This is a genomic window from Stutzerimonas chloritidismutans (assembly GCF_038562055.1).
Taxonomy (GTDB): Bacteria; Pseudomonadota; Gammaproteobacteria; order Pseudomonadales; family Pseudomonadaceae; genus Stutzerimonas; species Stutzerimonas chloritidismutans_A.
The window spans coordinates 1-57,671 of the sequence record NZ_JBCFXD010000005.1 but is presented as its reverse complement, the minus strand read 5'-3'; the positions used below and the strand labels follow the sequence as shown (position 1 = coordinate 57,671).

The 57,671-nt window shown below is 62.0% G+C and carries 51 protein-coding genes and 2 riboswitches; of the genes, 32 read left to right on the top strand and 19 right to left on the bottom strand.

The window, feature by feature from the left end:
* Positions 1–294: 294 nt before the first annotated feature.
* Positions 295–771 carry a GreA/GreB family elongation factor gene (locus AAGW23_RS09785; RefSeq protein ID WP_342406287.1) on the bottom strand — a complete coding sequence of 159 codons (477 nt, stop codon included), beginning with the start codon at positions 769–771 and terminating at the stop codon, positions 295–297.
* 212 nt (positions 772–983) lie between these two features.
* On the opposite strand from AAGW23_RS09785, the gene AAGW23_RS09780 reads away from it, so the two are divergent.
* The 20 genes from AAGW23_RS09780 (at position 984) to AAGW23_RS09685 (ending at position 22,574) form a co-directional block, all read left to right on the top strand.
* On the top strand, positions 984–1,412 hold the full coding sequence (locus tag AAGW23_RS09780) for a DUF2141 domain-containing protein (RefSeq protein WP_342406286.1): 429 nt from the start codon (positions 984–986) through the stop codon (positions 1,410–1,412).
* Positions 1,413–1,714: 302 nt separating this feature from the next.
* Positions 1,715–1,987 (top strand): HU family DNA-binding protein, encoded by a 273-nt coding sequence (locus AAGW23_RS09775; protein ID WP_019339665.1) that lies wholly within the window; start codon positions 1,715–1,717, stop codon positions 1,985–1,987.
* 651 nt (positions 1,988–2,638) lie between these two features.
* A riboswitch (guanidine-I (ykkC/yxkD leader) is annotated at positions 2,639–2,737 on the top strand.
* A 122-nt stretch (positions 2,738–2,859) separates the two neighbouring features.
* Positions 2,860–3,675: an ABC transporter permease gene (locus AAGW23_RS09770; RefSeq protein ID WP_159967809.1), complete on the top strand. Its 816-nt coding sequence runs from the start codon at positions 2,860–2,862 to the stop codon at positions 3,673–3,675.
* A complete protein-coding gene (locus AAGW23_RS09765; RefSeq protein WP_342406285.1) occupies positions 3,672–4,508 on the top strand; it encodes an ABC transporter ATP-binding protein in 837 nt (278 codons plus the stop codon). Before AAGW23_RS09770 ends, AAGW23_RS09765 begins: the two co-directional genes overlap by 4 nt.
* A gap of 1 nt (position 4,509) precedes the next feature.
* The gene (locus AAGW23_RS09760; protein ID WP_342406284.1) at positions 4,510–5,238 is read left to right on the top strand and encodes an urea amidolyase associated protein UAAP1; all 729 of its coding nucleotides are present in this window, start codon (positions 4,510–4,512) and stop codon (positions 5,236–5,238) included.
* Positions 5,239–5,250: 12 nt separating this feature from the next.
* Positions 5,251–5,886 (top strand): urea amidolyase associated protein UAAP2, encoded by a 636-nt coding sequence (locus AAGW23_RS09755; protein WP_342406283.1) that lies wholly within the window; start codon positions 5,251–5,253, stop codon positions 5,884–5,886.
* A 232-nt stretch (positions 5,887–6,118) separates the two neighbouring features.
* Positions 6,119–9,733 (top strand): urea carboxylase, encoded by a 3,615-nt coding sequence (gene uca, locus AAGW23_RS09750; protein WP_342406282.1) that lies wholly within the window; start codon positions 6,119–6,121, stop codon positions 9,731–9,733.
* A 129-nt stretch (positions 9,734–9,862) separates the two neighbouring features.
* The gene (gene atzF, locus AAGW23_RS09745; RefSeq protein WP_342406281.1) at positions 9,863–11,665 is read left to right on the top strand and encodes an allophanate hydrolase; all 1,803 of its coding nucleotides are present in this window, start codon (positions 9,863–9,865) and stop codon (positions 11,663–11,665) included.
* Positions 11,666–11,861: 196 nt separating this feature from the next.
* A complete protein-coding gene (locus AAGW23_RS09740) occupies positions 11,862–12,833 on the top strand; it encodes an aldo/keto reductase (protein ID WP_342406280.1) in 972 nt (323 codons plus the stop codon).
* A gap of 358 nt (positions 12,834–13,191) precedes the next feature.
* A riboswitch (guanidine-I (ykkC/yxkD leader) is annotated at positions 13,192–13,294 on the top strand.
* 47 nt (positions 13,295–13,341) lie between these two features.
* The gene (locus tag AAGW23_RS09735) at positions 13,342–14,349 is read left to right on the top strand and encodes an ABC transporter substrate-binding protein (protein ID WP_342406279.1); all 1,008 of its coding nucleotides are present in this window, start codon (positions 13,342–13,344) and stop codon (positions 14,347–14,349) included.
* Positions 14,350–14,391: 42 nt separating this feature from the next.
* Positions 14,392–15,414, top strand: a complete 1,023-nt coding sequence (locus AAGW23_RS09730; RefSeq protein ID WP_342406278.1) for a fatty acid desaturase — start codon at positions 14,392–14,394, stop codon at positions 15,412–15,414.
* 1 nt (position 15,415) lies between these two features.
* Positions 15,416–16,204 (top strand): SDR family oxidoreductase, encoded by a 789-nt coding sequence (locus AAGW23_RS09725; protein ID WP_342406277.1) that lies wholly within the window; start codon positions 15,416–15,418, stop codon positions 16,202–16,204.
* Positions 16,204–16,962, top strand: coding sequence for a 3-oxoacyl-ACP reductase family protein (locus AAGW23_RS09720; protein ID WP_342406276.1), 759 nt, complete (start codon positions 16,204–16,206; stop codon positions 16,960–16,962). Before AAGW23_RS09725 ends, AAGW23_RS09720 begins: the two co-directional genes overlap by 1 nt.
* Complete coding sequence (locus tag AAGW23_RS09715; RefSeq protein ID WP_342406275.1) at positions 16,962–17,843, top strand: DMT family transporter; 882 nt, start codon at positions 16,962–16,964, stop codon at positions 17,841–17,843. Before AAGW23_RS09720 ends, AAGW23_RS09715 begins: the two co-directional genes overlap by 1 nt.
* Entirely contained in the window at positions 17,840–18,616 is a 777-nt protein-coding gene (locus tag AAGW23_RS09710; RefSeq protein ID WP_342406274.1) for a creatininase, read from the top strand. Before AAGW23_RS09715 ends, AAGW23_RS09710 begins: the two co-directional genes overlap by 4 nt.
* Entirely contained in the window at positions 18,613–19,257 is a 645-nt protein-coding gene (locus AAGW23_RS09705) for an isochorismatase family cysteine hydrolase (RefSeq protein WP_342406273.1), read from the top strand. The genes AAGW23_RS09710 and AAGW23_RS09705 overlap by 4 nt, the downstream gene beginning before the upstream one ends.
* Positions 19,254–20,048 carry an N-acyl homoserine lactonase family protein gene (locus tag AAGW23_RS09700; protein ID WP_342406272.1) on the top strand — a complete coding sequence of 265 codons (795 nt, stop codon included), beginning with the start codon at positions 19,254–19,256 and terminating at the stop codon, positions 20,046–20,048. The genes AAGW23_RS09705 and AAGW23_RS09700 overlap by 4 nt, the downstream gene beginning before the upstream one ends.
* Positions 20,045–20,848, top strand: a complete 804-nt coding sequence (locus AAGW23_RS09695) for a hypothetical protein (RefSeq protein ID WP_342406271.1) — start codon at positions 20,045–20,047, stop codon at positions 20,846–20,848. Before AAGW23_RS09700 ends, AAGW23_RS09695 begins: the two co-directional genes overlap by 4 nt.
* Positions 20,845–21,738: an ABC transporter permease gene (locus tag AAGW23_RS09690; protein WP_342406270.1), complete on the top strand. Its 894-nt coding sequence runs from the start codon at positions 20,845–20,847 to the stop codon at positions 21,736–21,738. The genes AAGW23_RS09695 and AAGW23_RS09690 overlap by 4 nt, the downstream gene beginning before the upstream one ends.
* Positions 21,735–22,574 carry an ABC transporter ATP-binding protein gene (locus AAGW23_RS09685; protein ID WP_342406269.1) on the top strand — a complete coding sequence of 280 codons (840 nt, stop codon included), beginning with the start codon at positions 21,735–21,737 and terminating at the stop codon, positions 22,572–22,574. The genes AAGW23_RS09690 and AAGW23_RS09685 overlap by 4 nt, the downstream gene beginning before the upstream one ends.
* Positions 22,575–22,697: 123 nt before the next feature.
* Here AAGW23_RS09685 and AAGW23_RS09680 read toward each other — a convergent pair whose 3' ends face one another.
* From AAGW23_RS09680 to AAGW23_RS09655, 6 genes are all read right to left on the bottom strand, one after another.
* Complete coding sequence (locus AAGW23_RS09680; RefSeq protein WP_342406268.1) at positions 22,698–23,432, bottom strand: proteasome-type protease; 735 nt, start codon at positions 23,430–23,432, stop codon at positions 22,698–22,700.
* Between the two features lie 85 nt (positions 23,433–23,517).
* Entirely contained in the window at positions 23,518–24,312 is a 795-nt protein-coding gene (locus AAGW23_RS09675; RefSeq protein ID WP_342406266.1) for a transglutaminase family protein, read from the bottom strand.
* Complete coding sequence (locus tag AAGW23_RS09670; RefSeq protein ID WP_342406265.1) at positions 24,309–25,259, bottom strand: alpha-E domain-containing protein; 951 nt, start codon at positions 25,257–25,259, stop codon at positions 24,309–24,311. Before AAGW23_RS09670 ends, AAGW23_RS09675 begins: the two co-directional genes overlap by 4 nt.
* Positions 25,259–26,671, bottom strand: coding sequence for a circularly permuted type 2 ATP-grasp protein (locus AAGW23_RS09665; protein ID WP_342406264.1), 1,413 nt, complete (start codon positions 26,669–26,671; stop codon positions 25,259–25,261). The genes AAGW23_RS09670 and AAGW23_RS09665 overlap by 1 nt, the downstream gene beginning before the upstream one ends.
* A 354-nt stretch (positions 26,672–27,025) precedes the next feature.
* Entirely contained in the window at positions 27,026–30,409 is a 3,384-nt protein-coding gene (gene amt / locus AAGW23_RS09660) for an ammonium transporter (RefSeq protein WP_342406262.1), read from the bottom strand.
* A gap of 108 nt (positions 30,410–30,517) precedes the next feature.
* Positions 30,518–31,540, bottom strand: a complete 1,023-nt coding sequence (locus tag AAGW23_RS09655; protein WP_342406261.1) for an alpha/beta fold hydrolase — start codon at positions 31,538–31,540, stop codon at positions 30,518–30,520.
* A 142-nt stretch (positions 31,541–31,682) separates the two neighbouring features.
* Here AAGW23_RS09655 and glnT point away from each other — a divergent pair, with 142 nt between their 5' ends.
* The 4 genes from glnT (at position 31,683) to AAGW23_RS09635 (ending at position 35,591) form a co-directional block, all read left to right on the top strand.
* Positions 31,683–33,047, top strand: coding sequence for a type III glutamate--ammonia ligase (gene glnT / locus AAGW23_RS09650; RefSeq protein WP_342406260.1), 1,365 nt, complete (start codon positions 31,683–31,685; stop codon positions 33,045–33,047).
* 22 nt (positions 33,048–33,069) lie between these two features.
* Positions 33,070–34,143, top strand: a complete 1,074-nt coding sequence (locus AAGW23_RS09645) for a putative urea ABC transporter substrate-binding protein (RefSeq protein WP_342406259.1) — start codon at positions 33,070–33,072, stop codon at positions 34,141–34,143.
* An 81-nt stretch (positions 34,144–34,224) separates the two neighbouring features.
* A complete protein-coding gene (locus AAGW23_RS09640) occupies positions 34,225–34,833 on the top strand; it encodes a TetR family transcriptional regulator (protein WP_342406258.1) in 609 nt (202 codons plus the stop codon).
* 221 nt (positions 34,834–35,054) lie between these two features.
* Positions 35,055–35,591 carry a hypothetical protein gene (locus tag AAGW23_RS09635; protein ID WP_342406257.1) on the top strand — a complete coding sequence of 179 codons (537 nt, stop codon included), beginning with the start codon at positions 35,055–35,057 and terminating at the stop codon, positions 35,589–35,591.
* A gap of 39 nt (positions 35,592–35,630) precedes the next feature.
* On the opposite strand, the gene AAGW23_RS09630 is transcribed toward AAGW23_RS09635, so the two are convergent.
* Together AAGW23_RS09630 and AAGW23_RS09625 are read right to left on the bottom strand one after the other, a co-directional pair.
* Positions 35,631–35,993: a response regulator gene (locus AAGW23_RS09630; protein WP_342406256.1), complete on the bottom strand. Its 363-nt coding sequence runs from the start codon at positions 35,991–35,993 to the stop codon at positions 35,631–35,633.
* Entirely contained in the window at positions 35,990–37,780 is a 1,791-nt protein-coding gene (locus AAGW23_RS09625) for a PAS domain-containing sensor histidine kinase (protein ID WP_342406255.1), read from the bottom strand. Before AAGW23_RS09625 ends, AAGW23_RS09630 begins: the two co-directional genes overlap by 4 nt.
* 228 nt (positions 37,781–38,008) lie before the next feature.
* Between AAGW23_RS09625 and AAGW23_RS09620 the strand changes: the two genes are divergently transcribed.
* From AAGW23_RS09620 to AAGW23_RS09595, 6 genes are all read left to right on the top strand, one after another.
* On the top strand, positions 38,009–39,520 hold the full coding sequence (locus AAGW23_RS09620) for a CoA-acylating methylmalonate-semialdehyde dehydrogenase (protein ID WP_342406254.1): 1,512 nt from the start codon (positions 38,009–38,011) through the stop codon (positions 39,518–39,520).
* A gap of 67 nt (positions 39,521–39,587) precedes the next feature.
* Complete coding sequence (gene mmsB / locus AAGW23_RS09615) at positions 39,588–40,484, top strand: 3-hydroxyisobutyrate dehydrogenase (protein ID WP_342406253.1); 897 nt, start codon at positions 39,588–39,590, stop codon at positions 40,482–40,484.
* Positions 40,481–41,536: an enoyl-CoA hydratase/isomerase family protein gene (locus AAGW23_RS09610; RefSeq protein WP_342406252.1), complete on the top strand. Its 1,056-nt coding sequence runs from the start codon at positions 40,481–40,483 to the stop codon at positions 41,534–41,536. Before mmsB ends, AAGW23_RS09610 begins: the two co-directional genes overlap by 4 nt.
* Before the next feature lie 10 nt (positions 41,537–41,546).
* Positions 41,547–42,698: an acyl-CoA dehydrogenase family protein gene (locus tag AAGW23_RS09605; protein WP_342406251.1), complete on the top strand. Its 1,152-nt coding sequence runs from the start codon at positions 41,547–41,549 to the stop codon at positions 42,696–42,698.
* 201 nt (positions 42,699–42,899) lie between these two features.
* Positions 42,900–44,552 (top strand): long-chain fatty acid--CoA ligase, encoded by a 1,653-nt coding sequence (locus AAGW23_RS09600; RefSeq protein ID WP_425540821.1) that lies wholly within the window; start codon positions 42,900–42,902, stop codon positions 44,550–44,552.
* A gap of 347 nt (positions 44,553–44,899) precedes the next feature.
* Positions 44,900–45,976 (top strand): CaiB/BaiF CoA-transferase family protein, encoded by a 1,077-nt coding sequence (locus AAGW23_RS09595; RefSeq protein ID WP_342406250.1) that lies wholly within the window; start codon positions 44,900–44,902, stop codon positions 45,974–45,976.
* Positions 45,977–46,067: 91 nt separating this feature from the next.
* Here the strand turns inward: AAGW23_RS09595 and AAGW23_RS09590 are convergent, their stop codons facing one another.
* The 5 genes from AAGW23_RS09590 to AAGW23_RS09570 form a co-directional block, all read right to left on the bottom strand.
* The gene (locus tag AAGW23_RS09590; RefSeq protein WP_342406249.1) at positions 46,068–47,201 is read right to left on the bottom strand and encodes an acyl-CoA dehydrogenase; all 1,134 of its coding nucleotides are present in this window, start codon (positions 47,199–47,201) and stop codon (positions 46,068–46,070) included.
* A gap of 10 nt (positions 47,202–47,211) precedes the next feature.
* Positions 47,212–48,399: an acetyl-CoA C-acyltransferase gene (locus AAGW23_RS09585; protein WP_342406248.1), complete on the bottom strand. Its 1,188-nt coding sequence runs from the start codon at positions 48,397–48,399 to the stop codon at positions 47,212–47,214.
* A gap of 15 nt (positions 48,400–48,414) precedes the next feature.
* On the bottom strand, positions 48,415–49,182 hold the full coding sequence (locus AAGW23_RS09580) for an SDR family NAD(P)-dependent oxidoreductase (protein ID WP_342406247.1): 768 nt from the start codon (positions 49,180–49,182) through the stop codon (positions 48,415–48,417).
* Positions 49,183–49,340: 158 nt separating this feature from the next.
* Positions 49,341–50,387, bottom strand: coding sequence for an AraC family transcriptional regulator (locus tag AAGW23_RS09575; protein WP_342406246.1), 1,047 nt, complete (start codon positions 50,385–50,387; stop codon positions 49,341–49,343).
* Entirely contained in the window at positions 50,384–51,274 is an 891-nt protein-coding gene (locus AAGW23_RS09570) for a LysR family transcriptional regulator (RefSeq protein WP_148924429.1), read from the bottom strand. Before AAGW23_RS09570 ends, AAGW23_RS09575 begins: the two co-directional genes overlap by 4 nt.
* Positions 51,275–51,448: 174 nt before the next feature.
* Between AAGW23_RS09570 and AAGW23_RS09565 the strand changes: the two genes are divergently transcribed.
* A complete protein-coding gene (locus tag AAGW23_RS09565; RefSeq protein WP_342406245.1) occupies positions 51,449–52,225 on the top strand; it encodes an enoyl-CoA hydratase in 777 nt (258 codons plus the stop codon).
* 206 nt (positions 52,226–52,431) lie between these two features.
* Here the strand turns inward: AAGW23_RS09565 and AAGW23_RS09560 are convergent, their stop codons facing one another.
* From AAGW23_RS09560 to AAGW23_RS09540, 5 genes are all read right to left on the bottom strand, one after another.
* Positions 52,432–53,457 carry a branched-chain amino acid ABC transporter permease gene (locus tag AAGW23_RS09560; RefSeq protein ID WP_342406244.1) on the bottom strand — a complete coding sequence of 342 codons (1,026 nt, stop codon included), beginning with the start codon at positions 53,455–53,457 and terminating at the stop codon, positions 52,432–52,434.
* Between the two features lie 2 nt (positions 53,458–53,459).
* The gene (locus AAGW23_RS09555; protein ID WP_102835095.1) at positions 53,460–54,347 is read right to left on the bottom strand and encodes a branched-chain amino acid ABC transporter permease; all 888 of its coding nucleotides are present in this window, start codon (positions 54,345–54,347) and stop codon (positions 53,460–53,462) included.
* Between the two features lie 79 nt (positions 54,348–54,426).
* Positions 54,427–55,644, bottom strand: a complete 1,218-nt coding sequence (locus tag AAGW23_RS09550) for an ABC transporter substrate-binding protein (RefSeq protein ID WP_342406243.1) — start codon at positions 55,642–55,644, stop codon at positions 54,427–54,429.
* 222 nt (positions 55,645–55,866) lie between these two features.
* Positions 55,867–56,583 carry an ABC transporter ATP-binding protein gene (locus tag AAGW23_RS09545; RefSeq protein WP_342406242.1) on the bottom strand — a complete coding sequence of 239 codons (717 nt, stop codon included), beginning with the start codon at positions 56,581–56,583 and terminating at the stop codon, positions 55,867–55,869.
* On the bottom strand, positions 56,580–57,353 hold the full coding sequence (locus AAGW23_RS09540; RefSeq protein WP_342406241.1) for an ABC transporter ATP-binding protein: 774 nt from the start codon (positions 57,351–57,353) through the stop codon (positions 56,580–56,582). Before AAGW23_RS09540 ends, AAGW23_RS09545 begins: the two co-directional genes overlap by 4 nt.
* Before the next feature lie 88 nt (positions 57,354–57,441).
* On the opposite strand from AAGW23_RS09540, the gene AAGW23_RS09535 reads away from it, so the two are divergent.
* Positions 57,442–57,671, top strand: a 230-nt coding sequence (locus tag AAGW23_RS09535; RefSeq protein WP_342406240.1) for a hypothetical protein, incomplete at its 3' end; no start/stop codon positions are given.

Here is a 57,671-nt window from a genome sequence, read left to right as displayed (position 1 = left end):
TTGGCCTGCAGGAAGCGGCCCTGTGCGCGCCGCTAGCACATTCGTAGCGGGCGATAAAAAGCGTTGAGCCAACGGCTCACGCAAGCGACGTTAGCCGCGGCAATTTTTACTAAATTTAGATTTATAAATCAGTGGCATACAACAGCTTATTAAGATCATTTATTCGATAAGCCATGACTGCAAGTCAAATCAGCGCATATCCTTACAGCTGACATCAATTATTTATGCTAACTAACTGATTTTAATATAATTAATAAGAATTATATCTACGAAGTCAGGCGCAGGGATCCCGCGTCAGATGACGCTGATCACGCTGTATCTGAGAGTCTGCCCTTCGACCTTGATCTCGGCCTCATCGCCTTCCTCGCAACCCAGCAGTGCCCTGCCGAGCGGCGAACGCGGAGAGATCACCAGCACCTCTTGGCCTTCAACCGTCACACTCAGCCCAGCGCCATCCGGTCCCAGAAACACCCAACGGCAACTGTCAGCGGACTCCAGCGAAACCAACGCGCCCAAAGTGATGGCTTCATTGCGATGCGATCGTACGGGCAGATTTTGGTAGCTTGAGATCGCTGTTTCTATTTCGTGAACGCGCTTCCGTTGCCCATCTGCCAGGTAGGCGGCTTCCAATCCTCGGGTGTCGTACTTGTTCTCCGCTTTGCTTTCGGCGTGCGTCGCCGCCTCGTGTGAGGCCTTCAGTGCATCCTTTGCAACAGCCAGATCGGCCTGCAGCTTGTCGATGACGAGCGTCTGAAGGTGGGTCTTGTTCATGTGGACTCGGTCGGTAGGTCGTTTGGTGTCTAGCATCGCATTGCAGCGATCGGGGAGCCACGGCGTTGTCATGCGGGAGGCGAGACTGACTGGTCAGCCGTTTGGCTGGCCGATCAGCCAGAAGCACGGCACTATCGCCTGGATATTCCGGGCACGCTTGAGATGCCCGTCGTCCAACCACTCGACAGAGATGCCAACCAGGAGCGAATCCGATGACACTGCGCTTAGTGCTAACCTTGGTAGCAATGGCGATTGGCCAAGCGGCTTTTGCCGAAGGCCAGCCTTTGATGGTCAAACTGAACAACATCGAGCACGATCGAGGTAATGTTCGCGTGGCTCTGTTCGACGACCCTAAGACATTCCGCAAAGCGGACCAAGCCTTCGATGCCCGCGAGTTGCCAGCCAAGGCGGGAACCGTCACGGTGGTATTCGAAGATGTACCAGCCGGTCAGTATGCGGTCATGGCCTACCACGACGAAAACGCTAACGGCGAGCTGGACTTAAGGTTTGGCATGTTTCCCACCGAAGGTTATGGCTTGTCCAACAACCCAAAAGTGATGGGCCCGCCAGCATTCGAGGATAGCCGGTTCGATATGCAAGGCGACAAGCCACGCGAGATCGACATCGACGTCCATTACTGAAGTTGAAAACGAGCCAATCAGCGTGTGAATAATCAATCCACTGCCCCTGAATCTCGTATCAGGTGTTCCATGCTGCGTGCGGAGCGCTTCTGGCGTACTCAGACGACAGCCGAGCTACCAATGGTCGGGTGGGCAATGAACCGGAGCCAAAATTTCGATGTCCAGACAAAAGCGTCTGGATTAGGCAACCAAGTGATTTGTCGCCCCGCACGGGATATTTTTGAAAAAGAGGAAATTTGCCGCAGGCGACAGGGCAAGACGCTGCTTATACTGACCACCCATTCCAATCTGGAGCCACACCCGTGAATAAAGCCGAGTTGATTGAAGCGATCGCCGCCTCCGCCGATGTACCGAAGAGCACCGCCACTCGCGTGCTGGATGCCTTCACCGAAAGCGTGACCAACACCCTGCAGAACGGCGACAGCGTGACGCTGGTCGGCTTTGGCACCTTTGCTGTCAAAGAGCGCGCAGCCCGTGACGGCCGCAATCCGCAGACAGGTGCAACAATCAAGATCTCCGCAGCAAAGCTGCCAGGCTTCAAGCCAGGCAAGTCGCTGAAGGACGCAGTGAACTAAGTCACTGCATCCAGGAAACCGGGCCGCTGACGTCCTCGCGGACGCAGCGCTTGCTCGGACCTCCCCCAGCTCTATTCCCGCCTGAATCCAACGCGTCGCTCCGACCCAAGACCGCGCCTGACGAACTCCTCATTCGTAGAAACGCAATAAGTCGGCAGAATCGACCCCCTTCCTGAACGCTGATACCCAAACCACTATGAAGCGACCCTGACCGGCTCAACTAACGTTCCGGCTAACGCGTACGCGCACTTTGCCGCGATCAAACGCTCTCCGTTCGCCTCCCTTACGAAAGCATGATCTCGGGCCGGATATGACCAGGTGCAGCCACAATCTGGCGACGCAGATCACCACCACGCCAGAGCGGGCTCGGCGTGCTTGATGGTGCAGTGAAGCGCGCACTTATTGGGATACGTCCGAACAATGGATATTACTGCTGGCGAAGTTCGACTTTCCCAGGCCTCACCTGAGCCGCTGCGCATTCCATATCAATGCTTCGAAAGGAAGCACGCGACGCGCGCAGCGCACCATTAAGGCGCGCCAGAGTTGCCCGCCTGCTTGGCAATGACCGAAACTAGGCGGATCTGCGCTTGGCACCGCTCTTGCAAAACCTCTTCTGCCAGGAAGCTGCGGCTCAGGGACGAGACAAATTTAGAAATAGCCGACTAGGGTTCCGGCTCGCGTTGCGAGTGGCTGGTCCGAGAGTTGGCGACCTCCAGTGAGGTTACACGGCGGGATAAAAGCCCGGGAGACGGCGTTCGACACGCAGCTCCTTTGCCATGCCCACTCACTGGAGGCCTCTATATGCCACCGTTCGGATTCGACAAAACGACCGGCCCGCGGCAACACCCCCGAACCAAGAGGGGGTACTCCCCATGCGTCTGATCAACCGCGTTCCGGGCCGCACCGGTTGGACGCTGCTCGTGATCCTGCCCTTTGCCATCCTGCTGTTCACCTACCTGACCAGCTCGGCGCAACGGCTCGAAACCAACCCCAACGACAAGCTCCTGCCAAGCTTCACACAGATGTCCAGCGCCGTGGAGCGCCTTGCCTTCACCCCGGACAAACGCAGCGGCGACTACCTGTTCTGGCAGGACACCGCGTCCAGCCTCAAGCGGCTGGGCGTCGGCCTCGGCATTGCCGCGGTGGCCGGGCTGTGCCTCGGTGTTGCAGCGGGGACGCTGCCGCTATTCAGCGCACCTCTGTCGCCGTTGCTGACGGTGCTGTCGATGGTACCGCCGCTGGCAATCCTGCCGATCCTGTTTATCGTCTTCGGCCTCGGCGAGCTGTCCAAAGTCATGCTCATCGTCATTGGCGTCACCCCGGTGCTGGCGCGCGATCTGGAGCAGCGCGCGCGGGAGTTGCCGCCGGAACTGCTGATCAAGGCACAGACGCTCGGTGCCAATACCTGGACGCTGATACTGCGCGTGGTTCTGCCACAGCTGCTGCCGCGCCTGCTGATCGCGCTGCGCCTGGTGCTGGGTTCAGCCTGGTTGTTTCTGATCGCCGCCGAGGCCATCGCGTCCACCGACGGTCTGGGCTACCGCATCTTTCTGGTTCGCCGCTATCTGGCGATGGATGTGATCCTGCCGTACGTGGCCTGGATCACCCTGCTCGCCTGGAGCATGGATTTCGGTCTGCGCAAGCTCACCCAGTTGGCCTTCCCCTGGTACGAAGGAGCCAAGGCATGAGCGATGTCATCCGCACGGTGGGCGAACAACCCGCCAAACCATTCATACGAGTCAATAACGTCTGGCAGGAATATGGCGATCAGGTAGTGCTGGAACGCCTCAACCTCAGCGTCAATGAGGGTGAATTCTGCACCCTGGTCGGCGCCTCCGGCTGCGGCAAGTCCACCTTTCTACGCCTGCTGCTGGGCCAGGAACGGCCCAGCCGGGGCGAAATCTTGCTCGACGACGCCCCCATTGCCAGTGAGCCGGACGCCAGCCGCGGTGTGGTGTTTCAGCGTTATTCGGTATTCCCGCACCTGTCGGTGCTGGACAACGTCGCCCTTGGCCTGGAGTTGCCCAGGGCCCCGCTACTGGGCCGGCTGTTCGGCCGCGGCAAGCGCGAGGCACGCGAGCAGGCCGAAGTGATCCTGCGCAAGGTCGGCCTTGCGCACTCGCTGGACAAGTACCCGGCGCAGCTCTCCGGCGGCATGCAGCAGCGCCTGGCCATCGCCCAGGCACTGGTGATGAAGCCTCGCGTGCTGTTGCTGGACGAGCCGTTCGGCGCGCTTGATCCCGGTATTCGCAAGGACATGCACGAGCTGCTGCTGGAACTCTGGCGTGAAACCCGACTGACCGTGTTCATGGTCACCCACGACCTGTCCGAAGGCTTCACCCTCGGCACGCGCATTCTGGTGTTCGACAAGACCCGCCTTGATCCGCACGCCCCCGGCGCCTATGGCGCACGCGTCACTTACGACATCCCGCTGAACACCGATCGCCACGTTGCGCGCGCCTCTGCTGGCGACCTGCCGACGCACCTGGGCCATCTGCATACCGACAATCAAGGAGCCTGACATGAGTGCTTCACTCGCCATTCGCCCCACGCTGTACGAGGAACTCGTTCCTGGCGGCGGCCACACTTCTTTCATCCTCAAGCGCGGTCAGTTGCTGCGCCTGACCGATATCGAAGGCGGCGCCAACGTCAGCCTGCTGATGTTCAACGCGCATGAAAAAAGCGAGCGCCTCAACCTGCCGGACACCCTCAAGTGCCAGCACACCGCCAAACTCACCGCCAGCCACTGCCTGTATTCGGACATGGGGCGGGTCCTGGCCTGCATCACTGCTGACACCTGTGGCTGGCATGACAGCTTTGGCGGTGTGCTCAACGCCGCTGAAGTAGCCGAAAAATATGGCGAGGGCCGCTACCAGGAGCTGCGTAACGGCTTCTTCCGCAACGGCGCCGACAACCTGCTGGTGGAAATGGGCAAGTGGAACCTGAACCTGCAGGATCTGCTGATGACCCTCAACCTGTTCAGCAAGGTCACCGTCGACGCCAATGGCAGCTTCAGCTTCGAGTCCGGCAACAGCAAAGCCGGCGACTATCTCGAGCTGTACGCGCCGATGGACACGCTGATCGTGCTCACCAGCTTGCAGCACCCGATGGACCCGAATCCCGCGTACGCGCCAAAACCCGTCCAGCTCAGCTGGCACCGCGTCGACAGCGACGGTATCAGCGTCCTTTGCCGCACCTCGCGCCCGGAAAACGCCCGAGGCCTCCACAACACCGAACGACTCTACATCTGAGGGGGTGCCAACATGACCATCCACGAAAGCAACTTGCACCCCAAGGCCGCCACCTTTCGCCATATGATCCCGGCCGGCGAGCCTTATCTGTTCGAAGTGAAGGCCGGCCAGACCCTGCGCCTGCTCGACCTTGAGGGCAATCAGGCGGTCGATACACTGTTCTTCAGTGCCACGAACCCGCGTGAGCGCTATGACCCCCAGCGCACCCTGCGCAAGCAGAACCAGGTCTACCTCACCACCGGCACGGTGCTCTACTCCAACCTTGGCAACCCGCTGCTAACCATAGTCGCCGACACCTGCGGTCGCCACGACACCCTCGGCGGCGCCTGCGCCCAGGAGAGCAACGTGGTGCGCTACGCGCTGGACAAGCGCTACATGCACAGCTGCCGCGACAATTTTCTGCGTGCGAGCCTGCATGACGGTCGCCTGGAGAAGCGCGATGTCGGCGCCAACATCAACTTCTTCATGAACGTTCCGGTCACGCCCGATGGCAGCTTGACCTTCGAGGACGGTATCTCCGCCCCGGGCAAATACGTTGAGCTGAAAGCCCAGCAGGACGTGATCGTGCTGATTTCCAACTGCCCACAGCTAAACAACCCGTGCAACGGCTGGAATCCCACGCCCGCCGAGGTACTGGTATGGGACTGATGCCGCTGCTGCAGCGTTATGTGCTGCCCCTGATGCAGGCGCGCGCCGGCCAGCGGCCTGCAACGCATGTCCCGGATGCGCCCGACTCCGCACCTGCGGAAGCCACTCGCACAGCCCCAGACAGCGGCCCGCCACTTCGCTGAAACCACCCTACAGACGATTCAGTCCCTGGACGACCGGGGGCGACGACGAAAGAAAGCGGGACGGCCCGCCTCCCCCTGAGGGAATGAAGATGTTCGACAAACTCCTGATCGCCAACCGCGGCGCCATCGCCTGCCGCATTCTGCACACGCTGCGTGCCCTGGACGTAAAAGGCGTGGCCGTCTATTCAGAAGCGGATGCCGCCAGCTTGCACATCCAGCAGGCCGATGAAGCCCATAGCCTCGGTGACGGCGCTGCATCGAATACCTATCTGGTGGTCGACAAGATCCTCGGTATCGCGCAGGCCGCCGGTGCGACGGCGATTCATCCAGGCTACGGTTTTCTTTCCGAGAATGCCGCCTTTGCCGAGGCCTGCGAGGCGGCTGGCATCGCCTTTGTCGGGCCGACGCCCGAGCAGCTTCGGGTGTTTGGGCTCAAGCACACCGCCCGAGCGCTGGCCAAGCAGCACGGCGTGCCGATGCTCGAAGGCACCGAACTGCTCGAGAGCCTCGAAGCCGCGCTGGACGCCGGTCAACAGATCGGTTACCCCGTAATGCTCAAAAGCACCGCTGGCGGTGGCGGCATCGGCATGCGCGTGTGCCGCTCGGCCGAGGAACTGTCGGATGCCTTCGACGCCGTCAAACGCCTGGGGCAAAACAACTTCAGCGATTCGGGTGTGTTCATTGAAAAATACATCAAGCGCGCCCGCCATCTGGAAGTGCAGGTATTTGGTGATGGCGAGGGAGAGGTGATCGCGCTCGGCGTTCGCGACTGTTCTGTGCAACGCCGCAATCAGAAAGTGCTGGAAGAAACACCGGCACCGAATCTTCCTGCCGGCATGGCCGAGGCGCTGTGCGAAGCCGCCATCAAGCTGGCCAAAGCGGTGAACTACCGCAGCGCTGGAACCGTCGAGTTTGTCTACGACGCTGACGCCGAGCGCTTCTATTTTCTTGAAGTGAACACCCGCCTGCAGGTCGAACATGGCGTGACTGAAATGGTCTGGGGCGTCGACCTGGTGCGCTGGATGATCGAACTGGCCGCCGGCGATCTGGCCCCATTGTCGGCACTGGCGAAGGACTTGAATCCCAGCGGCCATGCCGTCCAGGCACGCCTCTACGCTGAAGACCCGGGCCGGGATTTTCAACCGAGCCCAGGCCTGCTGACCGCCGTGAATTTCCCCGAGGCCGATCGCACGGCCCTGCGCATCGACACCTGGGTCGAGGCTGGCTGCGAGATTCCGCCCTACTTCGACCCGATGATCGCCAAGCTCATCACCCATGCGCCGACCCGTGAAGCGGCCCACGCTGCGCTCGATCAGACTTTGGCCGACACCCTGCTCTATGGCGTCGAGACCAACCGCGACTATCTGCGTCAGATCCTCGCCTATGTGCCCTTTGCCGAAGGCAATCCCTGGACCCGCTGCCTGGAGGGCCTGACTTACCAGGCCGCCACATTCGAGGTGCTCACTGCTGGCACCCAGACCACCGTGCAGGACTTCCCTGGACGGCTCGGCTACTGGGCTGTCGGCGTGCCGCCGTCCGGTCCGATGGACAGCCGTGCGCTGCGCCTGGGCAATGCGCTGCTTGGCAATCCGGCCGATGCCGCGGGCCTGGAAGTCACCATGAGCGGGCCGATCCTGCGCTTTAATACCGATGCGGTAGTCGCAGTAACCGGCGCTGACATTCCAGTGAAACTCGACGACATCGAGCAACCGATGTGCACCGCGATCCTGGTCAAGGCTGGCAGCACGCTTGCGCTCGGCACCCTCGCCGGGGCCGGTGCGCGCAGTTACCTATGCGTGCGCGGCGGACTGCAGGTCCCTGATTATCTGGGCAGCAAGAGCACCTTCACCCTCGGCCAATTCGGTGGCCATGCCGGACGCGCCTTGCGGGCCGGTGACGTGCTGCATCTCCCCGAGCTGGCTGACGACAGCGTTGGCGCCAGCTTGCCGCTAGAACTGTGCTCGGCCTTGCCCGCAGTGCGCGAGATTCGCGTGATCTACGGCCCGCATGGCGCACCGGAGTATTTCACCGAAGGCTATATCGACAAATTCTTCGCCACCAACTGGGAAGTGCATTTCAACTCCAGCCGGACCGGCGTTCGCCTCATAGGGCCGAAACCCGAATGGGTGCGTGACAGTGGTGGCGAAGCGGGCCTGCACCCGTCGAATATCCACGACAACCCCTACGCTATCGGCGCGGTGGATTTCACCGGCGATATGCCGGTAATCCTCGGTCCGGACGGCCCGAGCCTCGGCGGTTTCGTCTGCCCGGTGACCATCATCGAGGCCGACCTCTGGCAGATGGGCCAGCTCAAGGCTGGCGACAAGCTGCGCTTCGTACCCGTGGATGTGACCACTGCACGGCAACTGGCGAAGGCGTTGAACGACGAATGTGCGCTTCGTGGCAGCCAGAGCGACGGCGGCCCCCTCGCTCCTACACGAGCGCAAGGCCTCACCTCTCCCATCGTCCTTGATCTGGGTGAGGATGATACCCGGCTGGTCGCCCGCCTCTCCGGCGACACCCACCTGTTGCTGGAAATCGGCGCGCCGGAGCTGGATCTTGTCCTGCGTTTCCGTGGCCATGCGCTGATGCAAGCGCTGGAGGCAAAGAGCCTCGACGGCGTAATCGACCTCACCCCCGGGATTCGCTCCCTTCAGGTTCACTACCAGCCAGAAACCCTGCCGCTACAGACGTTGCTCGACATCGTCGAGGGTGAATGGGACGCGGTGTGCGCCGCCCGCGACCTTAAAGTCCCCTCGCGAACCGTCTACCTGCCCTTGTCCTGGGACGACCCAGCCTGCCAGTTGGCCATCGATAAATACATGACCACGGTACGCAAGGATGCGCCCTGGTGCCCGAGCAACCTGGAATTCATCCGCCGCATCAACGATTTGCCAAACCTCGACGACGTGCATCGCACGGTGTTCGAGGCCAGCTATCTGGTGATGGGCCTCGGTGATGTCTACCTCGGCGCCCCAGTCGCGACCCCGCTTGACCCACGGCATCGGCTGGTCACCACCAAGTACAACCCGGCACGCACCTGGACTGCGGAAAACTCCGTGGGCATCGGCGGCGCCTACATGTGCGTCTACGGCATGGAAGGCCCGGGTGGCTACCAGTTCGTCGGCCGCACCCTGCAGATGTGGAACCGCTACCGCGTGGTGGAGGCTTTCGGCGGCAAGCCCTGGCTGCTGCGTTTCTTCGACCAGATCCGCTTCTATCCGGTTTCTGCCGAAGAACTGCTGAAGATCCGCCGCGATTTTCCCCTGGGCCGCTACCCGCTGAAGATCGAAGAGAGTGAGCTGCGCCTGTCCGACTATCAGGACTTTCTGGCGAAGGAAGCCGAAGGCATTGAAGCCTTTCGCAGCCAGCAGCGCGCCGCGTTCGACGCCGAACGCCAACGCTGGATCGCCTCCGGCCAAGCGCACTTCGAAAGCGAGGAAGTCGCCGCTGAACTCGGTGAAGACGCCCCGCTCGGCGCTGGCGAACACGGCATCGAAAGCCACATTGCCGGCAACCTTTGGCAGGTCTCGGTGGCCGAGGGCACCCGAGTAGAAGCCGGCGACGTGCTGGTCATACTCGAGAGCATGAAGATGGAAATTCCGCTCACCGCCCCGGTTTCCGGCGTGGTGAAGGACATTCGTGTACAGCCTGGTTCGCCAGTGCGCGCCGGCCAACGGGTGGTGGTGATTGAGGAGGCGTGACGCCGTCCGGACAACACCGAACCCTAGGGTGGATCGCGCTTCACCGATCCACCAACCGGCCCAACGGGTCGGCAACGAACATCGCGGTGGGAAAGGCGTTGCCGTTTTCCACCCTACGAGGGACATGAGATGACAGCGACTTTCGACCTGCGCCTAGCCACCTTGAGCGCCGCCTATACCGCGGGAAAAACCACCCCGCGCCAGCTGATCCTCGAACTGCGCGACAGGGCCGCGGCGCTTAACGGCGAGTTCAACGCCTTTATCCACCTGCTGAACGCCGAGGAGCTTGAGCCCTACCTGGCCGCACTGGACAGCAGATCCCCGGACGAGCTGCCGCTGTACGGCATCCCGTTTGCCATCAAGGACAATATTGATCTGGCCGGCATCCCCACCACAGCCGCCTGCCCGGCCTTTGCCTACACGCCGGAAACCAGCGCCACCCTCGTCGAGCAGCTGATTGCTCTTGGCGCGATTCCGCTCGGCAAGACCAACCTCGATCAGTTCGCCACCGGCCTCAACGGCACCCGCTCGCCCTACGGAGAATGCCGTAACAGCGTGCACCCGGCTTACCCGTCGGGCGGCTCCAGTGCCGGCTCTTCGCTGGCCGTTGCGCTTGGCATCTGCAGCTTTGCGCTGGGCACCGACACCGCCGGTTCTGGTCGTGTACCGGCGGCGCTGAACAATCTGGTCGGCCTCAAGGCCAGCAAAGGACTGATCTCCACCGCCGGTGTCGTACCGGCGTGCCGTACGCTGGACTGCGTTACCTTTTTCACCGCGACCGCAGCCGAAGCCAGCCAGCTTCTCGCCCTGACTGCCAGCCTCGATCCGGGGGACGAGTACAGCCGCGCCAACCCGGCATGGAACGACGGCTCGGCTTTTGGCAAGGTCAGCTCCTTCCGCTTCGGCGTGCCAAGCGGGCTGGAGTTTCTCGGCTGTCCGGAAAGCCCGGCGCTGTTCGCCACCACCATCGAACATCTACAGGCTCTGGGGGGCGAGCCGGTCGAAATCGACTTCAAGCCGTTCCTTGAGGCAGCGCGCCTGCTGTATGAGGGCCCCTGGGTCTCCGAACGCTACAGCGTCGCGGGGGCGCTGATCGAACAACAGCCGGACGCCGTGCTGCCCGTCATCAAGGCCGTGCTGGAAAAGGCGCCGGGCACCACGGCGGTTCAGCTGTTCCGCGCCCAGTATCGGCTGCAGCAGCTCAAGGCAATCTGCGACCGGATCATGGCTGAGGTCGACTGCGTTCTTACGCCGGCCTATCCGCGACCGGTCACCCTGGACGAGCTGCACGCCGAGCCGGTCAAACGCAACTCGGATCTGGGCTATTACACCAACTTCATGAACATGCTCGACTATGCCGCCGTCGCGGTACCCGCCGGCACAATGCAGAACGGCCTGCCGTGGGGCGTGACCCTGTTCGGTCGCGCATTCACCGACCAGTACCTGCTGAGCCTGGCCGATGCTCTGCAGCGAAGCACCGAAATCCCCCTGATCGGCGGCCAGACCATCACCAAACCCGCGCCGACACATCCGGCGCGCAATGACCAAGCCCGCCTGGTGGTGTGCGGCGCGCACCTGGACGGCCTGCCGCTGAACGGGCAGCTCAAGCAGCGCAATGGTCGGTTGCTGGAAGCCACCCACAGCTCAGCCGACTACAAGCTCTACGCGCTCGCCGGCGGGCCGCCGTTCCGCCCTGGCATGGTCCGTGCTGCCGACGGCGGAGCCGCCATCGAAGTGGAAGTCTGGGAAATTCCCAGCAGCGAACTGGGCTCGTTTCTCACCGGCATTCCCGCGCCCTTGGGGTTGGGCAAGGTGCAACTGGCCGACGGCCGCTGGGAAACCGGCTTCATCTGCGAGCCCTATGGCCTGGAGGGGGCCGTCGACATCACCGAATTCGGTGGCTGGCGGGCTTACATGAGGAGTCAGCGCTAGCAGCCATCAGGGCCGGATGGTCCGGCCCTACGGGCACTGCCACCCGCCACTATTGCCGCTCGGCCTGGCTACGATGTGGCTTGGCGGGATTGATATCGCCACTCCTTTTCGTTCCCGTCGGAACATCCCTTACCGGACGTCCTCCGATGCAAAGCGACGCCGAACATTCGGCTCAACCTGCATCAGAGGAGGCTCCATGCGCATCACCCTTCCACCTCTCGGCTTTGGCGGCGCACCGCTGGGCAATATGTTCCAGCCACTCGACGAAGCCACCGCTGACGCGACGCTCAAGGCCGCCTGGGAAGCGGGCATCCGCTATTACGACACCTCGCCGCACTACGGTGCAGGCCTGGCCGAACAGCGCTTCGGCCGATTGCTCAGCCACAAGCCGCGCAACGAGTTCGTACTGAGTACCAAGGTGGGTCGGCTGCTGAGGCCGGCGAGTGCCCCCGAGAATGCCAAGCCCTTCGTCGACGAGCTGCCGAACAAGCGCGTCGTCGATTATTCGGCCGACGGTGCACGGCGCTCCATAGAGGACAGCCTGGAGCGCATGGGCGTCGACCGAATCGACGTCGCCTTCATTCACGATGTGTCCGAGGACCAGTGGGGCGCGCAGTGGACCGAATATTTCCAGCAAGCCATGAATGGTGCGGCCAAAGCCCTGACGCACATGCGTGAAGAAGGCCTGATCCGGGGCTGGGGGCTGGGCGTCAATCTGGTCGAGCCCTGTCGCATGGCACTGGAACAGGCGGACCCGGACGTCTTTCTCCTCGCCGGGCGCTATTCGTTGCTGGACCATCGCGAGGCGCTCGATACGCTCTTCCCGCAGTGTGTGGAGCGCGGCGTCGGGATCGTGGTCGGAGGGCCCTTCAACTCCGGCGTACTGGCCGGCGGCGACCACTACGATTACGCCGACGCGCCTGACGAGATCCGCCAGAGGACGCAGGCCATCGAGACCGTATGCGGCGAGTTCGGCGTGGATATCCGTGCCGCGGCGTTGCAGTTCTGCCTGGCCCACCCCGCGGTGCTGTCCGCCATCCCCGGCACCAGCAACCCGAGGCGCCCGGCGCAGTACGTGCAGCAGGCCGAAGCCGAAATACCGCCCGCGTTCTGGCGGGCACTGAAGGACAAGCAACTGCTGCCTGAAGATGTACCGGTGCCTACGTAGCACGTGTTCGGCGCGTGGCGCGGCACAAGGCATGCGCTGCACGGGCCGCACGCACTCAAGGTTTCGCTCACTGAGTCAAACGAGGCATCAACTTCCTGTGATGCCTCGCCCCCCACTTGCCCGCCTTCGCGCCCCGCTTGTCTTGACCAAACCTAGGCACCATAGCAGCGCACGCCTCACCATTTGAGCGCAGCACCGTTACGGTTAAAGCGTGACAGTTAGTCTAGATATACCCACTAATTCATTGAATCAGATGGAAAAAGATCAACTGACTAAATATGGCACGCAACCTGCTCAGACCAGATAGAACGGGATGAGTCGCCACCACGCTCATGACGCTCGGCACACAGGAGCAATACAACAGGCGAACTAGGGTTCCGGCTCATGCAGATGAGCGCTGGTCCGAGAGTTCTCCGGTCCCACGGATTGGGACTACACGGCGGGATAAAAGCCCGGGAGGACGCGATGTCATCCCGTGCCGGTTCTTCCACTGTGTAGGAGTTTCATCATGACTGGACCACTGCTGCGTTCGCTGCACCACACCTTGCTCGGCGCCACGCTGGCCGCCGCGACGATATTTGCGCCGCTGGCAGCCCAGGCTGCTGACACGATGAAGATCGGCACGGTGGTATGGGCCGGTTATGGCCCCTTCTACGTCGCCGAGAAGAAAGACCTGTTCAAGCCCCACGGCCTGGATGTCGAACTGCAGTTCTTCAACGACCCGGCTCTGATCCCCACCGCCATGCTAAGCCGCGCCCTGGACGGCGGCATGTTGACCTACGATCAGGTAGTGGCCTCGGTCGCCAAGGGCCTCAAGCACCGCGTGGTGATGCCCATCGACTTCTCTAATGGGGGTGACGCCATCGTCGCCGACGCTTCGATCAATACTGTGGCCGATTTCAAAGGCAAGAAGGTCGGCTACAACCCACTGTCGCCGTCGGACTTTCTGCTTGCCTACGCGCTGCAGCAGAACGGTATGACCGAGAAGGACATCGACCCGGTCAACATGACGCCCGAAGGCATTCCCGGCGCCATGGCCTCGGGCAATCTGCCGGTCGGCGTCACCTACGAACCCAATGTCTCGCAGATCCTCTCGATGGGCGGGGGCGACAAGTTCAAGGTGGTGTATTCCTCCAAGGACGCCCCTGGCCTGATCACCGACGTGCTGGCCTTCGACGAGGCGGTAATCGCCAAGAAGCCGGAAGCCATCAAGGCGATGATCCAGGGCTACCTCGACGGTCTGGCCTATATGCAGGCACACCCCGAGGAGTCAGCAGAGATCATTGGTCAAGTGCTTGGTGTCAGCGCCGAGGAAGCCACTGAACAGATGTCCGGCGCCTACAACATTCCGCTCGCTGAAATGGGTAAGAGCTTCGCCCCCGGTGACGACACCCATTCCTTCCACGGCAGTGGCGCAATCATCGCCAAATTGTTGGTCGACAACGGGCAGATCCCGTCCGTGCCGGACTTCAACAACACCTATGACGCCCAGTTCGTCGAGGCGCTCGCCAAGTAGTGCATGGCGGGCGAGCCGCCGCTCGCCCGCTCGGAGGCCGATATGCAAACGCGCAAACCGCTCTACCGCTACGCCGATGGCCGCGTGCCGAACAGCCTGGCCATGACCTACGCCCTGCTCGGCTACCTCGCCGGGCTTGCGCTGCTGTTCCCGGCCAATGGCTGGCTCAATGCACTCGGTACGTTGCTGCTGGCGCACGCGATGATCATCGCTGCCTATCTGATCCATGAGTTCGCCCACGGCACCATTTTCAGTGTCCCCAAGCACAACCAGTGGGCCGGCAACGTCAGCAGCTGGCTGGCCGGCAGCTGCTACGCCGATTTCCAGGACCTGCGCAAAAAGCACATGCGCCACCACGTCGACCGTGCCGATGTGATCACCTTCGACAGCAAGGCCTTTCTGAAGGCGCGCCCCGTGTGGTTCCAGAAGCTGGTGATCGCGCTGGAGTGGGCGTATGTCCCGGCGGTCGAGCTGATCATGCACCTCTACGTGATCGTGCTGCCTTTCGTGACCCCCAACGAGAAGCACCGCGCCCGGCGCGGCAAGGTCGCCCGTGTCATGCTGATCCGGGCTCTGCTGTTCGCCCTGCTCGGTTGGTTATCGCTTAAAGCCTTGGCGCTGTATGCCTTGGCCTGGTTGCTGATGGTCACCGTGCTGCGCTTTGCCGACGCCTACCAGCACACCTACGACGCCTTCGCCGTGCTGGAAGATGGCCAAGTACCCGAAGACAAGCCACGCGACCGCGCCTACGAACAGCTCAATACCTACAGCAACGTGGTGTCCGCCCGCTGGCCGTCGCTCAACCTGCTGCTGCTCAACTTTTCCTACCACAACGCCCACCACGAGAAACCCGTCGCGCCCTGGTATCGCCTGCCTGCGCTGCACGCCGAGCTGTATGGCAGCGCCTACAACCAGGTCATCCCGATGCGCGACCTGCTCGGCAGCTTCCACCGCTATCGCCTGCGTCGTGTGCTGGATGACGACTACGGCGTTGTGGGAGAAGGTCCGCAAAAGGCAGATGGCTTCTACGGTGCAGTTGGCGTGTCTTTCCTCACGGCGGTGTGAAATGCATAAAGCACTCGATTATCGCGGACGTTGTGTCGTACTTACGGGCGCGGCTGGCGGCATTGGTCGGCAGCTGGCCAAGACCTACGCCGAGGCCGGCGCCACGCTGGAGTTGGTCGATCGCGACCCGGACGCCCTCGCCGAACTGGTCGAAAACCTTCGGCCAGAGGGCCCGCTGCACGCCACCACGCTGGAGCTCGGTGATTGGCGGGCGGTGCAGCTCTTCGCTGATGATCTCGCCTGCCGTAACCGCTCGGTCGAGGTGCTGGTGAACAATGCCGGTGTCGAATACCAGACACCCATAAACGAACCCACGGCCGAAGCTGACGCGTGCTGGGCGCAGCTATTGGACAACAACGTGTCGTCCATGCAGCGCCTGACTCGGGCGCTGCTGCCTCGCCTGCGGGCCGGTGCGAGCGTAATCAACCAGGCCTCCATCTGGGGGCTGAAGGGCGTGCCGGGCTTTTCCGCCTATGCAGCGAGCAAGCATGCAGTGATCGGCCTGACCCGCTCACTGGCCTGGGAACTGGGGCCTCGCCGCATCCGCGTCAATGCTGTCTGCCCCGGCTGGATAGGTACTGATGCCGCGATGCGCTCGCTGCGCATCATGGCGGCGGAAAACGGCCGAAGCGAGACAGAAGAACTGGTCGCCGTGCTGGCGGCACAGGCGATTCCGGAACTGCTGACCCCGGCGGACCTGTCCGGCACCTTTCTGTTCCTTGGCTCGCCGCTGGCCGCGGCGCTGACCGGCCAGGCGCTGTCGGTAAGCCACGGCGAGGTCATGCATTGATGCATCTTCTGCCTTTGGAGGGCAAGGTAGCACTGGTTACCGGCGCGGCGACCGGCATCGGTCGAGCAACCGCACTGGGCCTGGCCGGGGCCGGCGCGCGGGTCTGGATCAACCACTTCGGCCAGCACGCACTGGCGGAACAAGTGTGTGGAGAGATCCAATCACGGCGCGGAAATGCTCGCCATGTCGAGGCTGATGTGGGTTCGGCAGCCGCCGTTGCAGGGATGTTCGAAGAGATCATTGCGGACGGGCCGCTGGACCTGCTGGTCAACAATGCCGGGGTGATCCTGGAAAAGCCTTTTCTCAAAACCAGCGAACAGGACTGGGCACAGGTGCTCGGCGTCGACCTCAATGGCGTTTACCGCTGCTGCCAGCACGCGCTGCGCCATATGCAGCCGCGCGGTTGCGGGGCCATCGTCAATGTGGCTTCGGACCTCGGTTTTCTCGGGCGCAGCGATTACGCCGCCTATTGCACCGCCAAGGCCGGGGTCATCGGCCTGACGCGCTCGCTGGCCCTCGAATTCGCCGTCAGCGGCATCCGCGTGAACGCCGTCGCGCCGGGCCCCATCGCCACACCCATGTGCTCGCCAGCGCACATGAGCCCTGAGTGGCTGGCCAAGGAACTCGAGATTCCCATGGCCCGGTTCGGCACGCCGGACGAGGTCGCGGCGGCCATCGTTTTCCTGCTCTCACCCCAGGCCAGCTATTTCACCGGACAGACGCTCGGGCCCAACGGCGGCTCATGGCTGGGCGCGTGATGAGCCTGCTGCCACAGACGCTATTGGTCACGGGCGCAGTCGCCTGGGGCCTCGGCTGGTTGCCCCTGCACCATTTCGCCAGCGTCGGACTGGTCGGCATGCCGCTGGTGTTGCTGGTCTATGGCCTGCTCAGCCTGTTCGCGGTGCCAGTGCTTTGGTTCGAGCGCCGTGCGTGGCTGCCGCAGCGCAACGGGCTGCTGGCGATCGCCGTTTGCGGCGGCGGTGCGACCGCTGCACTGGTCACGGCGCTGGCCATCGGCGAGGTGGTGCGGGTCATGCTGCTGTTTTATCTCGCGCCGGTCTGGGGCGTACTGGGTGGCTGGCTGTTGCTGGGCGAACGCCTCACACCGCTGCGTATCGGTGCCCTGCTGCTGGCCATGCTCGGCATCGGCTTGACGCTGGACATCAGCAGCGCGCTGACCCACCCACTGAGTGGCAGCGACTGGTTGGCGCTCGCCGCTGGCCTTGGTTTCAGTCTGAACAATCTCGCCACGCGCGCCGCCGATCAGGTGCCTTTGGCGAGCAAGACGCTGGCTCCGTTCCTGGGCAGTGCATTGATTGCCGTTGTGCTCTGCCCTGTGCTTGGTGAATACCCGCCACCGCTGAGTCTCGCCCTGAGCTGGCAGATCGGTTTGATGGCCCTGGGCTGGCTGCTGAGCATGGCTGCCGTGCAGTACGGCGTCAGTCACATCGAAGCCGGGCGCGCGGCGGTGCTGGTGGTCTTCGAACTGGTGGCCGCCGTGTTCTCCGCCGCCTGGCTTGGCAACCAGACCATCGGTACACATGAATGGCTTGGCGCGGCCCTTGTAATGATTGCCGCACTGACCGCCAGCTGGCCGGAACGCCCGGCACTGACCGTAATTCGGAGTTCTTCGCTATGAACAGCGTGCACATGAATCATATGAGCTGGGTCGAGTACGAACACCGCGTGCGCGACGGTGCCGTGCTGTTCCTGCCTTGCGGCGCCACCGAACAGCACGGCCCGCACCTGCCGCTGGGTACCGATGCGCTGCTTGCCAGCGCCATCTGTGCCGATGTGGCGCAACGCGTCGGCGGACTGGTCGCACCAGCGCTGTCTTACGGCTACAAATCTCAGCCCAAATGCGGTGGTGGCCAACACTTCTGCGGCACCACCAGCCTTGATGGCGCCACACTCAGCGCTCTGGTGCGCGACGCCGTACGCGAATTCCATCGGCACGGCGTTAAGCGGCTGGTCCTGGTGGTCGGCCATTACGAGAACCAGTGGTTCGTGGGCGAAGGCATTCAACTGGCGCTGCGTGAACTCGGGCCGGATGCCGGGCTTGAGGTCATGCGTCTGGAGCATTGGGATTTCTGCCGTGAACAGACCTTGGCCGAGGTGTTTCCGGATGGTTTTCCGGGCTTCGCTCTGGAGCATGCCGCGGTCATCGAAACCTCGCTGATGTTGCATTACCACCCCAGCCTGGTGGCGCTGGCGCGCATCCCGGATGAAGCTCCCGCCGACTTCCCACCCTACGACATGTATCCGCCCCGCACCGAGTGGGTTCCCCCGTCAGGCGTGCTCTCATCGGCCAAGGGCTCCACGGCGGAAAAAGGTCAGCGCATGGCCGACGACATCGTTGGCGGCATCGCTGCGGCGGTAACCCGTGAATTCGCCCTGGAGCGCCCGGTATGACGTTGCCTCTGGAGCATGCAGCGCTGCTGGTGATCGACATGCAGCGTGACTTCTGCGCACCGGGTGGCTACGCGGCGCACGCCGGACTGGACATCGAACGCCTGCGAGCGCCCATCGAGCCAATTCGCCAGTTGCTGGTCGCCGCACGTCGATGTGGCCTCCTCGTCGTGCACACCCGCGAAGGCCATCGCGCCGACCTCAGCGACCTGCCCGAGACCAAGCGTCGGCGTACCGAAGCCTGCGGCGCGCCAATTGGTACGCCCGGCCCTATGGGGCGCTTAATGGTGCGCGGTGAATATGGCAATGACCTGATCGACGAGCTGCAGCCCGAACCCGGCGAGCCGGTGATCGACAAGCCCGGCTACAGCGCCTTCGCCCACACCGACCTCGAATTGCTGCTGCGCAATCGCGGCATCCGGCATTTGATCCTGACGGGCGTGACGACCGAAGTCTGCGTGTCTTCAACGCTGCGGCATGCCGTGGACCTCGGCTTCGCCTGCCTGACTGTCGCCGATGCCTGCGGCTCGGCTTACCCCACGCTGCATGCTGCCGCGCTGTCGATGATCGGTGTTGAAGGCGGGCTGTTCGGTGAAGTCATCACCAGCAATGCGCTCATCGCCCTGCTGGAGATGCCGGCATGACCGATGTGCTCAAACTCTGGCCGCTGCTTACCGCGACCCATCGCTATGACAAATCCATCTCGACGCGCAATCGGGGCGTAGGCGTCCAGATCGAGGCGCCAATTCTGGCGTTCCTGATCGAGACCCGGCAGGGCCGCATCCTTTTCGATGTCGGGTGCGATTACGCCAAGCTCAGCGACCCGGACCTCAGAGCTCGGTGGTACGACCCGCTGGAGTTCCCCATGGGGCCGCCGCAGATGACCGAAGAACAGCGCTTGCCGGCCCACCTTGCCCGGCACGGCCTGACGCCGGCGGACATTGACCTGGTGTTTCTCAGCCATCTGCATTTCGACCACGCCGGCGGGCTCTGCGAACTGTGCGGCTGCGATGTGCATGTCCATGAAGCCGAACTCGATGCGGCGCTCGCCGAAGCAGACGATGCCTACTTCGCCGACGACTTTCGCGGCAGCTTCGTCGACCAGCATCGTTGGAAATTGCAGCGCGAGGAGTACCAGCTGGTGCCTGGCGTACAGGCCATCAACACGCCGGGGCATACCGCCGGCCACATGTCATTGATGGTCGAACTGCCGCACGGCAAGCCGATCATCCTCACCGGCGACGCCGCCGACCTGCAGGAAAACCTCACTGATGAGATCGCGCCGGGGCTCTGCTGGCAAGACCGCGAAGACCTGGCGCTGGACAGTATTCGCAAGCTCAAGGGACTGGCAGCCGAAACCGAAGCCGAGTTGTGGCCTAACCACGACATGGCCTTTTGGCGAACCCTCAAACGCTTCCCGGAGTACCACACATGAACAGCGTTCCCGAATCCTATCTGGGCGTGTGGCGCCGCCGTCTGTTGACCACCACCGACGGACGCCGCGACGAAACCAGCGATGTCTACTGGCTGCAGACCGCCCATCTGCACGCCGACATACGCATCCCTCACCCGCCGACCGCCTCTGCGTCCCTGGCTACCTGTTCGCAGGCGCAACAGCTGGACCTGTGCGAGCAAGCCGGCTTTGCCGGGTTGACCCTTGTGGAAGGCGACATCTGTCAATGGCAGCGCCTGATCGATTACCAGCCACCAAGCGCTGCACCGGACATCGGCCGCATGCGGTTTGAAGGTGCGCATCAACTGCTCGAAGACGGCCTGGACGGCCGCTATCACGAGGTCTGGCAGCGCGTTCCTGAATCGGAAGGAACCAATTGGGGCCTCTGGCTGCGCTCGGCCGATGAGCCGGAGCGACAGGCCTGTCTGCTGGTGGCCGGTGACTACTTCATGTTCGCCGCCGACCGACCCGTGGCCCTGGACGCGGATGGCAGTTGCCTGCGCGATCAGGTCGCCCGCGCTGCGCCAGCAAAACGACTCGAACTGCTGGCCTGCGAGATTTCCTTTGGCCGCCAACGCAACGGTGCGACGCCCTGGATGATCAGCCACTCGACGCTGCCCGGACGTGTCGGTGACAGCCTGCTGCCGAGCTATTGGAATTTCAGTCAACCGGCCGGTATTCCCGAACAGGATCTGGCTCGAATCGGACAGTTTCCGCCAGCACTGGGGTGGGTAAGGGTGGCGAATCCGCATTCACCAACCGTTCAAGAGGTAGTCGCATGACGGCGCATTTACCCCTTACCGCGGACACCTCTCTGGATCGTCCCACGGCGGCGGAAAGGCAGCCCGCTAGCACGCTGTCAACGGTGCCGGCCAAAGCACGCCCAGCGCGCTGGTGGCGCATTCGTGGCGAGCTGCCGAAAACCACGGTCTGGGCGCTGGCAGCCGCCGGTCTGATTGCTCCCTTCGTTCTCTGGTGGGCCTACACCGCCCTGGGTTTGGCGGATCCGATGTTCATGCCCGGCCCCGGCGCCGTGCTCGAGCGCCTGGGCCGCTGGTGGACCAGCGAAGGCTTGCTCACCGACATAGGCATCAGCGTCTGGCGGGTGATGGCTGGCTTCGGCGCCTCGGCTCTGCTCGCGCTGCCGCTGGGGCTGTACATCGGCACCTATCGCCCGGTGCAGGCTTTTCTCGAGCCACTGACGGACTTTATCCGCTACATGCCGGCGGTAGCCTTTATTCCGCTGGTGATGCTTTGGGTCGGCATCGACGAGGGTTCGAAAGTGCTGATCATCTTTATCGGCACCTTCTTCCAGATGGTCTTGATGGTGGCCGAAGACGTGCGGCGCGTGCCGATGACGCAGATCGAGGCAGCGCAGACCATGGGCGCCAACCGGGGCGAGATCGTCAAGCTGGTGATCCTGCCGTCGGCGCGCCCGGCCATTCTCGATACCCTGCGCATCACCTGCGGCTGGGCCTGGACCTACCTGGTCGTCGCCGAGCTGGTGGCCGCCAATTCGGGCCTCGGCTACGCCATCCTCAAGGCACAGCGTTACATGCACACCGACAAGATCTTCGCCGGGATTCTGCTGATCGGCATCATCGGCCTGCTCACCGACCAGGGCTTCCGCTGGCTGTCACGCCGGGCCTTCCCATGGAGAAAACAAGCATGAGCGACGCCAAGATCCGCATTCAGCAGGTGGGCAAGACTTTCGTTAGCGAGAAGCGCGAGGTCGAGGCGCTGCAGGCTGTCAACCTGGATATCCAGCCAAACGAATTCATTACCTTTGTCGGCGCATCGGGCTGCGGTAAGTCCACCCTGCTGCGCATTATCGCTGGGCTGGAGACGCTCAGCCGCGGCGACATCCTGCTCGACGGCAAGGCCGTGGACGGCCCGGGGGTCGACCGCGCCATGGTGTTCCAGCATTACAGCCTCTACCCCTGGCTGACGGTGATGAAGAACATCAAGTTCTGTCGTCAGCTCAAGGTCATCTCTGACACCGTACGTGGCGACGGCGATGTGGAAACTGCGGCCGGTCGAGCCGATGCGTTGCTCAGCCTGATGGGCCTGAGCAACTTCGCCGATGCCTTTCCGAGCCAGCTCTCCGGGGGCATGCAGCAACGCGTGGCGATTGCCCGCGCCTTGATGCCCAAACCCGCTACCCTGCTGATGGACGAGCCCTTCGGCGCGTTGGACGCGCAGACGCGCGAGGTGATGCACGACCTGATCCGCCATGTTCACAGGCTTGAAAAGACCACGATTCTGTTCGTCACCCATGATGTCGAGGAAGCCATCTACCTGGGCGGCCGCGTGGTGCTGATGGCGCCAAGGCCGGGGCGCATCGATTCGATCTATGACGTCCCGCTGCCCGCTCAGCGCCATCAGGACATGAAGCTCTCGCCTGAATTCACCAACCTCAAGCGCGAGATCCTCGGGCGCATCCGCGAGACCTCCGGCATGCAGACCGATCTCGACCAGCTGGCGAAACTGACGGCCATTGCGGGTTAAACGGAGCCCTGGTCGGCGGGCGTGCTACTCGCCCGATACGTCCGCAGGATGGTAAGCACAGCCAAGCAGCTTGCTCAGATGCAATAACGCCGCTTTTAGAGAGGCGCTCCATGAGCGCCATCTTCAATCGAGATAAAAGGTCGGCGCCGTCGGCAGCTCTTTAAGCAGGTGCCGCAGATTACTGCACCATTGTTCACGGATCGCCTCAAAATACGGGTCACCTTCGGTAATCCGATGGCCTGCGGGAAGCTCCAGGCTGTCCTTGCGGTAGACCATCAGATCCAACGGCATTCCGACCGATAAATTGCTGCGGATTGTGGAGTCGAAGGAAATGAGTGCACAGCGCATCGCCAGATCCAGCGAAGTGGTATAGCTGAGGGCTCGGTCCAGAATCGGCTTCCCGTACTTGCTTTCGCCGATCTGGAAATAAGGCGTGTCAGTGGTCGCGCAGATGAAGTTGCCTTGGGGATACAAGTTATATAACTCGGGTTCTTCACCCGCGATTTGTCCGCCGATCAGGAATGAGCTGGTCATATCAATTTCCGGGCCTGTGCCCGGCGCGCTGTCGTGTGCAACGACCTCACGCATGGTTTCCCCCACCAGACGAGCGGCAGCGAAAAGGGTCGGCACGTTGTTCAGATGGATGCCCTCGCCCGTCAGTCGATGGCGTAACAAACTGACCACCGCCTGCGATGTTGCCAGGTTGCCGGCCGTTTGCAGCACGATCAACCGTTCGCCGGGGATCCCAAATCGATAGAGTTTGCGAAACGTCGCGATGTGGTCAACGCCAGCATTGGTTCTCGAATCCGAAACGAACACCAGTCCGTCTGCCAGGTTCATGGCTACACAATAGGTCATGCTTTTCTGGCTCGTTAAGTAAAGGTTGGCCGTATAGGGGAGCGCAAATAAATAGCCCAGTCAGCGCCGACGATTGGCCCGGTCACTACTGCGCGGCCATTTGCATAGGCATTACCTGAACGTGTGCATGCATCGACTCGCTTCCACCGCCTCGGCGCATGCCTCGAACAGGACAGGCATCAAGATAATCCAGCCCGACAGCCAATTTGAGATGGCGGTCGGGGCGAATCAGTCGATTGGATACGTCAAAGCTGTACCACTGCCCCTCAAGCCACGCCTCAACCCACGCATGACTGGCGAGATGGCCGCTGTCGTCGGTCAGCAGATAGCCAGATACATAGCGCGCAGGAATGCCCAGCGAGCGACTACACGCGATGAACGCATGACTGTGGTCTTGGCAGACACCCGCGCCGCCGGCAAATGCCTGTGCAGCGGTGCTTTCCACTTGAGTGGCGCCGGGCGTGTAGATCATGTGGTCGGCCAGAGCGTTCATCAATCCACTCAGCGCGTCCCGGTCGCGGCGCGCACCGCACTGGCTATGGGCGAAGTCTTTGAGTGCGCCGTCAGACTGTGTCAGGGAACTCGATCGCAAGAAAGGCAACGGTGATCCTTCTTCGGCTTCGCACTCACAGGTCTCGTCAATTTCTACTTGGCCCTGCGCACGGATGATCAATTCGTCATGCGGTTCATCGAGTGTCAGCACATGCAAGACATTGCCGTAGGGATCACGTTGTGCACGGACGGGTCTGGGCAGCTCAAGCTGCCAGTTGAAGACATGCTGCCGTTGGCTCTGCTGAGGTGTCAGCCGCAGGTACTGGATACTCGCGCGGACCTGGTCCTGGTAGCGATAACTGGTGTCATGGCTGATGGATAGCTTCATGCGGCCTCCAGATAAGAAGAATGAATGGCGCTACCCAGCCGCCCTATTTGATCAATGTAGGCTGTAATCCAGTCATGCAGACCGGTGTCGAGCACCTCATCGATGGCGGTGTAGCGCAAGCCGGCTTCCAGCTCGGAAGCCAGGCGTTGAGCAGGCCGACCGTTATCGCCGGGCAGACTCGCCAGAATCAGTTGCAGTTCGACCAGGCAGGAGCGCAGCGACCGCGGCACGTCAGCCCTGAGCAACAACAACTCGGCGACCTTCGCCGTGCGTGGCGAACCGCGATAGATTTCCGCGAAGGCTTCGAACGAGGACAGCGCTCGCAGCAAGGCGCTCCACTGGTAGTAGGCCCGAGCGGACCTGTCGTCCAGGATCTCGCTTTCCTCACCCAGTAACTCGTGCCGGGCATCCAGCAAACGCAACGTGTTGTCGGCTCGCTCGATGAACGTACCGAGACGAATGAACCGATAGGCGTCGCTGCGCATGATGGTGCCCACGGTGGCGCCTCTGAACAGATGCGAGCGCTCCTTCACCCATTCGCAAAAGCGGCTGATGCCGTATCGCCCGAGCCCCTGCTCCGCAATGCCAGGCATTTCCAGCCAGGCGGCGTTGATGTTCTCCCACATATCCGATGTGATGCGACCGCGCACAGCGTGCGCGTTGCTACGCGCCAGGCGCAGACAATTGAAGAGGCTGGCGGGATTACGCTCGTCGAGCGCAAAGAAATGCAGCATCCGATCAACGTTCAGCTCACCTTCCTGCTCCCGATAAAGATCCAGCGTACCGGTGATCAACAGCGGCATTGCCAGTTCATCGAGGCCGTCGCCGCGCCCATCCTGCGGCATCAGTGAAAGCGAATAGCTGACCTCCAACATGCGCGCCATGTTCTCGGCACGCTCCAGATAACGCGACATCCAGTACAGATCGGCAGCCGTTCGACTGAGCATCAGCAATCCTCCACGATCCAGGTGTCCTTGGTTCCGCCACCCTGAGATGAATTGACAACCAGAGATCCCTCCCGCAGTGCCACGCGCGTCAAGCCGCCAGGCACCAGGCGCGTCTCGCGGCCGCTCAGCACGAACGGACGAAGGTCGATGTGCCGAGGCGCGATGCCGTTGTCCACGAAGGTTGGACAGGTCGACAGACAAAGCGTCGGCTGAGCGATATAGGCGCTGGGATTGGCCTTGAGCCTGTCACGAAACAGCTCGATCTCAGCGGTGCTCGCGGCCGGGCCGACCAGCATGCCGTAACCGCCAGACCCCTGTGTTTCCTTGACGACAAGGTCTTTCAGGTTGGCCAATACATGCGAAAGATCGGCAGGCTTGCGGCATTGCCAGGTCGGCACGTTGGCCAGAATCGGCTCCTCGTCCAGGTAGAAGCGGATCATGTCGGGCACGAACGGATACACCGACTTGTCATCGGCAACGCCAGTCCCGATGGCATTGGCCAGGATCAGATTGCCTGCTCGATAGGCTGATAGCAGCCCCGGCACACCCAGCGATGAATCAGGGTTGAAGGCCAACGGATCCAAGTACGCATCGTCCAGACGCCGATAGATGACGTCGACTTTGCGCGCTCCGGAGGTAGTACGCATGTACAGGCATTCATCACGAACGAACATGTCCGCGCCTTCGACCAGCTCCACGCCCATCTCGCGGGCAAGAAAGGCATGCTCGAAATACGCGCTGTTGTAGCGGCCCGGCGTCATCACCACTACACAGGGGTTATCCAGCGGACTGGCGTTCTTCAGCGTCTCCAACAACAGGTTGGGGTAGTGGTTGATCGGTGCGATGCGCTGGGCTGAAAACAGCTCCGGAAACAGCCGCATCATCATCTTGCGATCTTCCAGCATGTAGCTGACGCCGCTTGGTGTGCGCAGATTGTCTTCCAGTACGTAGTAGGTCCCGTCACCGTCACGCACGAGGTCAACGCCAGCGATGTGCGCATAGAGGTTGCGGTGCAGATCCAGACCCTGCATGGCCGGTTGATAGCCGTCATTGGCCAGTACCTGCTCTGCTGGAACCAGTCCCGCCTTGATGATGCGCTGGTCACGATAAAGATCGGCCAGAAACATGTTGAGCGCCTGCACCCGCTGGATGCATCCCCGCTCCACGGTTCGCCACTCGCTCATGGGGATCGAGCGAGGAATGGTGTCAAACGGCAGAAGACGCTCGGTGCCCTGGTCATCGCCATAAAGGGTGAAGGTGATCCCGGCACGGTGAAACAAGAGGTCAGCCTCACGCCTACGCTGCGCGAGCAACTCGGGAGGCGTATCGGAAAGCCAGGTCGAGAACGCTTTGTAATGCGAGCGGCAGTTGCCCTGCGCATCGTACATCTCATCGTAAAAAACGCGGTCCATGCAGAGCCCTCGAACAGAAACCTGCCCAACAGCAGTGCAAAGTACGCGCCACGCAGTGGAGGCCCGCTGATTACGAGCGCAGCGGGCTATGCATCCGCGCACGGCGCACTGTTGCAGAGCGTCGTGGAGCGTGAGTGAAAGGCTAACGCCCCGCTTTGAGACAGGGCTCACGTTTTTTAGGCGATGGCTTCTGCGAAACGCTTCGCTGGCGTTACGGATACCTGCAAAGAGGCAGGCGCAATCAGGCAGCAATTCGACGACAGCCCGACTTCCGACCGATCACTACGAAAACAATCGGAAGCGAGCAGCGCCACAAACAGCGATGTGTGTCGCCACGGCAACCGACGCTGCCCTTCAGCGCGGCATCATCCGCACGCCGGACAGTTCCGACAGCGGCCCCGGTCGGCCAAGGTGATAGCCCTGCACGTAGTCGACACCAATCTCCTGCAAACACTCGAGAATGGCCGCCGACTCGACGAACTCCGCCACAGTGCTCAGCCCCATTTCGTGCCCAATGTTGTTGATGGACGCCACCATGGCCCGCGCAATCGGGTCCTGGTCAATGTCCCGCACGAAACTGCCATCGATCTTCAGGTAATCCACAGGCAAGGTCTTCAGATAGCCGAAGGAAGACAAACCGGAGCCGAAGTCGTCCAGCGCGAAACTGCAGCCCACCGCCTTGAGCCTGTTCATGAAAGTCATCGCGCGGCTAAGGTTGGCGATTGCTGCGGTTTCGGTGATTTCGAAACACAGGCAATTGGGGGGAATCCGGTGACGCTCGATGGCTGACAGGACAAATTCGAGAAAGCTCTCCTCCCCCAGCGAGGTCGCCGAAAGGTTGATTGAATAATGCCCGAGTGACGCACCGGGGCGACGACGTAGATCGCCGACCCACGCCAGGAAATTACCCACGACCCAGCGGTCCACCGCCGGCGCCAGGTCGTAGCGCTCGGCAGCCGGCATGAAGGCACCGGGAGGAATGATGCTGCCATCCTCGCCCTGCATGCGTACCAGCACTTCATAACGTTGCGAACCGTCGTCGCCTGCGGCACGCACGATGGGCTGGACGAACAGCCGTAGCAGGTCGCCGTCCAGCGCTTGCCTTAGCCGCTGCGTCCATTGCATCTCGCCGCGGCGCTCCATCAACTGTTGGTCGTCCGCCTGATACACATGCACGCGGTTGCGACCGCCGTCCTTGGCCGCATAACAGGCGCTGTCAGCGGCGCCCAGCAAAGGACCGAGCGTTTTAACGTGTTCATCAATAGCCACCAAGCCGATGCTGGCGCCCACCGCAAAACTCTTGCCGTCCCAGCTGAAACGAAACTCGTCTACCGCGTGGCGTATGTCTTCGGCCACCCGCACCGCCTGCTGCAACGAGCAGTCGTTGAACAGGATGCCGAACTCATCGCCACCCAGACGCGCCAGCCAATCACTACCGCGCACGCGGCCTTTCAGTAACTGGCCGAGTTGGCGCAGCAGCTCGTCACCGGCTGCGTGGCCACAGGTGTCGTTGACCACCTTGAACTGATCCAGGTCCATGTAGCAGAGAACCTGTTCGCCACCGCTGTATTCACGCAGCAGAGATTCGATTCGATGTTCGAACGCAGAGCGATTCATTAGCCCGGTGAGGTTGTCGTGGTTGGCCTGGAAGGTCAGCTTACGGGCCAGCTGATGAGTAACCGTGATATCGCGAAAGGTCAGCACCGCACCGATGATTGCGCCTTCGGCGTCGCGGATTGGCGCTACCGCATCCTGCACCGCCAGTCGTGTTCCATCGGGCCGCTGCAGAAAGCCCGGCGGCCGTTCGGTTCGATCCTGACGGTCACTTCTGCGCCGCAGACCTAGGCCGGCGGCGTTGGGCAGTCGCGCACCGGTTGCTTCGTCGAAAAGCTGATACACCTCATCAAGTACCAGCCCTTGTGCGGCAGCCTGACTCCAACCGATGAGGCGCTCCGCACTGGGGTTAAGGTAGCGCACACGCCCGACCCTGTCGGTGGTGATCACACCATCGCCAATGGATGCCAGGGTGACCTGGGCGAGCATCTTCTCCGCAAACAGTTGCTCCTCGACCTGCCGGCGTTCGGTGATGTCTCGCACCATGCAGACAAACGCATCATCCGGGCGACCACCCTGGCTGGCGGTCAGCTCTGCGGCGAACAACTCGCCGTCTTTGCCGTGCAGCATCATTTCGGCTTTCAGCTCGCCGCCGGCTTCCGGCAACAGCGACGCGTTGCTGCCTACGACAAAACGTTGAAAGGGCTGCCCGATGATCTGCTCGGCCGGCAAGCCGAACAGACGCTCAGCGCCGGGATTGCAACTGGTCAGGATGCCGTCTCGGCCATAGGTGACTATGCCGTCGCGAATGTCCCGCACGATGGTCTGCGTCTTAGCCACGGCATCTTGCAGGGCGCGGATTACCTTGTTGTATTGTTCCGCGATCTGGCCTACCTCGGTAAAAGGCTCTACCTCAACTTCGCGCTGGAACTGCCCTCGCCGCTGATGTTCAGCCATGGCATCGAGCAGCTCGATCAATTCAGTGCGTGCGCCATGCTCGCTGACGTTCAGCCCCACCCGCTCGTCATCGGGGCCCACCCGCATCGGGTGATAACGATTGATCACACGCAACAGCAGATAGGTCACGCCAAAGGCCCAGACCGCGCACACCAATACGCCCTGCAGCTGAACCATCAGCTGATCGAGGCGACCCAGGCCAGTGCCGAGCAGTAGCGGGTCAGCGAACAGCGGCACCGCAACGGTGCCCCACAAGCCGGCCGCCAGGTGCACCGGTACTGCGCCGACGGCGTCATCGATACCGCAGCGCACCAATAGTCGGTCCGACAGCCACATGGCCAGTCCCCCGCCTGCGCCGATCAGCAGGGAATCGGCAATGCCGACCGCATGTGCGCTCGCGGTGATAGCCACCAGCCCTGCGAGCATGCCATTGAGCAACGCGACGGGTGCGATGTAGCCGTGGCGCCACTGCGACAGCAACATCGACAAGGCCATGCCGGCCATGCCTGCCACTACAGTATTGACGACAATTCCCGGCACACGCCCGTCGAAGCTCAGGGTGCTGCCACCGTTGAAACCGAACCAGCCGAACAGCAGCAGCAAGCCGCCCAGCATCGCCAAGGGCAGGTTCGAACCCGGCATGTTCTGCCGCAACCACTTGCTATCGAAGCGTCCCGCGCGAGGGCCGATGACCATGACCGTTGCCAGCGCGATCCAGCCACCGACGCCGTGCACCACGGTGGAACCGGCAAAGTCGACAAAGCCTTGCTGCGCGAGCCAGCCCTGCCCCTCACGCAGGGCTCCCCCCCAGGCCCAATGGCCGAACAACGGGTAGATCAGACCAGCCGACAGGGCAGCGACGATCAGATAGGCATTGAAACGCATACGCTCGGCCGCGGCGCCGGACACGATGGTGGCGGCGGTCGTGCAAAACATGGCCTGGAACAGGAAGAACGCCATCGGCCAGCTGTCGTCGATGGCGAATTCGAGCATGAACAGGCCCGAGCCCATCAGGCCGTCCTGGCTGGTACCGAACATCAGCGCGAAGCCGAATAACCAATACAACAGCAAGGCGATGCACAGATCAGCCATGTTCTTGGTTGCGACGTTGATAGCGTTCTTGCTGCGCGTCAGACCAGCCTCCAGGCACAGAAAACCGATCTGCATGTTGAACACCAGCCCGGCGCAGAGCACTACCCAGAGAATATCGATGGAATCTTTCGGCATACGTGTCCCATGGAAGAAGTCCGCAGCGGCGGCGGTATGCACAGCACCTGGCGGTGCTGGCCTCTGGCTATTTGCCAGAAACGTGCCAGTCCGAAAAAGACTTTTTGGTCAGGATGCGAGCAGGTCATACATCGCGCAGAAGACCTGCACCATGGCCTCTGGGCTGCGCCCCGGCCCGCCCGCGCAATGGCCCCAGTCTGAGACCAGCACGCGCAGTTCGGCGTTGGGCATGAGCGAGGCTTCGTGGCGTGCGTCCTCCACGGTGAAGTAAAGGTCTGTGCTGCTCGGCATGATGATCACCCGCGCTGAGAGGCCGACCAGTGCGTCCTCCAGGCTGTCCGCGCCGGCCAGCACAGACGGATCAGCCGACTGCCAGGTAGCAAGCACGCACAGCAGATCGTTGGCATCCTGTTCCAGATGGTCTTGCTCCCAGTAGTCGAGCAAGGCTTCGACACTGGTGAAACCCAGCTCACGCCACTGTTCATTGCGAAAGAACGCCTGCGAGTAGGCCCAACCGGCATAGGCGCGACCGAAGGCTCGCAGGCCGCGTTCGGGTGCTTCGCTGTAGCGCCCGCCCAGCCAGGCTGAGTCAGCCTGCAGCGCCGCCTTTACACCTTCGAGGAAGACGAAGTTGTGCGGCCAGCAGCGCGCCGTGCAGCAAAACGGCAGGATGCTTTGCACCTTTTCAGGGAACAGCAATGCCCAGTAAAGCGCCTGCATTCCGCCCATGGACCAGCCCGTCACCAGCCGCAATTGCCAGGACGGCACGAACAGCTGGTCGAGCAGCATGCGTTGCGCCCGCACGTTGTCAGCCAGCGTGATTCGGGGGAAGTCCGCGCCCTGCTGCCCTGCGGCGGCATTACTGGGGGAGCTGGACCAGCCGGCACCAAATAGGTTGGTCAGCACCACACAGTAGTCGCCACTGCCCAGGGGGCTGCCTGCACCAAGCAGGGGCAGACTGCCCCAATGCGAGCCACCGTAATAGCTGGGAATCAGCACGATGTTGTCTCTCTGGGCATTTGGCGACCCCACAACCTGATAGCACAACCTCGCTTTTTGCAAAGTCTGACCGCTGTCGAGCACTAGATCGCCCAGCTCTGCGTACCGCTTTAGTCCTTCAACTTCAATCACTTGCGGGCCTCCCGAGGCACATTGGCGAAAACCTTTGCGGGCTTCGCCTATCCTTTTCTATACACACTGGCATGTATATTGGATGAAGGATTCGTGCCACAGCGCATGACGCTGGCCCGAATTCAGCAAGGGATTTCCTACCATGACAACCTTTCCGCTTTCCCAGATCGACGAACTCAAACAAGGCCTGCAGGACAAGGGCGTCAAGTACGCCATGGCCAGCTACGTGGACATGCACGGGGTGATCAAGGGCAAGTTCGTGCCACTTGCCCATCTCGGCCAGATGCTGCGCGGTTCCGAGCTCTATACCGGCGCTGCGCTCGACGGCGTACCGCAACAAATCAGCGACAACGAGGTTGCCGCCATGCCCGACCCGGCCAGTGCCACCCAGTGCAGCTGGAACCGCAGTCTGGCCTGGTTTGCCAGCGACCTGTACCTCGACGGCAAGCCGTTCGACGCCTGCTCACGCGGCATCCTCAAGCGCCAGACCGAAGCTGCGGCAGAGATGGGTTACAGCTTCAACCTGGGCATCGAAACCGAATTCTTCCTCTACAAGGACACGCCGGATGGCGGCTTCGCCCCGCTCAGCGATCGTGACACCGCGGCCAAGCCCTGCTACGACCCGCGCCTGCTGATGGACAACCTGCCTGTGATCGATGAGCTGGTCGAGGCCATGAACGAGATGGGTTGGGGCGTTTATTCCTTCGACCACGAAGACGCCAACGGCCAGTTCGAAACCGACTTCAAGTATTCCGACGCGCTCACCATGGCTGACCGCTTCGTGTTCTTCCGCATGATGGCCAACGAGATCGCACGCAAGCACGGAGCCTTCGCCACCTTCATGCCCAAGCCTTCGGCGCAGCGCACCGGCAGTGGTGCGCACTACAACATGTCGCTGGCCGACCTGGCCTCGGGCAAGAACCTGTTCGAAGTGGACGGCGACGACCCCCACGGCTGCGGTGTCACCCCGCTCGCCTACCACTTCATCGCTGGGGTACTGAAACACGCCAAGGCCATTTGCGCGGTCATCGCGCCAACGGTGAACAGCTACAAGCGGCTGATCCGTAAGGGCGCCATGTCCGGCTCGACCTGGGCACCGGTGTTTGTCTGCTACGGCAACAACAACCGCACCAATATGCTGCGCATTCCATCCCAGGGCGCACGGGTGGAATGTCGCGCCGCAGACATCGGCTGCAACCCTTACCTCGGCGCTGCGATGATCCTCGCCGCCGGCCTGGAGGGCATTCGCGAAAAACTCGAGCCGGGCCGACCGCACCGCGAAAACATGTACGACTACAGCGAAAAAGACGTCGCCGACATGGGCATCGAGACCCTGCCGCGCACGTTGTCCGAAGCCATCGACGCCTTCGAGGCTGACCCGCTGTCACGCCAGGTCTTCGGCGACGCCATGTACCAGGCCTTCGTCGACTACAAACGCGACGAGTGGAACGCCTACCACACCCATGTTTCCGACTGGGAAATCCAGCGCTACCTGAAATTCTTCTGACCAGATGAAAAGGAGATTCACCATGCACGCCAATACCTTCAAGCGAGCACTCTGTGCCGGCGCCGTCATCTTTGCTGCGCTTTCGCCATTCGCCGCCCAGGCCGAAGAAAAGAAAAGCTTCGACATCGCCTGGACCATCTACGCCGGGTGGATGCCCTGGCAGTACGCCGACGAGTCGGGAATCATGAAAAAGTGGGCCGACAAGTACGGGATCGAGGTGAACATCACCCAGATCAATGACTATGTCGAGTCAATCAACCAGTACACAGCGGGCCAGTTCGACGGCGTGGTCGCCACCAGCATGGATGCACTTTCGATCCCGGCTGCGGGCGGCGTCGATACCACAGCACTGATCGTTGGCGACTACTCCAACGGCAACGATGGGCTGGTGATGAAGGGCAGTGCTGATCTGAAAAGCCTCAAGGACCAGCAGATCCATCTCGTCGAACTCTCGGTTTCGCACTACCTGTTGGCCCAGGCGCTCGACAGCGTGGGGATGAGCGAGCGCGATGTTCAGGTGGTGAACACCTCGGATGCCGACCTGGTCGCCGCCTTCAGCACCGACGACGTGCGCAACGTGGTGACCTGGAATCCGCTGCTGGATGAAGTCGCCGCCATGCCCGACGCGCACAAGGCCTTCGACTCCAGCAATATCCCCGGTCACATCAAGGACCTGACCATCGTCAACAGCGAAACGCTGGCGGACAACCCGGACTTCGGCAAAGCCCTGGTGGGCGCCTGGTACGAGGTGATGGGCATACTCGAAAGCGATACCGAGGAAGGCGCCAAGGCACGTGCGGCCCTTGGTCAGGCATCGGGCACCGATCAAGCCGGTTACGAAAGCCAGCTCAAGGGCATGAAGATGTTCTGGACGCCGGCCGATTCATTGGCCTTCATCGAGAGCGACGAGGCCTACCAGGCCATGAACAGCGTTCGTCAGTTCTCATTCGATCACGGCCTGCTGGGCGACGGTGCCGACTCGGTTGATTTTGTCGGCATCGCCATGCCGGGCGACAAGTTGCTCGGCTCCGAGACCAACGTCAAACTGCGCTTCGATACCACCTACATGCAAATGGCGGCGGATGGAAAGCTGTAATAGCGTCTGGCTTCTAGCTTCCAGTCCAACGCTGGAAGCTAGAACGCCCTCGCCCCACCCTCATCCCCGACGATCAAGCCCATGCGCCGTACCAAAGAAGACGCCGAGCAAACCCGCCTGAAGATCATCGCCGCCGCGCTGGAGCTGTTCAGCAAGAACGGTTATTCCAATACAACGCTGGCGATGATCGCTGACGAAGCGGGTTTCAGCCGTGGGCCGATCTACTGGCACTTCAAGAACAAGGACGAGCTGTTTCAGGCGGTTATCGGATTTTCCCAGCAGCCGCTGGAAGAGTTGATCACGCAGAGCCTGGCCATGGCAGATCAGCCGCGGTCAGCGCTTGAACACTTCATCAGCGAGTGGTTTCGCCTGTTGCTGGAGGATCGATGGCACCGCCAATCGTTCGAGATCTTGTTGAACAAGACCGAATTCACCGAGCAGATGGCCGATACGCTCAAGCGTGAGCGCAAACTGACACGCGACATCGTCAAACTGCTGGAGCGGCTGATCGAAGCGGCGGACTCCGACACTGCCCCAGCCCCAGCCAAGCCTCACAGCCGTGCGCTGCTTCTCTACGCGAGCCTCATGGGCATCACCCACAGCTGGCTGTTCTCGCCTGAACTATTCAGCCTCAAGTCGCAAAAGGCGTTGTTCACCCAGCAACTGCTGGCCGCCTGGCCACGGACCTAAGCTGGCGCAGCCCCACGTAACCCGACCCAGCGGGTTCCTTATTTCCAATCAGTACAAAGCACAATGCTGGCAATACGCGGCTGAGCGTCAGTGAGTGCGTCTAACACCGAGCGACGGTAACCCGAATTAGTTCTTCATCCATGCCAGATAGACTTTCCGGTGGATACACAGCGGCAAACCTGATGGATAGAACTCAGGCTCCTGCACCGGAGGGACTCTGCATGCAAGCCACAAGAACCATTCTGGCAGCCGCCATTTCCGTACTGCTCATCAACCACGCCTACGCGGTTAATGAATCAACCCAGGACCAGACGGGGTCCGACAACTGCGCCAATGTCTTCCAGCGAGGCGAAGACAGCAGTATTTCCCAGCGCCAGAGCGGTACAGGCAACGTCGCCGATGTTGTGGAGTCCGGTGGCTTCTCTACATTCTCTTTCACGCAGGATAGCACCGGCAACGTGCTGACAGCAGAGCAAGGCGGACGCTCGACGACAGTGGTCGGTCGCTCCACAGGCAACGACAACCGGGTCGAACAGGGTTTCGATGGTAGTAGTCTCATCATCGACCAGAACGGGACGGCCAACGAGATCGATGTAGTTCAGATGGGCTATTACAGCAGCGGCACCGTCGAGCAGGTCGGGACGGAGAATTACGCGTCGCTCGTGCAGACCGGTGCGTGGGACAACATGCAGCAATACGACGCGACCATCATGCAGTACGGTACGGGCAATTCGGCATTTGTCACGCAGGGGCCATAGCGCCTGGGGCCTGCTGCCGCCACATCGCAGCAGGCCGTTTCAATCCACAGCCAAAGCACGGCGCACGACCCGCTCAAGGTCATTGAAGAAAAAAGGCTTTTGCAGCGTCGGAATGTGCGCGTAGCGCGGGTCCATTCCGACCGAGCCATAGCCGGTCGCGAATATCAGCGGAATGTTGCGGCCAATCAGTCGATCAGCAATCGGAAAGCTACTTACCCCGTCCAGATTGACGTCCAGCACCGCCAAGTCGAAATCACCGCTCTCGGCTACCTGCATGCCTTCGGCAAAGCGCGGCACCAGCTCCACATGCTTGCAGCCGATATCCTGCAGCATGTCTTCCAGAAGCATCCCGACCAGCGCCTCATCCTCGATGACCAGCACTCTCGAAAACAAAACACTCATTGCAATTGCACCTCGATATCGCAGACAACGCCACCACTGGGAAAAGCGAGACATACTTCAGCGTTCAGTTCACCAGCCAGACCGCGTTCGAGCAGCCGCGACCCAAAACCTTTTCGAATGGGTGGTAAAACGAACGGCCCGCCGACCTCTTCCCAGTGCAACTGCAAGGTGGCTGACTGCTCCGACTGTAACCGCCTCCAGACGATGCGAACCTGACCCTCGTCGCTGGACAAAGCTCCATATTTGGCCGCGTTGGTACACAGCTCATGCAGTGCCATGGCCAGCGCCAGTGCCTGCTTGGGCCGCAACCGCTGCGCCGGCCCCTCGCTGATGAAACGCTGGCGACCATCGACCCGAAACGGCGCGATCGCCTGTTCGATCACCTCACGCAGGTCAGCGGCTTGCCAGTTCTCCCGAGACAACACGTCGTGCGCCTTGGACAGCGCTATCAGACGCCCTTCAAACCATTGATAGCCCTGGTTGCTGGCGTCGCGACGAAAGCTTTGCGCAGCAATCGACTGCACCGTTGCGAGCGTGTTTTTGACCCGATGATTGAGCTCATTGAGCAACAGCTGGCGATGGTCTTCGGCGACCTTTCGCTCGGTGATATCGACCAGCATGTTGACCGCACCGATAAGCTCGCCCGCGCCATTGCGCAGCGGCGCGGGATAGGCGAGAAACGGCACGCGGGTTCCGTCAGGGCGCTCGGCTATCGCTTCGGCCCCCTGGATTGCGCTGTTTTTGGTGACCGCCACCGCCATCGGACAATCTTCGTAAACCATCGGCGTGCCGTCTGGCCAATACAACCGCCAGGTCACGCACCACTCATCGCTCCCGATCACCGGCACACGCCCGGCCAGCTCGACACAAGCCTGGTTGAAATAGCTGACCTTACCATTCGCATCGGTGGTGTAAACGGCTGTGGGCAAGGCTTCCAGAAGATCGCGCAAGCGCTGTTCTGCCTCACGGTTGGCGGCCTCCAGCTGCTTGCGTTCGGTGATGTCGCGGGTAATTGCCAACTGCACGTAACCGCCGCTGGATCCATTGCTCCCGTCCGGCATCGTCATGGGCACCGCGTGGGTTTCCATGTGCCGCCGTTCCCCGGCAAGATTGATGATGTCGAATTCCCAGCTGAGTTTCTCGCCGTCGCAAACGCGCAGATGTTGCGCCTGCCAAGAGGCGCGGTGCTCAGACGCGACCAACTCGAATACGCAGCCACCCTCCACGTCCTCTGGAGCATTTGCTGCCAGCATCCGCAGGCCAGCAGGGTTCATCTGTACCAACGTCCCGTCGCGATCAACCACCTTCACGCACTCGGGCGTGTGGTTCACCATCGCACTCAACCAATCGACGTTACGCCGCCGGTCAGCACTTGATTGCCGCGCAGGTGTAATAGCCTGGAAGCAGATGACGGCGCCGGTGATCTGCCCGGCGTCGTTGCGCAGCGCTTCGATATTGGCCAGTGCGGCCGCCGGAATGCCATCGGGACGCTCGATCAGCAGCGCGACGTCCTGAGCGGAGCGTCCCGTGCGGATCGTGTGTCCCAACGGGGTATCGGCAAGGGGTATCAGCTCGCCATCGCTTCGGATTATTCGCAGACGGCCATGACTGGCTAACACACCGCCGCACAGCTGATCGGCCATTCGGTTGTAGCGCAGCACGGCGCCATTGGCGTCGAGCACGCACACACCCATAGGCATGACGTCGAACACGGGATCATCGAACGGCGACGAATCCGCAAGGGATTCGGCTACCAGGTTCGCACCGGGGATATTTGCAATCTGCATCAGCACCTTTCACGACCAGTCGATGGATGTCCCGCCGGCAGAGTTTACCGAACCAAGCGAGACGGCGAGTCCAGACAGCCCAGCAGTATTCACCGCAAAGGCCAGCGTGTGCATTTATGCAGACCAGCTATGCAGCGAGCCGCATTGATGTCGGCAAATATGCACTCTAGGATCAGGACAGCTCCATCCATTCTTCTATCCAAAGAACAACAATCGCTAGGACACGCCATGACCCAGTCAAGTGCCATCCCCACAGTCAAACTCCTGATCGGCGGTGAGCTGGTCGAGTCGTCAACCAGCGAATGGCGCGACATCGTCAACCCGGCGACGCAGGAAGTCCTGGCCCGCGTGCCCTTCGCCACCGAAGCGGAGATGAACGCCGCTGTCGCCAGTGCCAAGGAAGCCTTCAAGACCTGGCGCAAGACCCCCATCGGTGCACGCTCGCGGATCTTCCTCAAGTACCAACAGCTGATCCGCGAAAACATGAAGGAGCTCGCCGCTATCCTCACCGCCGAACAGGGCAAGACCTTGCCGGACGCTGAAGGTGATGTGTTCCGCGGGCTTGAGGTGGTTGAACACGCCGCCGGCATTGGCAATCTGCAACTGGGCGAGCTGGCCAACAACGTCGCCACCGGCGTCGACACCTACACGCTGCTGCAGCCGCTGGGTGTGTGCGCAGGCATCACCCCGTTCAACTTCCCGGCAATGATCCCCTTGTGGATGTTCCCCATGGCGATTGCCACCGGTAATACTTTCGTCCTCAAGCCGTCCGAACAGGACCCGATGGTGACCATGCGTCTCGCCGAACTGGCGATGGAAGCAGGCGTGCCGCCGGGTGTGCTGAACGTCATTCACGGCGGCGCCGAAGCGGTAAACCTGATTTGCGATCACCCGGACATCAAGGCCGTTTCCTTTGTCGGTTCAACCAAGGTCGGCACCCATGTCTACAACCGCGCCAGCGGAGCCGGTAAGCGCGTGCAGTGCATGATGGGTGCGAAAAACCACGGCATCATCCTGCCCGATGCGCACAAGGAGCAGACCCTCAACAACCTCGTCGGCGCGGCTTTCGGCGCAGCTGGCCAGCGCTGCATGGCGCTGTCGGTGCTGATCCTGGTGGGCGAAGCACAGAGCTGGCTGCCGGATCTGGTCGCCAAGGCCAAAACATTGAAGGTTAATGCGGGTGCTGAAAGCGGGACCGATGTCGGCCCCGTGGTGTCCTGTGCTGCACTGGATCGCATTAGCTCGCTGATCGAGCGGGGCGTGTCCGAAGGCGCAGAGCTGGCCCTCGACGGCCGCAACCCGCAGGTCTCGGGCTTTGAGAAAGGCAACTTCGTCGGGCCGACCATCTTTTCCGGGGTGAAGCCGGACATGACCATCTACCGTGAGGAAATCTTCGGCCCGGTGCTCTGCGTGATGCAGGTCGACACCCTCGACCAGGCCATCGAGCTGATCAACGCCAACCCCAACGGCAACGGCACCGCCCTGTTCACCCGTTCTGGCGCCGCGGCCCGGCATTTCCAGGAAGAGATCGACGTTGGCCAGGTCGGCATCAACGTACCGATCCCGGTGCCGGTGCCAATGTTCTCCTTTACGGGTTCGCGCGCCTCGAAACTCGGCGACCTCGGCCCGTATGGCAAGCAGGTGGTGCAGTTCTACACTCAGACCAAGACCATCACCCAGCGCTGGTTCGATGAGAACGAGGTCGGCGGCCCGGTGAACACCACCATCAACCTCAAGTAACGGGATCGGCGTCGGCTAAACACCCGGCGCCGTTTCAGCCGTCAATCAGAACAAGAAGGAAACGGCCATGCATATCGGATTTCTAGGGCTCGGCAACATGGGCGGACCCATGGCGCGCAACCTGCTTAAGGCCGGCCATCAGGTCACTGTTTTTGACCTCTCGGCGGCTGCCGTATCGGGCCTTGTCGAAGCCGGCGCCAAAGAGGCGACCTCACCTGCTGCCGTCGCGGGCGCAGGGGTTGAAGCCATCATTACCATGCTGCCGGCTGCCGCGCATGTGAAGCAGGTCTACCTCGGTGAAGACGGGCTTCTGGCCAACGTCCAATCCGGCGTTCTGCTGATCGACTCCTCCACCATCGATCCAATGTCCGCGCGGGAAGTCGCCGCCGCCGCAGCAAACAACGGCAATCTCATGCTCGACGCTCCGGTATCCGGTGGCACGGTCGGCGCCGCGGCGGGCACCTTGACCTTCATGGTCGGCGGCAGCGAGGCGGACTTTCAGAAGGCGCAGCCGATCCTCGCCACCATGGGTAAAAACATCGTCCATTGCGGCGACACCGGTAATGGCCAGGTGGCCAAGGTCGCCAACAACATGCTGCTCGGCATCTCGATGATTGGCGTGGCCGAGGCCATGTCGCTGGGCGTGGCCCTGGGGATGGACGCCAAGGTGTTGGCCGGAATCATCAACTCGTCAAGCGGGCGTTGCTGGGCATCCGAGATCAACAACCCCTTCCCTGGCGTGCTTGAAAACGGCCCGGCCTCGCGTGGTTACAGCGGCGGGTTCGGCACCGATTTGATGCTCAAAGATCTCGGCCTCGCCAGTGAAGCGGCCAAACAGGTGCGCCAGCCGGTTATCCTCGGGGGTCTCGCGCAGCAGCTTTATCAGGCCTTCAGCATGCAGGGCCACGGTGGGCTGGACTTCTCCGCGATCATCAAACTCTACCGCCAAGAGGACGAGACATGACCCAGGCAGAAGCGCCGGTACTGATCGAGGTACGCAACCGCGTTGGCTATCTCACACTTAACCGCCCCGCCGGGCTGAATGCCGTCACGCTGCCCATGGTGCGGATGCTCCACGAGCAACTGCAAGCCTGGGCGGACGAGCCCGACGTAGTCGCCGTGGTGTTGCGCGGCGCCGGCGAGAAAGCCTTCTGCGCCGGTGGCGATATCCGCTCGCTGTACGACAGCTACAAGAGCGGCGACAGTCTGCATCGGGCGTTCTTCGAGGAAGAATATGCGCTGGACCAGTACATCCATGCCTACAGCAAACCCCTGCTGGCATTGATGAACGGCTTCGTGCTCGGCGGCGGCATGGGCCTGGTTCAGGGAGCCTCGCTGCGGGTGATTTCCGAGCGCACGCGAATGGGCATGCCGGAGGTCGGCATCGGCTACTTCCCGGATGTGGGCGGTAGCTATTTCCTGCCGCGCCTGCCGGGCAACCTCGGCCTCTACATGGGCCTGACCGGTAACCACGTTGGCTCGGCCGACGCGCTGTATGCCGGTCTCGCCGATTATTGCGTGCCTTACGAGCGTTTTGCCGAACTTGAGCAGGCGCTGGACCGCCAGGACTGGGGCACTGCGCCGGTGCAGGCACTGACCAACCTGCTGGAGTCCATGGGTTGCACCGAGTTGCCGGATGCGCCGTTCAAGGCGCTGTTCCCGGCCATCGACGAGCATTTTTCGCACGACAGCGTCGCCGCCATTCGCCAGTCGCTGGCCGCCGAAACACGCCCCGAGTTTCACGAGTGGGCAGCCGAGACGCTCAAAACCATGGACAGCCGCTCGCCGTTGTCGATGAGCGTCACGCTGGAAATGCTCCGTCGCGGTCGCAGCTTGTCGCTGGCCGACTGCTTTGCCATGGAGCTTCACCTGGACCGCCAGTGGTTCGACGAAGGCGACATCATTGAAGGCGTGCGCGCGCTGATCGTCGACAAGGACAAGAACCCTCGCTGGAGCCCACCTACGCTGGACGAAGTGACGCCCGCGCGCGTGGCAGCCTTCTTCGCCGGCGCCTGAGGAGCTGCCTATGCAAGACATTGAACTGAGCGAAGAACAACGGATGATCCGCGACATGGCGCGCGACTTCGCCCGCGCTGAAATCGCGCCGAAGGCCGAGGCCTGGGAACAGGCCGGCTGGATCGGTGACGACACTGTGACCCAGCTTGGCGAGCTTGGCCTGCTCGGCATGATCGTGCCCGAGCAATGGGGTGGCACCTATATCGACTATGTCGCCTATGCCCTGGCCGTCGAGGAAATCTCCGCCGGAGATGGCGCCATCGGTGCGCTGATGAGCATCCACAGCTCGGTCGGCTGTGGCCCGATTCTGAAATACGGTACGCCGGAGCAGCAGGACCAATGGCTGCCGGACCTGGCGGCGGGCCGCGCCATTGGCTGCTTTGCTCTGACCGAACCCCAAGCTGGCTCCGAGGCGCACAACCTGCGCACCCGTGCCGTGCTGGAAAATGGCGAATGGGTGATCAACGGCGCCAAGCAGTTCGTCAGCAACGGCAAGCGCGCCAAGATCGCGATCGTTTTCGCCGTCACCGACCCGGAGCTGGGCAAGAAGGGACTATCGGCGTTCCTGGTGCCCACCGACAACCCAGGCTTCGTCGTCGACCGCATGGAAAAGAAGATGGGCATCCGTGCTTCGGACACCTGTGGCGTCACCCTGCGTGACTGTCGCGTCCCCGAAGCCAACCTGCTCGGCCCACGCGGCAAGGGGCTGGCCATCGCCCTATCCAATCTCGAAGGCGGCCGCATTGGCATCGGCGCCCAGGCGCTGGGCATCGCCCGCGCCGCGTTCGAAGCAGCACTCGGCTATGCCCGCGAACGCATCCAGTTCGACAAGCCGATCATTGAGCACCAGAGCGTGGCGAACATGCTCGCCGACATGCACACGCGCCTGAACGCCGCGCGATTGCTCATCCTGCATGCCGCGCGCCTGCGCAGCGCCAACCTGCCGTGTTTGTCAGAGGCCTCCCAGGCCAAGCTGTTCGCTTCGGAAGTGGCCGAATACGTCTGCTCCAAAGCCATGCAGATCCACGGCGGCTACGGTTATCTCGAGGATTATCCGGTCGAGCGCTACTACCGCGATGCGCGCATCACGCAGATCTACGAAGGCTCCAGCGAAATTCAGCGACTGCTGATCGCGCGGGAGCTGAACAATTACGGGCTATGAGCCGACAAGCGATGCGTGCCCGCACAAGGCGTGGTCCAGCCGGGAGGACAGTACCAACGGGTAAGAGCACGCCGGGCCCTTGGCGGGCAATCGGCTAGATTTACAGAGCGAGAACAACTCGCCATGGCAGCAAGCAGTATTCGAATGACAGATGGCGGCAAGCGCGGCCGCCATCCAGACAACAATAAGAAGGATACGACGATGCTCAAAGGTACGATGCAGCAGACCCCGCTGATGATCAGCGGCATTCTGACCCACGCCGCCCTCGCCCATGGCGACCGGGAAATCGTCTCGCGGCTGGTGGATGAACCAATCTGGCGCTACGACTACGCCGGGCTCGCCACACGCACCGGCCAGGCAGCCGCAATGCTGAAAAACCTGGGCGTGAAGCCTGGCGACATGGTGTCGTCCATGGCCTGGAACACGCATCGTCACTTCGAGCTGTTCTTTGCCGTACCCGGCATCGGCGCGGTACTGCACACGGCCAACCCGCGGCTGTCGGACGAGCAGATCATCTACACCTTGAACCACGCCGGCAGTGGTGTGCTGCTGTTCGATCGCAGTTTTCTCGCCGTGGTCGAACGGGTTCGGCCGCGGCTGGAACATATCCAAACCTTCATCATGCTGTCGGATGCCGAACGCACCGAGCCTGGGGACGTCGACGCGCAAAGCTACGAAACGCTGATCGCCCGAGAAGAGCCAATCACCGACTGGCCTCAGTTCGACGAAAATGCCGGCGCCATGCTCTGCTATACCTCCGGCACCACTGGTAATCCCAAAGGCGTGGTCTACAGCCACCGCTCGGTCGTGCTGCACGCCATGGCCGCGGGCCTCACCGGTGCCTTTGGCTTTTCCGCGTTCGATTGCATCATGCCCTGCTCCTCCCTCTACCACGCCACCGCCTGGGGCGTACCCTTCACGGCGGCAATCAACGGCTGCAAGTTCGTCCTGCCGTGCGACAAGATGGACGGCGCCAGCCTGCAGGAACTGATCCAGAACGAGGGCGTCACTTTCTCCGGCGGCGTACCGACCATCTGGACGATGTACCTCAATCATCTGGAGCGCACCGGCGAAGACACCGGCAAGTTGAAGTGTCTGGTCATCGCCGGCTCGGCCGTACCGCGCGCATTGGCCGAAAAATTCGAGACGAAATATGGCGTCAGCGTCCGCCAACTCTGGGGCATGACTGAAACCAGCCCGCTCGGCGTGGTCGCCACGCCCACGCCAAAGCTAGCGGCCATGGGCGAAGCGGCCACCAACGAGGCGATCTGGACCCGCCAGGGCCGGCTGCAATTCGGTATCGAGCTGAAGATTGTCGATGAGGCAGGCAACGCCCTGCCGCATGACGGCGTCAGTTCCGGCGCCTTGCTGGTGCGCGGTCCCTGGACGATCGAGCGCTACTTCCGCAGCGAAACCACGGCGCTGGATGCCGACGGCTGGTTTGACACCGGCGACATCGCCACCCTCGACCCCAACGGCTACATGCGCATCACTGATCGCAGCAAGGACGTGATCAAGTCCGGCGGCGAGTGGATCAGCTCCATCGACATCGAGAACATCGCCGTGGCCTGCCCCGGCGTGCGTATCGCTGCAGTGGTCGGCGTGACGCATGAAAAATGGGAAGAGCGCCCCATCCTGATCATCGAGCCCCACGACGACACCGAAATCTGCATCGAAACCGTGCTCGCCTTTCTCGAGCCTCAGATCGTCAAATGGTGGATGCCCGACGCCGTCATCATCGACAGCGTCCCGCTGACTGCGACGGGCAAGATCGACAAGAAAACCCTGCGCGACCGCTACCGCGACCACTTGATCGAGCTGGAGGAAAGCGCAGCTGACGCGGCGAGCCTGTAACGCGGCAGAACCTTGGGGCGCGCCATACGGTGGGCTTCGACCCACCGATTCACTCAGCCTAGCGAACTTAACAGGCCACGCCGTTTTGCGGATTTACCCCGTCACCTTCGGCGTGCCAGCTGGCGACCCTTAGCGTGGCGGGCCTCGCCCACCCTTCTTGTCGGCACAAGGGCTCTAAACAACCGCGCCGTTTCACAAACTAAAAGCGTCGTATCGGTGTGCATCCGTGAACCCGGCCATCACTGCCACTTAACACGTCAGAACCATCACTACCGCCCACGCCGGAAGCACACAGACGCCTGCACGTACGGGCGCGATGGACCCCATCACCTAAAGGAACGCGCCTTATGTCGACCGCCGCCACCACACTTCGCCAAGGCCCTTTGGTCGGCCTGCGCGTGCTGGAATTCGCCAGTATCGGGCCCGGTCCGCATTGCGCGATGTTGCTGGCCGACCTCGGCGCCGAGGTGATCCGAGTCGAGCGCGAGGGCGGCAACGGCTGGCCCAATCCTGTGGTTGAGCGCGGACGCAAGCGAATCACGGTGGACATCCGCACCGACGATGGGCGCGAACGCTGCCTGACCCTCGCCAAAGATGCGGACGTACTGATCGAAGGCATGCGCCCGGGCGTCATGGAACGCCTGGACCTCGGCCCAGAACAGGTGCATGCGTGTAATCCACGGCTGGTCTACGGCCGGATGACGGGCTGGGGCCAGACCGGACCCTTGGCCCGAAGCGCCGGCCATGACATCAACTACCTGGCGCTCACCGGCGCTCTGGCGGCCATCGGTGGACGCGAAGGCCCGGCGATACCGCCGCTCAATCTGGTCGGAGATTTCGGCGGCGGCTCCTTGTATCTGGCGTTCGGCATCATGGCCGCCTTGTGGGAGCGCGAGCGGTCAGGCCTGGGACAGGTGGTCGATGCCGCCATCATCGACGGCGTATCCTCCATGATGACCTTCTTCGCCGGCCTCTTGCCTAACGGCACCCTCTCGCTGGAGCGCGACCGCAACCTGCTCGCCGGCGCCGCCCCGCACTACCGCTGCTACACCTGCGCCGACGGCCGCGATATCGCCATCGGGCCATTGGAGCCGCAGTTTCTTGCCGAGTTGATGCAGCGCATCGGCGCCCCGGATAGCCTGCTCGAAGGGTGCGCCAACCCTGACCAATGGCACGAGCAGAGCGAACAGCTCGCCACCCTCTTCGCCAGCCGCACTCAAGCCGACTGGTGCGCGCTGCTCGAAGGCAGCGACGCCTGCTTCGCCCCGGCACTCACCTTGGAAGAAGCCGCGCAGCACCCGCACATGCAAGCACGCGGCGTCTATCGCGATATCGATGGCGCCCTGCACGCCGCCCCAGCGCCGCGGTTTTCTCGGACGCCCGGCGCCATAAACAGGTCAGCAGAAGCGGGTGGCTGGGATTGATAAGACCCGAATAGAAAGGGATGGAGATCCTCACCGGTGGATCGGTCAAGCGTGATACACCCTACGACCAGCTGCGGGGCAAGCGCACACCTCATTCCCCAAGGTTGCGCGCAATCACCAACCGCTGGATATCACTGGTGCCTTCGTAGATCTGGCAGACCCGCACGTCGCGATAGATGCGCTCCACCGGGAAGTCCTTCAGGTAGCCGTATCCGCCCAGCGTCTGGATCGCCGCCGAGCAGACTTTTTCGGCCATTTCCGAGGCAAAGAGCTTGGCCATGGAGGCCTCGACCAATGCAGGTTGACCGGCCTCGCGCAGCGCGGCGGCGTGCAGCACCATCTGCCGCGCCACGGCGATCTGAGTGGCCATGTCGGCGAGGCGGAAGGCAACGGCCTGGTGTTCGGTGAGCGCCTTGCCGAAGGCTTCACGTTCGCGGGCGTAGTCGCGGGCGGCTTCGAAGGCCGCGCGGGCCATGCCGACCGCTTGAGCAGCAATACCGATACGGCCGCCTTCCAGATTGGCCAGGGCGATGCGGTAGCCCTCGCCCTCCTCGCCCAGGCGCTGGGACTCGTGCACCCGCATGTCTTCGAACGCCAGTTGGCACGTATCCGACGCATGCTGGCCGAGCTTGTCCTCGACGCGTACCACCTGATACCCGGGCGTGTCAGTCGGCACGATAAAGGCGCTGATGCCGCGCTTGCCGGCGTCCGCGTCGGTCACGGCGAAGACGATCACCGTACCGGCGTGCTGGCCCGAGGTGATGAACTGCTTGGCGCCGTTGAGCACGTAGCTGTCGCCGTCACGCCGGGCGCGCGTGCGCAAGCTGCTGGCATCGGAACCGGCATGCGGCTCGGTCAGGGCAAAGGCACCTATCTGTGCACCACTGGCCAGCGGCGTCAGGTAGCGTTGCTTCTGTTCAGCATTGCCAAAGCGCAGGATCGGCACACAACCGACCGAGTTGTGCACGCTCATGATGGTCGAGCAGGCGCCGTCACCCGCCGCGATCTCCTCCAGCGCCAGTGCATAGGCAATGTAGCCGGTTTCGCTGCCGCCCCACTGTTCGGGGCAGAGCATGCCGAAAAAGCCGAGCTCGGCCATTTCGGCGATCGCTTCGGCCGGGTAGCGGTGTTCGCGATCCCAGTCGGCGGCGAAAGGCTTCAGGCGTTCCTGGGCGAACTGCCGTGCCATGTCGCGGATGCTGGTTTGGTCTTCGTTGAGCAGCATGGCAGGTCCCTCAGTCGATGAGTTCGACGGCCATGGCGGTCGCTTCACCACCGCCGATGCAGATGGCTGCAATGCCCTTGCGCAGGCCACGATCACGCAGCGCGGCGATCAGCGTGACGAGAATGCGCGCACCGGATGCACCGATCGGATGGCCCAGGGCGCAGGCGCCGCCATTGACGTTGACCTTGGCGTGGTCGAGCCCCAGCTCGCGCATGGTGACCATGCTGACCACCGCAAAGGCTTCGTTGATCTCGAACAGGTCAACGTCTTCGAGTCGCCAGCCCGTTCGCTCCAGCAGCTTGTGAATCGCCCCGATGGGCGCAGTGGGGAACAGATTGGGCGCGTCGGCGAATACCGCGTGCCCATGAATCATCGCCTGAGGTTTCACCCCGAGCTGTTCGGCGTGGGAACACCGCGTCAGTACCAACGCGGCGGCACCGTCAGAAATAGAACTGGAATTGGCAGCCGTCACGGTGCCGCCCTCGCGAAACGCGGGCTTGAGGGATGGAATCTTCTCCGGCATCGCCTTGGGCGGCTGTTCGTCGTCGCGAACGGTGCGCTGCGCACGTCCCTGGGTAGCCTCAAGCGGGACGATTTCGCTGGTGAAGCGGCCACTGGAAATGGCATCGCGGGCACGTTGCAACGAGGTCAGCGCATAGGCGTCCTGCTCCTCACGGCTGAACCCGTGGTTCTGCGCGCAATCCTCGGCAAAGGTACCCATGAGGCGTCCCTTGTCGTAGGCGTCCTCGAGGCCGTCGAGGAACATGTGGTCGAGCACCTTGCCGTGGCCCATGCGGTAGCCGCTGCGGGCTTTCTCCAGCAGGTAAGGCGCGTTGGACATGCTTTCCATGCCGCCGGCAACCACCACATCCACGGAGCCGGCGCGCAGCGCATCATGGGCGAGGATCGCCGCCTGCATGCCGGAACCGCACATCTTGTTCAGCGTGGTGGACGCGGTCGCCTTACCCAGCCCCGCGCCGAGCGCAGCCTGGCGGGCCGGCGCCTGGCCGAGGCCGGCCGGCAGCACGCAGCCCATCAGCACTTCCTGTACTTGCTCGGCGGTCACGCCGCTGCGCTCGACGGCGGCGCGAATTGCCGCTGCGCCCAACTCCGGCGCGCTTAGGCTTTTCAGATCACCCTGAAAACCGCCCATGGGGGTACGGGCGCCGCCCAAGATCACAATGGGATCATCGTTCATTGCAGTCTCCTCCAGTTATTTCGCGGCCATGCGCAGCGAGCCGTCGAGGCGGATCACCTCGCCGTTGAGCATGTCGTTCTCGACGATATGGCGGACCAGCGCCGCGTATTCACTGGCACGGCCCAGACGTGGCGGGAACGGCACCCCGGCGGCCAGCGAGTCGCGGACCTCCTGCGGCATGCCAGCCATCATCGGCGTCTCGAACACACCCGGCGCGATGGTCATCACGCGGATGCCGTGGCGCGCCAGTTCACGCGCCGCCGGCAGGGTCATGGCGACCACGCCGCCCTTGGAGGCCGCATAAGCAGCCTGGCCAATCTGCCCGTCGTAGGCCGCGATAGAGGCTGTATTGATAATCACGCCCCGGTTGCCCTGAGCATCGGGTTCGCTGCGGGTGATGGCTTCGGCAGCCAATCGCAGCATGTTGAAGCTGCCGATCAGGTTGAGGCCGATGACCTTGCTGAAACTGTCCAGGCCATGCGGCCCCTGGCGACCGAGGATCTTTTCACCGCTGGCGACGCCGGCGCAATTGACCATCCCGTGCAGACCACCGAACCGCTCAACCGCCGCGTTCACCGCCGCCTGAGCGGCCGCCTCGTCACACACATTGGTGACTACTGCATGGGCGTTGGCTCCCAGCGCTTCGCTGCGTTCGTTAAGCAACTCGGCATTGATGTCGGCCAACACCACCTTTGCGCCAGCGGCGACCAACGCTTCGGCAGCGGCCGCACCCAGTCCGGATGCGCCACCTGTGATCAGGAAAACCTTGTCTTGAATGTCCACAGCTCGACCTCATGGAGATGGATGGGATCGCAGCACTTTGGCAGCCGGATCCTGCTGGGTTCATCTTCTTCAGACCGGTAGGTACGAACAATGGTCGATGCACGCAATCGCGATGACCGGTTTGGCCAAGCCAGGCGCTATGGTCGGTGTGGGTTCCGTTATGAAAATCGCGAAGTAACAGGTTCGTCCGCCCGCAAGATCAGGCTGCGGTACTGCCCCGGATTGGTTCCGGACCATTTGCGGAACGCCTTGTAGAACGAGCTGACATCTGCAAAACCCAAGCGCTCGGCGATTTCTGCGTAGGTGATGGAGGCATCTGCCAGCCACAGGGTGGCCATTTCCTGACGCACCTGGTCCTTGATCGCCTGGTACGTTTGCCCAACTTCCGCCAGCCGACGGCGCAGGGTCGACGCTGATACGCACAAGGTCTGCGCCAGCGCTTCGCTGGTCGGCCACTCTTCGGCCGGCAAGTCACGCAGTTGCGCTTTGATGCGGCTGGCGAGGCTCGTGGTGTCGCGGTATTTAACCAGGATATTGGAAGGCGCATGCACCAGGAAGTCGTGCAACTCCTGCTCGCTGCGGCGTACCGGAAGGTCGAGCACCTCGGCAGCGAAAATGATCCGTGTGGTTGGCCGCGCGAAGCGCAGGTTGCGCGAGAACATGACGCGGTAGTCCTCGGTGTAGGCCGGCTCGTCGCAACGCAGCTCGACGGCCAGCAGCGGGATGCGCCGTCCAACCAACCAACAGGCCAGGCCGTGCAACAGCATCCAGAAAGTGAAGTAGCTGAAGGCCCTGAGCGGCGGGGCTCCGGGCGGCTCCGACAGCTTGATCTCAGCCAGGCTCTCGCTGCGATAAAGCTCGCCGCGAAAGCCTTCGAAGGTCAGCCCGAAGAAATCCAGGGCGACACGAAGCGCGCCATCGAGCGTTTGCTGAGCCATCGCCGCGCGGCATACAAAGGCGAAACTGCCGGCACGCATGCGCCGCGCATCCATCCCAAAAAACTCATCGTCGAAGTGCCGCGCCAGGCGCCGCCAGAGTTTGCTGAAGTCGGCCACATCGATTCTCGCTTTGGAATCGGCGAGGTCGATCGACATCAGCCCGAGTTGATGCAGCAGCTGATCGGCTGGCAACGAAGGCGAAGTGAAGGCTTGCAGCGCCTCGCCCACCAGCCTGACGGAAATGGTGCCCTTGCCGTCGCGGTTCATGCGCGCCCCATCATCACATCATGGCTATTGGCGGCAACATCCCGCAGGAAATCCCAGCACACCCGCATCCGTGCCAGGTCCTTGTTTTCCACCGGCATCAGCATCCAGAAGGTTCGGGTGAATTCGATTTCGCCGACCAGGACTTCCTTGAGCAGCGGCTCCTTGCGCGCCAGGAATGCCGGCAGGATAGCCAGCCCGGCCCCGGCGGCAACGGCTTCTTGCTGGGCAAGGATACTGGTGCTGCGCAGCGAGTGCTGACGGGGACGAACGATCTCGTCGAGGTAGAAGAGCTCCTTGCTGTACAGCAGGTCCTCGATATAGCTGACGAAGACATGACCGCTGAGGTCCTCCCGGCTGCGAATGGGCGGGTGTGAGGCCAGGTAGGCTTCCGACGCATAAAGCCGCAACACGTAGTCGGTGAGCTTGGTGATCACATAAGGGCCACGCTCGGGACGCTCCAGAGTAATGACGATGTCCGCCTCATGCCGCGCCAATCTGACCGAGCGAGGCACCGCCAGCAGATCCACACCCAGGTGCGGGTAATCGCGGGTCAGGTTGGCCAGTTGGCCTGCCAGCATCACCGTGCCGTAACCCTCGGTTGCACCAATGCGTACCTGGCCTGAGAGTTTGTCGGCGGTTAGGCTCGGTTGTTCGATGGAGGCAATGGCGCTCTCCATCGCCTCGGCCTGGGCCAGCAGTTCGCGGCCCGCCTCGGATAGCCGGTAGCCTGCTTTGGCACGGATGAACAGTTGCCGGTCCAGGCTTTTCTCCAGGGCCTGCACCCGTCGGGCCACCGTGGTGTGGTCTACAGCCAGGCGCCTGGCGGCGACCGTCAGTTTGCCCGCACGCGCGAGTTCGAGAAAAAAACGCAGGTTGTCCCAATCCACTGCAGACTCCAGATCCATCGAGTTGACGCGTGCCGTCCGCGGCGCGCTGTGCAAAAACACAGAATACCTCTGCATTTCGCACCATGTGTTTACTATTTTTACACTGCTAGGCTCGTCTATCGAGCCTCGTTTCGCCTCAGGCGACCGTCCCTTTTTCAAGCACAAGGAACCGACATGAGCCAGAAGATCCATCTCGAAATGCGCGACCACACGGCGCTGCTGACGATTGCCAATCCACCTGCCAATACATGGGATCGCGAGTCGCTGGCGGCGCTGGAACAGATGATCGGCCAGCTCAGTGACAATCCAGACGTCTACGCGCTGGTCATTACCGGTCAGGGTGACAAGTTCTTCTCAGCAGGCGCTGACCTCAAACAGTTTGCCGATGGTGACAAGAACGGCGCCCGAGAGGTTGCGCAACTCTTTGGCCGAGCCTTTGATGCACTGACGCGCTTTCGCGGCGTTTCCATCGCGGCCATCAACGGATACGCCATGGGTGGCGGCCTCGAATGTGCGCTGGCTTGCGACATTCGCATCGCTGAAGAACAGGCGCAGATGGCCTTGCCTGAAGCCAGCGTGGGTCTGCTGCCCTGCGCCGGTGGCACGCAGAACCTGCCCTGGTTGGTGGGCGAAGGCTGGGCCAAGCGCATGATTCTCTGCGGCGAGCGCATCGATGCTCAGCGCGCCGAGAAGATTGGTTTGGTCGAGGAAGTGGTCCCGCGCGGGCAATCCCTGGACGCAGCCCTGAAGCTTGCCGAAGGTGCCAGCAAGCAGAGCCCTTCCTCGGTCAGCCGTTGCAAGCGCCTGGTAATGAACGCGCGCAACGACGATCACAGCTCAGGTTGGGCTGAGGAACGCGAGCTGTTCGCCGAGCTGTTCGATACAAAGGATCAGAAGGAAGGTGTCAACGCGTTCCTGGAGAAGCGCAAGCCTGACTGGCAGAACGCTTGAGGCGCTTCTGACCATCAAGGGTACATGCTGACAAGACGGGCTCAGGGAAGAGCCTGAACGAGGCGACGATGTTGCACCTCGTACGCTGGTACTGCGTCAGACCGATGCCATCCGGCCCCAGTGGAGGCATGCCCGGCCACACCTTTCGGCTCCCCTCTCCCGCCGCGTGTGGCTAACAGCGGCGGCGCGTCAGGAGCAGCGGCCCGCTATTTGAAGTTGCGCTTGATCAAGCGCTCCACCCACCCAACGATCCCCGAGCGGAACAGCAGCACGCAGAGCACGAAGATCACCCCGAGAATCACGTGCACCCATTCACCCAGCGGGCCGTTGGACAGCGAACTCTGCAGCGTGACCACGACCGTCGCGCCCACCACCGGACCGAGAATGGTGCCGACGCCACCCAGCAGGGTCATCAGGATCACCTCACCGGACATGTGCCAGTGTGCATCGGTCAACGAGGCAAGCTGGAACACCACCGTCTTCGTCGAGCCGGCAAGACCCGTCAATCCCGCGGATATGACGAAGGCCAGCAACTTGTGCGCGTCGACGTTGTAGCCCAGCGAGATCGCCCTCGGCTCATTTTCGCGAATCGCCTTGAGCACCTGACCGTAGGGTGAATGGATGGTCCGCTGGATGATCACGAAGCCCAGGACGAACACCGCCAGCACGAAGTAGTACAGGGACATGTTGTTCTGCATGTCGAACAGACCGAACAGATGCCCGCGCGGTACGCCCTGCATGCCGTTTTCGCCACCGGTGAACGGCGCTTGGACGAAGACGAAGAACACCATCTGCGCCAGCGCGAGGGTGATCATTGCGAAGTAAATGCCTTGCCTGCGAATCGCCAGCAAGCCGAAGACGAACCCCAGCACGGTTGACGCCAGTGTGCCGGCGACGATCCCCAGTTCGGTACTCAGACCCGTATAGGTACTCAGCATGTAGCCGGTGATATAGCCACCACAGGCGAAAAATGCAGCGTGGCCGAAGGACAGTAGCCCCGCGTACCCCAGCAGCAGATTGAATGCACAGGCGAACAGGGCGAAGCACAACAGCTTCATCAGGAATACCGGGTACACCATCAGCGGCGCCACCATCGCCACGCCCAGCAGCACCAGATAAAACAGATGCTGCCGACGTCGCGCAGCCCGGCGGCGCTCGCGCTCGGCATTGGCGCGCACTTGTAGCGCCGAGGCCTGCATGGGAGACGCTTGAATGTTTTCTTGAGTCGACATGTTCATGCCTCCTTTCCGAACAGACCGGCTGGCCGCAGCAGCAGTACCAGCACCATAATCACGAAGATCACCGTGTTGGCCGCCTCCGGATAGAACACCTTGGTGAGCCCTTCGATGAGGCCCATCGCAAGCCCCGTGACGATCGCGCCCATGATCGAACCCATGCCGCCGATCACCACAACGGCGAACACCACGATCAGCAGGTTCGAGCCCATCCCTGGCGTAACGGCGTAGATGGGTGCGGCGAGCACACCAGCGAACGCGGCCAGCGCGACGCCATAGCCGTACGTCAGGGTAACCAGCAGCGGAACGTTGATACCGAAGGCCTGCATCAGTTTCGGATTCTCTGTACCGGCGCGCAGGTACGAGCCCAGCCGGGTGCGTTCGATCATGTACCAGGTTGCGAAGCACACCGTCAGCGCTGCAACGATCACCCAGCCGCGGTAGGTCGGCAGGAACATGAAGCCCAGGTTATGCCCGCCCTTCAGCAGGTCGGGCATCGGATACGGCGATCCGGACACGCCGAACAACTTGACGAAACTACCCTCGACGATCAGCGCCAGGCCGAAGGTGAGCAGCAGACCGTACAGATGATCTTCTCCGGCGATACGGCGCAGCAGACCCCGTTCGATACCCATGCCCAGCAGGCCAATCAGCAACGGCGACAGCAGCAACGCCATCCAGTAGTTGATGCCCAGGTAATTCAACCCGATGAAGGCGGCAAACGCGCCGAGCATGTATTGCGCGCCGTGGGCGAAGTTGATGATGCGCAGCAAGCCGAAGATGATGGCCAGGCCGAGGCTCAACAGCGCGTAGAACGACCCATTGATGAGGCCGAGCAGAAGCTGCCCGAACAGTACGCTCAGGGGAACGCCGAAAATGAGAGTCATGATTCACTACCCAAAGGGATTCCGGAAAACCCGGCCAGCGCGGCATGGCGGCTGACCGGGTCGCGGTACGCCAGCCTGGTCAGCCCTTTGGAGCCATCTGCTGGCACTGGCTCTCGCCGATGGGACGGAAGGCCTCATCGCCCGGGATGGTGCTGACCACCTCATAGAGGTCCCACTCGCCCTTGGATTCGGCTGGAGACTTCACCTTCACCAGATACATGTCGTGAACCATGCGGCCGTCTTCACGGATCTTCCCGTTCTTGGCAAACATGTCGTTGACCGGTGTCTTGGCCATCTGCGCGCGAACGACCTGGGCGTCGTCGCTGCCCGTTTCCTTCACGGCGTTGAGGTAATGCATGGTCGCCGAGTAGATACCGGCGGGAACCATGCCTGGCATGCGCCCAACGCGCTCTTCGTAACGCTTGGCCCAGGCGCGGGTTTCTTCGTTCATGTCCCAGTACCAGCCGGTAGTCAGCATCAGTCCCTGGGTGACATCCAGGCCCATCGCGTGGATATCGTTGAGGAAGACGACCATGCCGGCGAGTTTCTGTCCGGACTGGGTCACGCCGAATTCGCTGGCGGTTTTCAACGAGTTCACCGTGTCTGCACCGGCGTTGGCCAGCGCGACCACATCAGCGCCCGAACCCTGGGCCTGGAGGATGTAGGACGAGAAGTCACTGCTCGGGAATGGGTGGCGTACCGTGCCGACCACGCTGCCGCCTTCGGCTTCGACCACCTTTTTGATGTCGTTTTCCATGGCGTGGCCAAACGCGTAGTCAGCGGTGAGGATGAACCAACTCTTGCCGCCATCCTTGAGCACGGCGTTGGCGGTGCCGTTTGCCAGCGCGAAGGTGTCGTAGGTCCAGTGGATATGACTTGGTGCGCAGTACTCATTGGTAATGCTCGAAGCCGCGGCGCCGGAAATGAGCGCGAGCTTACCGCCCTGCTCTACCACCTTGGCGGCTGCCAGCACCACGGAGCTGGCGACCATGCCGGTCACCATGTCGACGTTACGCTCGTCGATCCACTGACGAACCGTGTTGGCACCCACGTCGGGCTTGTTCAGGTCGTCGGCATGAAACGTGACGATCTTCTTGCCGTTGACCGTACCACCGAAATCCTCGATGGCCATTTGCAGTGCTTCCAACCCACCGGGGCCGGACAGGTCACGGTAGGTCCCGGACATATCGGCGAGATAACCGATGCGGACTTCATCGTTGCTGATTTCGGCCTGGGCGGCACCGGCGATCATGCTGGATACAAGGATGGCGGCTGCGGTTTTCTTGAGCATTTTCATATTCACCCACTGTGATTGTTTTTGTTGTGGCTATTGATCACCGGCATCTACTGCGGACCGGCTGGCTTGCAGGCGTTGTGAGACTTAACGAGCGACGGGAAGGCAAGGCAAAAACAGGAGAGGATGCGGAATTTACGAGCTGTAAATGAGCATTCCGATCCTGTTTTTAACGCTGCATTACCGAGCGCAGTAGTTTTCACAATGACTGCTTGGCGAGGGTGGTCACACCCCCAGACAGCTATTCAAAAACTCCTTTTTCGAATCCAGGTCTGCGGCGCTGATCTCTTCGATAATCTGCCCGTGCTCCATCACGTAATGACGGTCGGCCAGTGGTGCGGCGAAGCGGAAATTCTGCTCCACCAGCACGATGGTCAGGCCACGTTTCTTGAGTTTGATCAGGACCTCCGCGAGCTTTTGCACGATCACCGGGGCCAGACCTTCGGTGATCTCATCAAGCAGCAGTAGGTTGGCGCCGGTACGCAGAATGCGCGCCATCGCCAGCATCTGCTGCTCGCCGCCGGACAAGCGCGTGCCCTGGCTGAAGCGACGCTCGTACAGGTTGGGGAACATTTCGTAAAGCTCATCCAGCCCCATCCCGCCGCTGCGTACGGTGGGCGGCAACAACAGGTTTTCCTCGACGTTGAGACTGGAGAAGATGCCGCGCTCTTCAGGACAGTAGCCGACGCCGAGCCTGGGTATCTGGTGGGCGGGTATGTCGATGGTTTCGTTGCCATTGACGATGATGGAGCCGGTGCGCCGGCCGACCATGTTCATGATGGCGCGCAACGTGGTGCTGCGGCCTGAGCCGTTGCGGCCCAGCAGGGTAACCAGTTCGCCCCGCCCCACCACCAGGTGGACACCATGCAAAATGTGGGATTCGCCGTAAAACGCATGCAGGTCATCGACTCGCAACTGGTCGCGATCAGCTTTGGGCGTCATGCGTGAGCCTCCTCTGCGTTGGCTTCGCTACCCATGTAGGCCTCTCGCACCTCAGGATTCGCCGAGACGCTGTCGTAATCGCCCTCGGCCAGGACCGAACCGCGCGCCAGTACGGTGATGCGGTCACAAAGGCGGCTGACGACGCTGAGATTGTGCTCGACCATCAGCACCGTACGGTTTTCGGCAGCGCGTCGTACCAGCGCTACGACCATGTCGACGTCTTCACCGCCCATGCCTTGAGTCGGCTCGTCTAGGAGCAGCACGACCGGGTCCAGCGCGAGCGTGGTGGCCAGTTCAAGCGCGCGCTTTCGTCCGTAAGGCAACTCGATGGCCAGCGTCTGGGCATAGCTTTCCAGATCGACCTCGGCAAGCAGCTGCAGCGCGCGCTCGTCGAGCTCGCGCAACGTGCGTTCGGACTTCCAGAAGTGAAACGAATTGCCCAATTTCTGCTGCAGTGCCACGCGCACGTTTTCCAGCACGCTCATGTGGCCGAACACCGCAGAAATCTGGAACGAGCGCACCAGGCCGAGACGAGCGATCTGATTCGCCTTCATCGAGGTGATGGCCTTGCCGCGGTAGAGGATCTCGCCCCGTGTAGGCGTCAGAAACTTGGTGAGGAGATTGAACACTGTCGTCTTGCCAGCCCCGTTGGGGCCGATCAGTGCATGGATGTGTCCTTTCTGTACACGCAGATCAACGGAATCCACTGCGGTGAAGCCGCGAAATTCCTTGGTCAGACCGCGCGTTTCCAGCACGAATTCCGGTGCCATGGGATGCCCTCTAACCCTGATTATTGTTGTTGGTTATGGCGCAGATCACTGGGTGACCTTTACGTAAACGATAACAACCGTTTACGCGTTGAAGCAAGCATCCTTTTCAAACGCTCGATTGAGCGTACTACTGGTCATCTCGGGCTATACAGCAGCAGCTGTACGGGTGAAACGCTCTGAAAAAAGCCGGGCCGCCAGGGCCCGGCAAAAGATCAACGAGGAGTCATTGCAGTGTTGCTTTCTGGTCTTACCAGAGCGCCAGGGTGTAGCTGAGGATCAGGCGGGTTTCGTTGATGTCGCTGCCGAAGTTGCTGCGCA

What these genes read in the sequence shown, in the direction of transcription:
- AAGW23_RS09735 (WP_342406279.1), top strand. Translation starts at nt 13,342, where the DNA reads ATGACTGGACCACTGCTGCGTTCGCTGCACCACACCTTGCTCGGCGCC.
- AAGW23_RS09760 (WP_342406284.1), top strand. Translation starts at nt 4,510, where the DNA reads ATGAGTGCTTCACTCGCCATTCGCCCCACGCTGTACGAGGAACTCGTT.
- AAGW23_RS09720 (WP_342406276.1), top strand. Translation starts at nt 16,204, where the DNA reads ATGCATCTTCTGCCTTTGGAGGGCAAGGTAGCACTGGTTACCGGCGCG.
- AAGW23_RS09605 (WP_342406251.1), top strand. Translation starts at nt 41,547, where the DNA reads ATGCAAGACATTGAACTGAGCGAAGAACAACGGATGATCCGCGACATG.
- uca (WP_342406282.1), top strand. Translation starts at nt 6,119, where the DNA reads ATGTTCGACAAACTCCTGATCGCCAACCGCGGCGCCATCGCCTGCCGC.
- AAGW23_RS09700 (WP_342406272.1), top strand. Translation starts at nt 19,254, where the DNA reads ATGACCGATGTGCTCAAACTCTGGCCGCTGCTTACCGCGACCCATCGC.
- AAGW23_RS09540 (WP_342406241.1), bottom strand. Translation starts at nt 57,353, where the DNA reads ATGGCACCGGAATTCGTGCTGGAAACGCGCGGTCTGACCAAGGAATTT.
- AAGW23_RS09705 (WP_342406273.1), top strand. Translation starts at nt 18,613, where the DNA reads ATGACGTTGCCTCTGGAGCATGCAGCGCTGCTGGTGATCGACATGCAG.
- AAGW23_RS09645 (WP_342406259.1), top strand. Translation starts at nt 33,070, where the DNA reads ATGCACGCCAATACCTTCAAGCGAGCACTCTGTGCCGGCGCCGTCATC.
- AAGW23_RS09770 (WP_159967809.1), top strand. Translation starts at nt 2,860, where the DNA reads ATGCGTCTGATCAACCGCGTTCCGGGCCGCACCGGTTGGACGCTGCTC.
- AAGW23_RS09620 (WP_342406254.1), top strand. Translation starts at nt 38,009, where the DNA reads ATGACCCAGTCAAGTGCCATCCCCACAGTCAAACTCCTGATCGGCGGT.
- AAGW23_RS09550 (WP_342406243.1), bottom strand. Translation starts at nt 55,644, where the DNA reads ATGAAAATGCTCAAGAAAACCGCAGCCGCCATCCTTGTATCCAGCATG.
- AAGW23_RS09685 (WP_342406269.1), top strand. Translation starts at nt 21,735, where the DNA reads ATGAGCGACGCCAAGATCCGCATTCAGCAGGTGGGCAAGACTTTCGTT.
- AAGW23_RS09725 (WP_342406277.1), top strand. Translation starts at nt 15,416, where the DNA reads ATGCATAAAGCACTCGATTATCGCGGACGTTGTGTCGTACTTACGGGC.
- AAGW23_RS09710 (WP_342406274.1), top strand. Translation starts at nt 17,840, where the DNA reads ATGAACAGCGTGCACATGAATCATATGAGCTGGGTCGAGTACGAACAC.
- AAGW23_RS09600 (WP_425540821.1), top strand. Translation starts at nt 42,900, where the DNA reads ATGCTCAAAGGTACGATGCAGCAGACCCCGCTGATGATCAGCGGCATT.
- AAGW23_RS09630 (WP_342406256.1), bottom strand. Translation starts at nt 35,993, where the DNA reads ATGAGTGTTTTGTTTTCGAGAGTGCTGGTCATCGAGGATGAGGCGCTG.
- AAGW23_RS09695 (WP_342406271.1), top strand. Translation starts at nt 20,045, where the DNA reads ATGAACAGCGTTCCCGAATCCTATCTGGGCGTGTGGCGCCGCCGTCTG.
- AAGW23_RS09640 (WP_342406258.1), top strand. Translation starts at nt 34,225, where the DNA reads ATGCGCCGTACCAAAGAAGACGCCGAGCAAACCCGCCTGAAGATCATC.
- AAGW23_RS09545 (WP_342406242.1), bottom strand. Translation starts at nt 56,583, where the DNA reads ATGACGCCCAAAGCTGATCGCGACCAGTTGCGAGTCGATGACCTGCAT.
- AAGW23_RS09585 (WP_342406248.1), bottom strand. Translation starts at nt 48,399, where the DNA reads ATGAACGATGATCCCATTGTGATCTTGGGCGGCGCCCGTACCCCCATG.
- AAGW23_RS09590 (WP_342406249.1), bottom strand. Translation starts at nt 47,201, where the DNA reads ATGCTGCTCAACGAAGACCAAACCAGCATCCGCGACATGGCACGGCAG.
- AAGW23_RS09780 (WP_342406286.1), top strand. Translation starts at nt 984, where the DNA reads ATGACACTGCGCTTAGTGCTAACCTTGGTAGCAATGGCGATTGGCCAA.
- AAGW23_RS09560 (WP_342406244.1), bottom strand. Translation starts at nt 53,457, where the DNA reads ATGTCGACTCAAGAAAACATTCAAGCGTCTCCCATGCAGGCCTCGGCG.
- AAGW23_RS09670 (WP_342406265.1), bottom strand. Translation starts at nt 25,259, where the DNA reads ATGCTCAGTCGAACGGCTGCCGATCTGTACTGGATGTCGCGTTATCTG.
- atzF (WP_342406281.1), top strand. Translation starts at nt 9,863, where the DNA reads ATGACAGCGACTTTCGACCTGCGCCTAGCCACCTTGAGCGCCGCCTAT.
- amt (WP_342406262.1), bottom strand. Translation starts at nt 30,409, where the DNA reads ATGCCGAAAGATTCCATCGATATTCTCTGGGTAGTGCTCTGCGCCGGG.
- AAGW23_RS09610 (WP_342406252.1), top strand. Translation starts at nt 40,481, where the DNA reads ATGACCCAGGCAGAAGCGCCGGTACTGATCGAGGTACGCAACCGCGTT.
- AAGW23_RS09675 (WP_342406266.1), bottom strand. Translation starts at nt 24,312, where the DNA reads ATGAAGCTATCCATCAGCCATGACACCAGTTATCGCTACCAGGACCAG.
- AAGW23_RS09575 (WP_342406246.1), bottom strand. Translation starts at nt 50,387, where the DNA reads ATGAACCGCGACGGCAAGGGCACCATTTCCGTCAGGCTGGTGGGCGAG.
- AAGW23_RS09635 (WP_342406257.1), top strand. Translation starts at nt 35,055, where the DNA reads ATGCAAGCCACAAGAACCATTCTGGCAGCCGCCATTTCCGTACTGCTC.
- AAGW23_RS09785 (WP_342406287.1), bottom strand. Translation starts at nt 771, where the DNA reads ATGAACAAGACCCACCTTCAGACGCTCGTCATCGACAAGCTGCAGGCC.
- AAGW23_RS09715 (WP_342406275.1), top strand. Translation starts at nt 16,962, where the DNA reads ATGAGCCTGCTGCCACAGACGCTATTGGTCACGGGCGCAGTCGCCTGG.
- AAGW23_RS09765 (WP_342406285.1), top strand. Translation starts at nt 3,672, where the DNA reads ATGAGCGATGTCATCCGCACGGTGGGCGAACAACCCGCCAAACCATTC.
- AAGW23_RS09690 (WP_342406270.1), top strand. Translation starts at nt 20,845, where the DNA reads ATGACGGCGCATTTACCCCTTACCGCGGACACCTCTCTGGATCGTCCC.
- AAGW23_RS09730 (WP_342406278.1), top strand. Translation starts at nt 14,392, where the DNA reads ATGCAAACGCGCAAACCGCTCTACCGCTACGCCGATGGCCGCGTGCCG.
- AAGW23_RS09740 (WP_342406280.1), top strand. Translation starts at nt 11,862, where the DNA reads ATGCGCATCACCCTTCCACCTCTCGGCTTTGGCGGCGCACCGCTGGGC.
- glnT (WP_342406260.1), top strand. Translation starts at nt 31,683, where the DNA reads ATGACAACCTTTCCGCTTTCCCAGATCGACGAACTCAAACAAGGCCTG.
- AAGW23_RS09595 (WP_342406250.1), top strand. Translation starts at nt 44,900, where the DNA reads ATGTCGACCGCCGCCACCACACTTCGCCAAGGCCCTTTGGTCGGCCTG.
- AAGW23_RS09755 (WP_342406283.1), top strand. Translation starts at nt 5,251, where the DNA reads ATGACCATCCACGAAAGCAACTTGCACCCCAAGGCCGCCACCTTTCGC.
- mmsB (WP_342406253.1), top strand. Translation starts at nt 39,588, where the DNA reads ATGCATATCGGATTTCTAGGGCTCGGCAACATGGGCGGACCCATGGCG.
- AAGW23_RS09680 (WP_342406268.1), bottom strand. Translation starts at nt 23,432, where the DNA reads ATGACCTATTGTGTAGCCATGAACCTGGCAGACGGACTGGTGTTCGTT.
- AAGW23_RS09555 (WP_102835095.1), bottom strand. Translation starts at nt 54,347, where the DNA reads ATGACTCTCATTTTCGGCGTTCCCCTGAGCGTACTGTTCGGGCAGCTT.
- AAGW23_RS09665 (WP_342406264.1), bottom strand. Translation starts at nt 26,671, where the DNA reads ATGGACCGCGTTTTTTACGATGAGATGTACGATGCGCAGGGCAACTGC.
- AAGW23_RS09625 (WP_342406255.1), bottom strand. Translation starts at nt 37,780, where the DNA reads ATGCAGATTGCAAATATCCCCGGTGCGAACCTGGTAGCCGAATCCCTT.
- AAGW23_RS09565 (WP_342406245.1), top strand. Translation starts at nt 51,449, where the DNA reads ATGAGCCAGAAGATCCATCTCGAAATGCGCGACCACACGGCGCTGCTG.